Raw genomic sequence first — 56,835 nt, forward strand, 5'->3', positions numbered from 1 at the left:
TTTCTTCTCTGTAAAAAAAAATGGTTACGTAAAAGCAACGAACGTTGAAAAGTTAGCTGACGATGACTTCGTGTTTAACTTTTAATATAGGATTATAAAGAAAAACTGTCTTATTCATTGATAAGACAGTTTTTCTTTATAATTTTGTTTACATAACACTATTATTTTTGTATAGCGATTTATATTTGGGAAGTTCTATTCGTTTAACGGATGGAACTTTTTTGTAATTAAATGGGTATTTACAAACTTTTTGTATCGGTGTATTATTTAACTAGTACACTAATACAAAAGGAGGGAAGAAATGAAAATAGAGTTTTCTCCAAATACACCAATTTACATTCAGGTAATGGAATACATAAAAAATGAGATCGTAACAGGACATTTATTACCTGGTGATAAAATTCCCTCTGTCCGTGAATTAGCGAGTGAATTACAAGTGAATCCAAATACGATTCAGCGTACATTTCAAGAGCTAGAACGGGATGGAGTTGTTGTCACACGTAGAGGAATGGGACGGTATGTAACGAATGAAGGGGAGAAAATTATGGAGCTGCGAAAAGAGATGGCGAAAGAATTACTTCATTCTTTTATAGATGGAATGGACAATTTAGGTTTTTCAGAAGAAGAAATTCTTACAATTCTTCGTTCTTCATTACATGATAAGAGGGAGGAGAGCCAATGACAGAGCTATTGAAAATAGAAAACTTATGGAAGAGATACGGATTAAAAGCAGTGATCCGTGAATTAAACATAGAGATTACGGAAGGGAAAATCGTTGGGCTTGTTGGAGATAACGGGAGCGGGAAAACGACGTTATTGAAAATGATTGCAGGCTTGCAACACCCTTCTGAAGGTAGTATTACAATAGACGGTAAAAAGGTAGGGTTACAGACGAAAGAAATTGTTTCATTTATGTCCGATAAGCCAATCTTTGATGATTGGATGACTGTAAAAGACGCTTTATTTTTCTACCGAGATTTTTATAAAGACTTCGATATTCAAAAAGCGGTAGATACGATTGCAGAATTTAAAATACCGTTAGAAGAAAAAATTACAGCATTGTCAAAAGGTATGGTTGAGAAGCTGCAGATTATTTTAACGTTTTCTCGAAAAGCGAAGCTATATGTACTGGATGAGCCATTGGGCGGGATTGATCTTGTTTCTAGAGAACATGTACTTGAGTTAATACTTAAATTTTATCGTGAAGATTGTACGCTACTTATATCGACTCATTTAATAAGAGAAATCGAAAATATATTCGATGAAGTAATCTTTTTGAAAGATGGAGAAATAATATTGCATGAAAATGTGGAAGAACTACGATTTCAAAAGGGTAAAGCAGTACATGAGCTGTTTAAGGAGGCCTATGAGAAATGAGTCAGCTTTTTCTTTATCTATATAATTGTAATAAGAGAAAGATAGCCATTATTTACTTTGGTTTTATTACAGTTTCATTAATTCTTTTATTTAATATGAAAGGAGTTTCAGGAGTTAGAATTTCAGGTAGGCAAGATATAATTATTATTATATTCTTTATCGTACTAGGTATAAATGGATTTGCAATTCTTTTAACAGGTATATCGTCTTTTCGGAAAATGTTAAAAAACTCTATGCTACGTTATACTTCTATTTCAGCAAAAAAGTATATATGTGCAAATAGTTTATTCTGTGTACTACTCTTTATGATTTTGCTAGGAATAGGAATCATTTTTCTATACTATTTTTCTTTAAATATTTACAATGGAAAAACTAATTTAGGTATTCAGCAAGCAATACACAGTTTATATAATTATGGAATATTACATCATATGTTATCTATTTTCTTATGGGGACTAGATTTTCTTAATATGCTAGTTTCTATTTATTTCATTATAGTAATTGTAAAACTATTAAATGTGAAATCATCTATGAATAAAGTTGCTTGTTTAGTTTTATTCGTCATTTTTACCGCATTTAATGGAGGAATAACGTATATTTTTCAGCAAATAGAAAAGTATGTGTTTGCTATAAATAATATTGGATTTATAGATCAAAATGGTTTTTTAAATACATCATTTTATTCTGGTACAGAGGTTACAATTTTAAATCTATTTTTTAATTGTTTATTAACAATTATATTACTAGTAGTTACAGGTCACATAGTCGATAAAAAACTAGAAGTCTAAAGGAGGAATCAGCATTGGGAAACGTAGTAGTAAAGTTAGAGAATGTTCGAAAAAAGATTGGTGGAACGGAAATTATTCGTGGTTTATCATTTGAGGTTCGTGAAGGAGAAGTATACGGATTCCTTGGACCGAACGGTAGCGGTAAGACGACGACGATCCGTATGATGACAGGTCTTATTTCAATGACAGAGGGCGATATTACAATTTGTGGACATAGTATTCGCTCAGAGCGTGAAAAGGCACTAGAGCAAATTGGAGCGATTGTAGAAAATCCTGAACTATATGATTATATGACAGGAATGCAAAACTTAAAGCATTTTGCGAACATGGCCATTACACCAATTAGTAAAGAGCGCATTGCTGAGATTGTAAAGCTTGTTGAGTTAGAGCATGCGATTCATAAAAAGGTGAAAACATATTCACTTGGTATGAAACAACGTTTAGGAATTGCACAGGCATTACTGCATCAGCCGAAAATCTTAATTTTAGATGAACCGACAAATGGATTAGATCCAGCTGGTATTCGCCAAATTCGTGATTATTTACAACGTTTAGCGAAAGAAGAGAATATTGCTGTAATCGTATCAAGTCACTTATTGAGTGAAATTGAATTAATGTGTGATCGCGTCGTTATTATTAAACAAGGTGAGTTTGTACAAGAGTACAACTTACATGAAAAAGTGAAACATGATGAGGCAGTCGTTGTAGCGTTTGAAGTAGATGAAGTTCAGAAAGCAAATGAAATCATTAAAGGTAAAGCAAAAGGGAATGTAATTGTAGCATCTGTAACAAAAGACAACATTCCGCAACTTGTAAAAAAACTTGTTCATGCTGATGTGCTTGTATACGGAGTTACTGTTCAAAATAAAACGTTAGAGGATGAGTTCTTAGCGATTACTGGGGGAGTGAAAGCGTAATGTTTAAATTAATTCAAAATGAATTTTTAAAGTTGCATGCGAAAAAAGGTATGTATATTTTAATGGGTGTCATTGCGGCACTCGAAATTTTAGGTACTTTAGCAATGTTGAAGTGGGGAAAAGGTGATGAGTTTAAGGGATCATATTTAGATTATGCAAACTCAGAGATTGGCTTAATTGTTTTATTTACAACGATTTTTGGGATTACACTTGCTGCCCGTACTCTTACTGATGAGTTCCAAAAAGGTACAATTAAACAATTGTTAATCCGTCCAAGAAAAAGACTTGCAGTTTTATTTTCTAAATATATTACAGTGTTATTAGCAATGTTATTTATCGTATTAGCTGGTATGCTAATTGCAATGATTATTGGCGGTATTGTAATGGATGGTAGTAAAACAGAATTAACATTAGGAATCGTTATGAAGTCCACTTTATATCAACTACTTTCACCGTTCTTTTTTGCAACACTTGCATTTTTCCTAGCAAATGTCTTTAGAAAATCTGTATTACCATTAATTATTACGATGTTCCTATTCTTCTTACAAGGTGCAATTAATATGGTATTAATAATGTTTGCAAAAGGTGTAGCGAAGTTTGTAGTATTCAACCATTTGGATTTAAGAGCTTACGATAGTAATAAATTAATCAATGGTGGAATGGAACCAACATTTACAGAATTTACGTTTACAACTTCATTATTACTTGTAGCTGCATACTTTGTTGTGTTACTTGTAGCATCAAGTGCATTATTCCAAAAACGTGACGTATTATAATAAAAGAAATCCCCGCTTGTAAAAACGGGGATTTTTATTACATAAATTTCACTTGGATTGCAACTTGAAGAACAGCGATATGGTATTTTAAGAGCTATGTTGTTTGAAAGTAATTGAGAAAAATGGGAAGAGTTTCAACTATATTCATATTATAATGTAGTTATCCGACCATTTACTTTTACTATCTTTGGAGGTGTTCTATATGCACTATGCATTTTCACGTATAAGGTTACGTAGCTTTTTTGGATGGATGATTATAGGGGTGTTCCTTATAATGATACCATTAGGTCTAGCAAATGTTTCTGAGAATACGATGGAGGTTATTTCACAAATAACTGTATTTTTTGTATTTCCGTTACTTTGGCTATACGTAAAAACAAATAAAAATAATATTGTATTTCACAGTTTTTTTGATAAGCCAGGACGTTTATCTTGGGGATTAATTGTATTAGCAACGATAATGGGGATGATTTTTTCAGTTGGCATATCTCAGATTCAATTTTACATATTAGCACATACGTTACCGAATTTCTTAGTTACTATGCTAGAAGACGGAAATGTTATTAATACGAGTAACGTATATATGACGATATTTACTTTCATTTCAGCATGTGTGTTAGCACCTATTATGGAAGAGGTTATTTTTAGGGGATTTTTCTTACAGCGAATGGCTCATAAATGGGGAATTAAAAAAGCTGTAATTATATCTTCAATTATTTTTGGCCTAGGACATTTTGATGTTATTGGTGCGTTCATGTTTGGTGTCGTTATGTGTCTTTTATACATAAAGACAAAAAATATATGGACGAATATAGCTGTGCACGCTCTAAATAATTTGATTGCAACAAGTATGCAATTTTTCGGTGGAGAAGAAAGTGGTACAATCTCAATTACTGAATTACAAGCGCAAAGTAGTTTATGGATTGGTATCGGTCTTACAGTTGTTGGATTACTATGGTTAATTCCGTATGTTTGGAAACAATGGCGTACAGTAAAAGAAGTTGGCGTGCCACCAGTACGTTTTATAAATGAGCAAAAAGTAGTGAATTCATCACAAGAAAATGAAGTGTATAGTCAAGTGATCGTAACCGATAGATTGATGGCCATAGAGTTACCAGATGAGGCTGTAAATAAGCTTCGGTTAGAAGAAAATGATTATGTAACAGTAGCTGTAGAAGAAGATAAAATCGTTATAAAGAAAGCACATAATAGATAATTAAAAAGTAGCTCTTAGGAGCTACTTTTTAATTTGTAATAATTTCTACACGAAAATTATTACCGTTCTTGACATATTTAATATCTGTAACAGTGCGGACTGTCTTTAAAATCTCCACTTTTTCACCAATTCGCGGGATGGTCGGAACATTGTCCCAAATACCAAGCAAGTCATCTAATTGTGCCGTTTTTTCATAAAACCAGATTTTCAATGTAAAGCCCCTTTCTCGAATTTTATGTATTTTAATACATAATATATTATTTTTATTCTTATTGTAAGGGGTTTTTTTATAATTTATGAATAAAAATAAATTAATCTTCTGGGAAGATATGTTCAATATCAGGAGTAAGAGATACTTCTGATAATACGATATGAGAAACTGTCGTTGCATATGAAGAAACATCATTGATAAATTCTTCAAGTTCAACGAGTGAAGGAACAGAAATTTTTACAATGTAGCATAAGCTTCCTGTTACTCGGTAACAAAAACTTGCAGATGGATAAGACTGAATAAACTGTTGCATACGTGTTGTATCACCATTTTTTAAAGTGATTTCTAAAATACAATCTAAAACTAGTCCTGCTTTTTTATAGTCGATATCGATTGTATATTTTTGAATAACGCCTTCACTTTCAAGTTTACGAACACGTTCTGCAGTAGACGGAGCAGATAAGTTTACTCGTTTCGCCAATTCACGCATAGAAAGGCGACTATCATTATATAATTCATTTAAAATTTTTCGATCAACACGGTCTAGTTGCATTTGTAAATATACCTCCAGTAAAATAATGATTTTTGTAAAGGAAAAATATAAATTAAGATTCATATGAAATGTAAAGTGAACGTTATTTATTTTACAATAAAACAGAAGGAAATAGGAGGGGAAATGATGGAGAGAATTTCATTATCAAATGTAGGAGATACAAAGTTTCAAAAGTTATTAGGGCATAATTCGGATATATTACACTCGTGGAGTACGTTAGAAGATACACTGTACAATAAAGGAACTCTTTCAGCAGAGTTGAAGGAGCAAGTGAGAAGAACATTAGCGTATGGGAATGAATGTCCGTACTGTATGGCAAAGGGAAGACCTGATGATGTGCAAAAGGCAGAGGAGATTGGTGTAGCCGTTACTTTTGCGCATACATTTGTTCATGACCGAAAAGCAATAGATGATACTATGTTTCACGCTTTAAAACAATATTGGACAGAAAAAGAAATTGTAGAGCTTTGCGCCTATGTTTGCTTTATTACTGCGTCACAACAACTTGGTTTTCTATTTCAATTACAGCCAAATTAAGGGGGAAATGATGACAAATCAAATAGCACTTATCATAATCGATGTACAAAAGGCATTTCAATTACCAGATTGGGGCGAGAGAAATAATATTTTTGCTGAAGAAAACATGAGAATTTTGTTAGAAGAATGGAGAAAAAGGAAACGACCAGTTTTTCATATTCAACATGTAAATAAAGAAAATGCTCAGTCAATGTTTTATGAGAGAGCGGAAACGGTAAACTTTAAAGAAGAAGTGCAACCACTACTTGGTGAAGTGGTTATTCAGAAATTCGTTAACAGCGCGTTCATTGGGACAAATTTAGAAGAGCAATTAAGAAAGAACAAATGTAATGCAGTAGTGGTTGTAGGATTAACGACAAATCATTGCGTGGAAACTACGACACGAATGGCAGGGAATTTAGGATTTACAACATATTTAGTGAGTGATGCAACGGCTACTTTTAACCGTATAGGTTTAGATGGTAAAGAGTATAGTGCAGAGGATATTCACAATATGACACTTGTAAATTTACATGAAGAGTTTGCTACGATTGTGACGACAAAAGAAGTGTTAAAATTATTTTAAGAAAATAATTGCGAATTATGTAGAAAAAAATAAGAATATTTCGTATAATCTAAGTACAATCATTTTGAAAATAGGGGTGGCATCATATGGAGCAAATTTCAGTAAAGAAATTAGAAGAGGTACTTGTTGTAGCAGGGGATGATAAACAGAAGCAAAAGGAATTTTATGAATTGCTCTTATCTACTGAGTTTTATGTTGCTGGTTCACTAGAAGCAGAGGACGGGGCAACAGAAGGAATACTTCGTTTGCGTCATTTCCAAGGAGAAGGTAGATGGATCGTTCCGTTCTTTACACAAATGGAATTTGTAAAAGATGTGTTGCCAGAAGGAACGCCCCTTATTACGATACGTGGGAAAGAGTTATTTGGTAGCATTGAGAAAGATGCTACAGCTGTATTAAATGTTGGCACTGATATAAGTAAAACATTTATTCCAGAAGAAATTGCAGATATCGCATCTGGACGAATTTTTAATTATTATAAGTAAAAGGAAAAGCGTAATCGCTTTTCCTTTTACTTTTTAATTTGAATATGAAGTGGCTATACCAGAAGAAATAGAGACTGTTTTATTATTCGTGTTTATTGTCGCTGTAGCTCCAAGTGGAATACCGATGTTTGGACTTATATGTCCAATTGGTAAATCGAATAGGACAGGTATATGATATGGCGCGAAATATTCATATAATATTGTTTGCAATGATTGAGAGGGCTTTGAAGGAGTGCAGTCGTGACAACTTGTGAAAATAACGCCCCTGCATTCATTAAACTTTCCAGATAAAAGTAGCTGATTTAACATACGGTCAATGCGGTACGGTTCTTCACCAATGTCTTCAAGTAATAAAAGTGTATTGTTCGTAATTATCTCGTAGGGCGAGCCAATTATACTTGTTAACACAGCTAAATTTCCTCCAACTAACGTACTTGTAACTGTACTGTGAGAGCTAGGTACGATACATTCTGATGCAGATAAAATGGTTGAATACGGATGGAATAGCTGATTAAAAGAGGATAAAGATAGGGAATCAATACCTTTTCCTAGTTCTTCAATCATCGGACCATGAAATGTTATAAGCTTTGCATAACGTGAAACAGCAGTATGTAAAGCTGTAATATCGCTATATCCCCAAAAGATTTTTGGATTTTGCCTAATAACTTCATATTGAATGTGAGGAAGAAGACGAGCACTTCCATAACCACCTCGTGCACAAAAAATTGCCTTCACTTCATTATTTGTAAATGCTTCATGTATATCGTCAAGCCGAACTTGATCACTTCCGGCTAAAAATCCATATTTCTCGTAAACACTCTTCCCGATTATTACGGATAACCCCATCTCTTGTAATACATTCACACCTTTTAATACACTTTCGATTGTAGGTGGACCAGATGGTGCAATAATCATTACTGTATCACCTTGTTTTAATGCATTTGGATAAATCATTAAGCTCAGCCTCCTTCTCTTTCAATATATTCGCTTCATATGAAGTTCAACCCTTACAAAAGCAGGGGAAAGCTTATCAAATAAAGAAGATATAAAGGAAATAGGAGGGGAAATGATGTTTACAAGTCGAGTAACAGACATATTAAAAATTGAGTATCCCGTTGTTCAAGCCGGTATGGCAGGCGCGATTACGACGCCAGAACTTGTTGCAGCAGTAAGTAATAGTGGAGGATTAGGGACGCTTGGAGCCGGCTATATGAGCCCAGAACAAATTCGTGAAGCGATTTATAGAATAAGAGAACTAACAGATAAGCCTTTCGGTGTTAATTTACTTGTAACGAAAGAGATAGAAATAGAAGAAGAGAAGGTAAATGAGGCGAAAGTATTACTAAGCGGAGTGAATAGAGAATTAGGTATAGAAGTAGAAGGAACGTTAAAGCTTCCAAAAAGCTATAAGGAACAATTACAAGTGCTATTAGATGAAAAAGTACCGGTCGTTAGCTTTGCATTTCAAACGTTAGAAAAAGAAGAAATAAATGATTTAAAAAGAAGTGGAATAAAAGTTATCGGAACAGCTACCCATGTGAAGGAAGCGAAAGTACTTGCTGAACTAGGAGTAGATATTATTATTGGGCAAGGTAGCGAAGCAGGAGGGCATAGAGGAACGTTTATTGGGAAAGAACGAGATGCTATGATTGGTACTTTTGCGTTAATACCTCAGTTAGTAGGGGTTATTCCGCATATCCCAATTGTCGCAGCAGGTGGTGTAATGAACGGACAAGGGCTTGTTGCGGCATTGGCACTAGGAGCAGAAGGTGTTCAAATGGGATCAGCCTTTTTAACAAGTGAAGAGAGTATTACGCACGATGTGTATAAAGAAGCGGTTTTGCATAGTACAGATACGAGCACAACTGTAACTCGTGCGTTTTCCGGGAAATATGCACGCGGTATTCGGAATGAATTTATAGAAAGACATGAAGGAAAAGAAGAAGGGCTTCCGGTATATCCAGTGCAAAACGTATTAACTTCTAAAATACGCCAAGAGGCAGCGAAGCAAAATAAGGAAGAATATATGTCACTTTGGGCAGGACAGGCAGCATCATTGGCACGAATCGAATCAGCTCAGCATGTAGTGGAGCGAGTTATGAAAGAGGCGGCGAATGCAATCGAGCAATTACAAAATATATACAAAAAGACCACTTGAGTAATTCAAGCGGTCTTTTCGTTAGTTTGCTTTATAAAATTGTTGGATGGCTTCGTCGATGTAAACCCAGCCTTTCCAACCTAAGTGCATATGATCTTTTAAGAAGTATTTATCGTATTCATGATTTGAGAAGTCGGCAATTGGATAACCAGCTTTTTCAATTTGCTCATGAACTTTCTTATAGTATGCTTCGCGGCGTTCTTTCGGGAAGCCAGCGTAGTCGTACCAAGGACCTTTGACAGGAACAGAAATGAAGAGTGGTTTTGCACCAGATTGTTTTAATAAATCAAGTACAATTTGTAAATCTTCATATTCTGGCGATTGGTCATAAGCATCATTTTTTAAGTAACCTTCACGTTGCTTTAATTTTTTCTTAATTTTGCTATTGAAGTAACCATCTTCGATACCATATTCATTAGATCCAGATTCTGCTGCACCTGTTTGATCCGCATGTTTACGAGCCTCTTCCCAGTTCATTTGTTTTAATGAAGGATCGAGCTTCTCTTTGTGCGGTTTAATATTAAACATAGCTGTAAATAAATCTTTACGATCTAAAATGTTACGATAAATATAAGCGAAAGGTTTAGCAGCAAGTGCTTTTACTTTATACTTCGTATCATCATAAGCGATACCTTCAAGCGAAATTTTTAATAAAGTTTCTTTTTTTACAATCTCAAAGTTTAATAAACGCTTTGCAATTTGTTTTTTCATTTCAGGTTTTAAATCATTGTTGAAAATGAAGTGGTAACCTTGTTGTTTTGAAAAGTTAGGTGCAAAGTGCGTTTCGTCAATACCTTGTGGTACAAACCATTGCGGAGAAAGAACGAATACCATTTTCTTATCTTTCAATTGATCCATTGTAGATGCGAAGTTTAATACATGTACAAGGTCTTGTGTTCCGCCGCGTCCAAGAAGGAATGGCGTAAATCCTTCAGGCTTTACTTTAAAATAATTAGATGGATGGAAAGCATCCATACGTGCGAATTCCGATGAACCGTACATCGGAAGATATTTTGGATCTGCTAACATCTTTTGCTGTAAAATCATACTTTGAATTTTTTCTTCTTTTAAAGAAGTAGCAGCTTGTTCTACTTTTTCATCACTTAAAAGTGGAAGTAGGAAGCGCGTTGGAATAAGTAAGAATACAGCAAAAAGGGCCAATGCTAAAAGCATCGGACCAAATTTTGCTTTGTTCATCGGATTTCTTCCAACTTTTTAATAACCATGTTTGGTGTAGCCCACTCGTCACGGTCAAAATCAGAAATAGAAACTTCAATATCTAAACGCTCTTGGAATTCAACTAATAAAGATACTACAGCGAAAGAATCAAGGATACCTTCTTCAAATAATTGAACATCTAAGTTTTCTTTCACAATATCGTTTTCACATACTTCTTCTAAAATATCTAATACTTGCTCTTTGAATTCTGCCATTTTTAAAATCTCCTTTATATCCGAAATATATTATATGTGCAACTTCTTAATGGAATAAGAAGGGTGCATTAAAAGTATCTGTTAAGGTGTCCAGAGAAGATTAGGAAACCGAAACATACAACGTGGAACGTAATTACAATCGCAAGGATGTGTGTAAATTTATTGTTTGGCCAAAACTTATGCTTCTTGTTTTTTCGTTCAAAAATATCGAATAAAATAAACAGTGCGGCATGGTATAGACCATAAATAACATACTGCGCAACAGCGCTTCCTTGGATGTGCCAAATTCCCATAATGAAGAAGTTTAAAAATGCACCGATATACGAAATAGTGTAACGGTTCTTAATTAACTTTTTCTTCGTTGCAAAAAAGACGAAACGCATGTAAATAAAATCACGGAACCAGAATGATAAACTCATGTGCCAGCGGTTCCAGAAGTCTTTAATATTACGACTAAGGAATGGCTTATTGAAGTTTTCTGGCGTTTTAATTCCCATCATATAACTTACACCAATTACAAAAGAGCTATAACCAGCAAAATCAAAGAATAGATATAAGCTATAGCTATACATGTAAATCATATTTGAAAATATTGTATCGTGTTGAGCGAATGCTGGATCCATACAATATTGCTTTATTAAGTAAGCAATAATAAATTTATACAAGAAACCTTGGAAAATACGATTTAGTCCTGTATATAGTAAATTTTGATATTCTTCAGCGCTAGGTGGCTTTTGAATATCTTTTTGGAATCTTCGGTAACGATCGATAGGTCCTGTTGAAATCGCAGGGAAGAATAAAACGAATTCCCAGAAGTTAAAGAAAGAAAGCTCTTTAATTAAACCATCACGAACTTCAAATACCATTTGAACTGCTCTGAATGTTACGTAAGATATACCTAGGAAAACAACAAGTTTTAACTCAGGTAAAAACGATGCAAACGGCGCGATTTTTGCCAAAATAAGAGGCAAAATCGATAAAATAACAGCTATGCAAAATGTGAATGTACTATTATTTTGTTTTCTTAAAATTAAGTAGCCTTTAATAAGGACATATTGCCAAATAATAAATGCAGCTAGCATCATTGCTTGCTTTGGTTTATCTGAGAAGATAATAGCAATCATGACTAATGTTAAAACGGCATTATATTTGCGCAACATTTTACCTTTTAATCCAGCTATGATAGTAGGTATTAATAAAATGCCCACTATAGCGAAAAAATAAAATGATCCATATGCGGTCATGCTGTAACCTCACTCAATAATTTTTTGCGATCTACCTTTCCATTTGGTGTCATTGGAATAGAAGATTGATACATGAATTTACGTGGAATCATGTAGTTTGGTAATCGCTCATTGAGTTCTTTTTTGATTGCAGATGTTAATTTGAATTCTTTTTCAAATGAATGTTCTCCAGGAACAACAACCGCTAATAAATAATCGTATTTCTCACCTTTTTTAATTGGAACGATAACTGCTCCTTCTACGTAAGAACACGCACGAAGGTGATGCTCAATTTCTTCTAATTCCATTCGATAACCATGCAGCTTAATTTGGAAATCAAGACGACCATTATAGAATAGAAGACCATTTTCAACATAGCCAGCATCGCCTGTTTTATAGGCGCGCTCACCGTCAATCATAGTAAATGCTTTTTCTGTTAATTCAGGGCTTCCTAAATATCCAACGCTTACGCTTGGACCGACAATTACGATTTCACCTTTTTCACCATCAGGTGCGATCGTGCCATCTTCTTTCATAATAAGAAGGCGACAGTCTGATTTACAATAGCCAACTGGAAGTGATTTGTATTGATCAAGCACTTCTTCTGTAACGTGAATACCTGTTACAGCGACAGTAGCTTCTGTTGGACCATACGTATTCATAATTGTTGCTTTAGGGAAACGTTCAATTAATTTTCTAGCCACTTCATTTGGTAACACTTCGCCGCAGAATAAGAATGTTTTCATGTTCGGTAGCATACTCTCAGAGAAAGATGCTTCCATTAAACACATTTCAGCGAAAGAAGGTGTGGAAGTCCATACTTGAATATCCGATTGCTCTAAAGAAGCAAACAAGTCTTTTGGACGCGCAATCATATCTTTATCGATTGCCCAAAGTGTACCACCTGTTACTAATGATGGGTAAATATCCATTACAGATAAATCGAATGAGAAAGGTGCTTGGTTTAAGAATACTTGCCCTGTTTGTAAGTTGAAATCTTCTACAGCCCATTTTGTAAAGCTAACAAGGCAGTTATAAGTAATCTGAACCCCCTTCGGATTACCTGTGCTTCCTGATGTGTAAATAATGTAGAAATTCTCATCACCTTTTACCGCATGTTCAGGATTTGGAGTGTTCCCTTTATGAGTAAAGAAAATATCTTTTAAGTTGTCTTCACTTACGATGCGAACTGGTAAATCAGTTACAGTTACTGCTGTTGCCGATAAAAGTAATTTCGCACCAGAATTTTCAGCAATACGTTGTACACGATCAGCTGGGATAGATAAATCTACAGGAATGTAAGCATGTCCAGCTTTTACACATCCTAAAAAGTTAATAATCATTTCAGGTTGCATATGGCCATACACCATAATTGGTGAACGATCGTCTGGATACTCAGAAGAAATCCAATGTGCTAACGCATCAGAATCTTCCTTTAATTGTTTGTACGTAATTTTCGCATCTCGCCAAACAAAAGCGGTTTGATCAGGCGTTTCTGCAGCCCACTTTTCAATTTGTTCTAATAACTTCATAACGTTCCCACCCTAGAATTCATTGTAAATAAATGTACTTGTGTTTGTATCATGGAATCCATACAACCAAAGTAATGCAAATAAAATTGCAAGATAATAAACCGTCTTTGCAACCCATTGTGTGAGTGGTCGAGACCATATCTCTTTTAATCTTTCCATGTCTTTCCCTCTCTTAATGAAATAATAGCTCTTTGTAGGTATCATGTCCTACATTATTGTGAAAAAAACAAAATCCCACATTTTAGGTAAAAATAAGTCAAAAGGCTCTTTTCTGATATTAGCACTAAATACTAAAAAAGAAAATCCCTAACTTAGCAATTATATTACATTCAGCATGAATTTGTAATGGGTTTGACATGTAAATAGAAAGTGGATTGTGTGAATACATAAAAGTGGACTATAAGAATACGTAAAAATACAGTGTTTGTTTTTATTAATCATTTAAGACGGAGTAAACTTTTAAATTTCTAGTTCTTTTGAAAAGGAGGAAATTATCATGAATAGAGTGTGGAAGAATCTAATTTCGGAAGAAAATATCGTGAAATGGAGAAGGCATTTCCATAAGTATCCGGAATTATCATTTCATGAAAAAGAAACTTCGCAATTTATATATGATACATTATGCTCATTTTCTTCTTTTGAAGTAACGAGACCGACGAAATATAGTGTACTAGCAATTAAAAGAGGTGTGAAGCAAGGGAAAGTAATTGCGATTCGAGCTGATATAGACGCTTTGCCAATTCAAGAGGAGACAAGTAAATCTTATACATCTGTGAATAAAGGAATGATGCATGCATGTGGGCACGATGCTCACGCAGCTATTTTATTAAGCACAGCAGAGGTGTTATCAAATATAAAGGAAGATTTTGCAGGTGAGATTCGTCTATTCTTTCAGCACGCAGAAGAGGTGTATCCAGGCGGGGGACAAGAAATGGTTGAGGCAGGTGTAATGGACGGTGTTGATTATGTAATAGGTTTACATGTTATGTCAGGACTTGAGAGTGGAAAGATAGGAATTGCATATGGACCGATGATGGCAGCTCCAGACGTATTTACAGTTGAGATTCAAGGCAAAGGAGGACATGCGGCGCGACCAGAAGAAACGATAGATCCTATTGCTATCGGAGCACAGATTATTACAAATCTACAACATATCGTATCAAGAAATACAAGTGCTTTTATGCAAAGGGTTGTTTCAGTTACACAATTTCATGGGGGAACGGCTGACAATATTATTCCTAGTACAGCAACTTTAATGGGAACTGTTCGTTCATTTAATCAAGCATTGAGGGTGGAAGCAGAAGGGAAAATCGAGAAAATTGTGAAAGGAATTACAGAAGCACATGGAGGATCGTATACATATACGTATCGATATGGATATGATCCGGTTATTAATGATGAATATATTACGAAAATAGTAGAAGAAAGTGCACTACATTTGTTTGGGAATGAGCGTGTTGTGAAGCTTGAACCTTCTATGGGTGGAGAAGATTTTTCAGCATATTTAAGAAAAGCACCTGGTTGTTTCATTAAATTAGGAACAGGTAATGAAAATATATATACTTGTTATCCACATCATCATCCGAAATTTGACTTGGATGAATCAGCATTAATTTGTGGAGTGGAGCTATTTTTAGAGACGACTATAAGATTACTAAAATCATAGAAAAACAAAAAAAGGCAACTGCACTCTATTGCAGTTGCTTTTATTTCTTTCCGTCAGAGAGGGCTGAGAAAGAACTATGCTCATTCATAGTATATGAATAGCTAACGGACAAGCTTGTACATTTTAATCATTTTTTTAAAAATAGTTATTGACATTGATAATCAATGTCAATTAATCTAAATGTAGTTGGAATTGATAATTATTATCAATAGGATGGATGCGACATGTTAATGAGAAAGAATTTTCACCTTCTGCGGAGGGGATTAAAAGATAAAAATAAAGATGTTGATCAGCATATGAAATGGCAAAGAAATGTAATTCGGTCTGAATATGTAGATGAGAAGAAGAGCATTCAAACAGAAAAAGAGATACAAAGTAAAGGGAGAGGTTCAGTTGAGTAAGTTAGTAATGATTTTTGCAAGTATGAGTGGAAATACAGAGGAAATGGCTGACCATATTGCCGGCGTAATTCGTGAAACAGAAAATGAAATTGAAGTTATTGATATTATGGATTCACCAGAAGCTTCTATATTAGAACAGTATGATGGAATTATTTTAGGTGCATACACTTGGGGAGATGGCGATCTTCCTGATGATTTCTTAGATTTTTATGATGCAATGGATTCTATTGATTTAACTGGGAAAAAAGCGGCAGTATTCGGATCATGTGATTCGGCTTATCCGAAATACGGAGTGGCAGTTGACATTTTAATAGAAAAGCTACAAGAGCGCGGGGCAGCAGTTGTGTTAGAAGGACTAAAAGTAGAATTAACGCCAGAAGATGAAGATGTAGAAAAATGTTTACAGTTTGGAGCTGAATTTGTAAAACACCTTTCTTAATGGCAGAAGGGAGATGAAGAGCAAGTGCATGAGAAAATCTCAATCAAAACGATGACAGATTATCATTTGTATGATTTTATGCGTTGTCCGCATAAATTTTATTTTCGTCACATAAAAAGAAGAGAACCTTCTTCATTTGAATGGCAACAAATAGCACAAATGATTGTCAATCAAATTATTAACGAGTATTACACGCTACCTGCGGGTCAACAAACGAAAATTGTACTTTTAATATTAATAGAAAAGTATTGGAAAAAAGTAAGGATTGATATGTTTGCTTCGAAGACGGAGTACTATATTGTATTAGCGAAGCTAACGGATCACTTATTACAGTTCGTTGAAAAGGATGATAGTCAGACACCACCATTGTTTTTATACGAGAAGTTTCAAACATATATGGAAGAGTTAGGTGTCCACATGTCATTGACATTTGAAGTTGGTGAGTGGAGTGCTGAGTCGTTTGTAATTAAAAAGTATGTTGTCGATGCAGATGAGGAAATGCTTGCTCTTTGTCAGAAGCTAATGACAGTATTCAGTTATAAAGCTTTCGGAGTTCTTCCAGGAAAAATTGAGGTTATTAATTTAATAGAAGGAACTAAGTATGAGTACATTCCGAAACAGGAAGATATTATAACTGGAATGGCTGATTTATCTAGAATGAAAGAAATGTTAGAGCAACCTGAGCATTATACAGAGCGTCATTTTCGTTCTGAGTGTATAAGTTGTGCGTTTCGTAGTGAATGCCAAGGGGAAGAAGTAAAGACAGAAGCGAAACAGAAGAAAAATATAGTTCATTAAAGGATGCAACTTTGCATCCTTTTTTGTTATTGACATGAAAAGCTTTTCATCATTTACGGTATATTTGTAGCAGATTTTAATAAAGTGAAACTTTAATCAGTGGGGGTTTTGTCAATCACCCACTGATTATCAGCCCTCATTAATCGGGCTACCCACAAATAGCAGAATAAAGGGAGGAATAATCAATGAAAGATGAAACAAAAGTATTTCAATGGTTAAAAGAACAAAATGCTCCTTTTGAAATTCAACTGCAAATTTTACAGGCGTTTCAATTGTATAAAGTTATTGTTGAAATGGATAAAAAGTTAATGATGTACGAGGAGAGAGTATATAGGGAGAGAATGTAATCTCATCCCTGTAATATCGTTTTTAGCTGTTCTGTGCCTGTAATAAATTCGAGTTCATTCTCTGACTCAAAGTTATAAATAATATTATGTAGTAAAGGACTGTATTGATAAAAGGTAGTAATACGATGAATGAGTAATGGATCATGATGAGAAATAAGTGTACTGTACTGTTCATATACAGATGTAGTAAACTCATCTCCGAAATCATAATATAGTCCTGCAAAATCAAAAGCAGGATCGCCAATTTGCGCATCACCAAAATCGATAACACCTGAAATGCTTTTGTTATGCTTGTTAAATAAAATGTGATGATGAGTAAAATCAGCGTGAATGATTGTGTTTTGAAAAGTGGATGTAGCTAAACATGCAAAGAAATTTTCAAATAAGCGATTTAAGGCTAGTTTCTGTAATGAAGTAAGGCTAGTAGTGAGATATTGGTTTAATTTTGTTTGTAGCTCTTTCCAGTAGGTACATGTTTTTTCAATAGGGAAACATAGCGTTGTAACTTGGTGTAAAGGAATACTATGTAGTACTGCAAGGAAAGTAGCTAATTGTGTAATAATTGCTTTCAGCTCTATATCCTCCAGCGTGGCAACTGTTTCTGTTTTTAATGGTTCACCATGAATGAGAGTATAGTAACTACAAAGAGGAACCTCATCAGATTCATTTTTATAAATTAGGTGATATTGTGGAACTTCGATTTCTTGTAGTGATTGAGTGAGAATTGCGCATAGTTCTTTTTCTAACGGAATTCGCATCGCATATTCCTGTTTTCGCGGGAAACGAAACAGTAGCTCATCATTTACTATAACTGCTACATTATCCCATCCTTCTTCATTTTGTTTATATGAATGTATAGAAAGATTAGGCAAAGCTTCTTTTATATAATGTTTGTAAGAGTCCATAATTGTTCCTCGTTTCTGAGTTAAGTTATTCTATTTTATGATATCAGAATTTTCTTTCTATATGTTAAAATATATCTATTATTATGAAGAAGGGCGGGAGTATTACGAAAAAAAGACTGTTAATCATTTCTCTATGTATCGCTTTTGTATTGTTTTGGTCATATAAAGAGGAGGTTTTTGCTACCTTTAAACCGATTGATCAGTACGAGTTAAATAAGGAATTAAAGAACAAAAGTATAGAAAATTTAACTCATAATGAAATGAAAAAGGTAGGAGAGCATTTTGTGACTGAACAACTATCAGTGTTTGAGTTTAATAATAAAGAAGATGTGAAACGAAAAGGTGAAGAAATATTTTTAAATAGAGGGTATGAACAATTAATGGAAAATTATTATCCAAATCGTTTTCGAGATTTAGAGTATAAATTTACAAGCGAGGAGATACGTGAAGAGACCGATGAGAGTTTTCTTTATCAAGCTGTAGCGTACGTTGCGGGTACTGAAAATGGTAAGAGAAGCGAAATGAAATTGAATTATGAAGTGAAAATTGTAAAGGTTAATAATATTTTTATGGTGCTAGAACAAAAGCAGCGCGTACAATAAAGGAAATTCATTGCTCAATAGAACATTTGAGGGTGTATTACTTAATGCGGAATAAAAAGGCCCTCAAGGAATAAAGGGCCTTTAAAGATTTTCATTTTGTTGACCAAGTTCTTTTTGAGCAATATATAAATTCCCTTGCTCGACTTGTTTAAGAGTATGAACAGAATCTCCTGCATATCCTTTTTGTGTTTTAACAGTTCTTTTTGAACGATTGGAATCTTGTTTCTTCATATAATAGGCCACCTTTCATCAAAAATAAACGAAAATGATAAGTATGAGTAATACAGCAGCGAAAATGGTAATGCCCATTAAAAACGAAGTGTTTTTATATTTAGGTGGCTTATGTACATCTTGCCGATATCCAGGTGAAATTTCAGGGGCAAATTCTTCATCGAATGATTGCTTTTTTTCTTTGTCGTCCATATGTACCCACCTTTCTTTTTCATTATATTATACGTTACAAGAAAAAATATGCATAAAGAAAACAGCCGCTTTATTATTAGCGGCTGTTTTGTGTTGTATATTTTCGTTGTACTTGAAAGAGACGGATAAGTAGGAAGGCAGCGCCAAATGCTAGACCGATAATAAGACCGATCCAATAGCCTTTCGCGGCCCATTCTGTATACGTCGCTAATATGTAACCTAGTGGTAGACCTATTATCCAATAAGCAATTAAAGTCATAATTAGAGCAACATTTACATCTTTATAACCACGCAAAGCTCCTTGTACAGGGGTTGCAATTGCATCTGAAATTTGAAATAAAATTGCAAAGATAAGAAATTCTTTTGCTAAATGATGAACTTTTGCATCTGTCGTATAAATAGAAGCAATTTGATCATCAAAGAAGTAGAGAAGAATCGAATATAATAAAGCAAAGGCAAGGGCTAATCCAATTCCAATCAATCCGTATTGTTTTGCATTATCGTAACGTTTTGCTCCAACTTCGAATCCGACCGCAATAGTCATTGCCATTGCTAAACTTAGCGGAGTCATATATAACAAGGAAGCAAAGTTCATAGCTGCTTGGTGAGCTGCAATAGTTGTCGTACTAAAATTACTCATCATGAGCGTTACCGCAGCGAAAATACTCGTTTCAAAAAAGATAGCAAATCCGATAGGGACGCCAAGTTTTAAGAATGCTTTCCAACTCGAAAGAGAAGGTCGGTATAATTGTTTGAAAATGTTGAAAGAGGCAAAAGGCTCTTTCGTCTGAATAATAATGACTGTAATAATTAAAATGCACCAATATGTTGCAGTGGAAGCAATTGCTGCTCCGACACCACCAAGCTTTGGGAAACCGAAGTTACCAAAAATTAATAGGTAATTTAATATTACGTTAATTGGTAATGATAATAATGTAATAATCATCGTTGTTCGAGTTTTTCCTAATGCATCAATAAATCCACGTAAAACAGTGTAAGTGAATAAAGGTATAATTCCTATTGCGATAATACTTAAAAATTGCGCTGCAATACGTTCCACAGGTTCTTCTAAGCGCATGCCATTTAAAATAGGTGAAACGACGAAAAAACCGATGAGGATAACAACGAAGCTAGCACAAATTGCTAAATAAACTGCTTGTATGACAACGTGGGGAACGTCCTCTTTTTTCTTGGATCCAACGAGCTGTGCAACAATGGGAGTAGTAGCCATTAAAATTCCTGTTAACCCCGTACTAACTGGAATCCATATACTTGTTCCAATTGCAACACCTGCTAAATCAGTTGGACTTGCATGTCCTGACATCGTTGTATCAAAAAAACTCATCGCAAATAATGACATTTGTGTTACGAAAATCGGAAAAAATAGTAATACAAATTGCTTTAACTTTTGTGAGAATGAAGTAGTTTCTTTCATAAAATCCCCTTTCCGTATAAAAAAACAAACTCTTACTATCATACAATTTAATCAAAGATTAGAAAAGAAATACGCGCCTATAACATATGAAGCCAATAAAAAAAGGATGCACTTTGAAAAGGGATAAGGTATTATGATAAGGTGTGAAAAAATTACATATTATTTGTTATTAAGGAGGCACTACTTGTGGCTGATTGGTTAATTGGTTTAATCATGGGTGCTGTTGAAGGGTTAACAGAGTTTCTACCAGTATCATCAACAGGACATATGATTTTAACAGGACATTTAATTGGATTTGACGATGAGAGAGCGAAAGTTTTTGAAGTTGTTATCCAATTGGGATCGATTTTAGCAGTTGTTGTTATATTTTGGAAGCGTTTATGGTCGTTAGTTGGAATAGGTAAAGTAACAGACGGACCATCGTTAAATTTATTACATATTATTATCGGGATGATTCCTGCTGGGATACTTGGCGTGTTATTCCATAGCACTATTAAAGAGGTTTTATTTGGTCCAGGACCAGTTGTTATTAGCTTAGTAGCCGGTGGTATTTTAATGATTGTTGCTGAGAAGTTTTCGAAACCAAGTACAGCAAGAACGTTAGATGAAATCACATATAAACAGGCATTTACAATTGGAATGTTTCAATGTTTGGCTCTTTGGCCAGGATTTTCTCGTTCTGGTTCTACAATCAGTGGTGGTTTATTAGCTCGCGTGTCGCATACAGCGGCAGCTGAATATACGTTCATTTTAGCGGTACCGATGATGGTAGCTGCAAGTGGATTAGATTTAATTAAAAGCTGGGATGTATTAAGCTCAGCAGATATAACGCTATTTGTAACAGGATTTGTAACTGCATTCGTTGTTGCGATGCTTGCAATTGTTTCATTCTTGAAATTATTATCTCGTGTGAAACTAACACCGTTCGCTTATTATCGTTTCATTTTAGCTGCGGTATTCTATTTCTTCATTATGTAATAAAAAAACCTGCCGAGCTCGGCAGGTTTTTATTTTACTATTTTTTCCACCATATTTTCCATTACATGCTCCCAAAGAGAAGTATCATCAGCTAATGTAGCACGGAAATTAGCATACATTTCTTTTTGTTTTTCTTCGAATCTTGGATCTTCTTTTTCGGGTAATGTAGCGCGCATTGAAGTTACTAATTCTTGTACTTTTGGAGCGCGTGGTCCAAAGACGGCTTGTTCATTTCCATCTTTATCAATGAAAATAAAGATTGGAATCGCACGTGCTGTTCCATTTGTTAAATATTGATCCATTAATTCTAAGTTTTCGTCGCGAATTAATAAACTCATTTCAATATTTGCAACTTCAGAAATTCGTTTCATAACAGGTACGCATAAAAGAGCATCGCCACACCAATCAGCAGTTAATACGATAACACGCCAGCCGTCATTTTGACGTTCTTCTAATACAGGAAGTAATTCATTTGGAATTAAAAAGTTATTGTAAATGTGTAGTAGCTCGTATTGGTTTACTTGCATTTCATTCACATATGTATCAAAGGACATACCTTTATCAGCCCATTGTTGTAAGTTCATAATTAACACCTCTTTAGTAAGATTTGCTTTCATTGTACCAATTTTTATATAGAAAAGCTTGTATTCTTACTCTTTCTCGTCACTTAATAATTTATTTAAGAGGAAAAAGAATAGTACGACACATAATTCAGCTATGTTGGACATTTGTACGCTTTCTATCCAATCATCAGCAGTATGAATGACGAACCAATCTAGTGTAATTTCAATGAATGAGAAAAGAGTAATAGAAATCCAATTTGGCATGTTTTGTGTCAGTGGATATAGCAGCGCTTTGAAGAAACTGAAGATGAAAAATGTAATACTGTCTAAGAAAGTGATTAATAAAAAAAAGAGAAGTAACGCAATACGTGAACTATACTCTATACCTGTAATTTGAAAGATTCCTACATATACAAAAAATATAAATGCAAAAATTATAATGAGAAAAAGAGCAATAATACTAATGATAATCGTTTTATCTTTTAGGCTGAGATTTGAGAATTTCTCCTCCTCATGCATTAAGATACCCCTTTTTTCTGGAAGTTAACTTCATTTTATCATGAAATACATATTAAAAAACTACGAATTATGGGAAAATAAGGTGACAAAAAGTAAGATTTCATGTAAAATTATTAATAAGGTTTTTATTTAACTAAATGAAATAAAAGGAGCTGTCAAAGTTGTCTCAAAATCGAGAGCAATTAATGGAAGAACTATCGACAAATGTGTTTGCTATGTTTCGCACATTGCGTAATGATATCGGAAAAATATTTGGTGGTTACATACCGTGGAATGAATTCATCGTCCTGAGAATATTAAATCGTACGAATAAAGAAATGGTATCGCGTGTAGCAAATGAATTAAATGTGTCGAATAGTCATATTACAGCTGTTACAGAAAAATTAATTAATAAAGGTTTTGTAACTCGTTCACGTTCTACATCAGATCGCCGAGTTGTGTATTTAGAGATTACAGAACAAGGGAAAGATTTAGTTGCGAAAATGGAAGATGCGAAAAAACAATATTTACAAGAAAGATTCTCTGCACTTTCAGAAGATGAAATGAATGTAATGATTTCAATTTCCAAAAAACTTATTTAAGTGATTATAAACAAGAAAACGCTTACGTGATGAAATAGAAGATCTTCCTTATATATGGGAGGTCTTCTTTCATGTGTAATAGATGTTAAAAAATAAAATGTGTATGAAAAAAGATAGAGCGCCATACTACTAATACAAGGAAGGGAGGGAGAAATATGACGAATCGTAACGGTAGTAAAGGGAGCGGTAATCAAGGATCACCAAAGTCTGGCCAGTTTAATCAGGAATTTAGCACTGAATTTGAAACTGGTAATGATAATAAAGGGAAAGAATATCGTTCTAAAAAAGGGAGTAAATCAAAAAAGGAGTGAAATTCATCACTCCTTTTTTGATTTAAGATGCTGCCGATTGATCCGTATTATATTTTTCTTCTGATTTTGCGACAATCATTGCGCAAATTGCATCACCAGAAATGTTTACAGCTGTTCTAGACATATCTAAAATACGGTCAATACCGATAATTAAAGCGATACCTTCTACTGGTAGATTTACTTGATTTAAAACCATTGTAAGCATTACAAGTCCAACACCAGGTACACCAGCAGTACCGATACTAGCTAGTACAGCAGTTAATACGACCATAGCTAATTGCGGTAATGTAAGTTCAACTCCGTATACTTGAGCGATAAATACAGTGGCTACCCCTTGCATAATGGCAGTACCATCCATATTAATAGTTGCCCCTAGTGGTTGTACAAATGAGCTTATCGCTTTTGGAACGCCAAGCTTATCTTGTGCTGTTTTCATTGCAAATGGAAGCGATGCATTAGAGCTAGATGTACTAAATCCAATTGCCATTACTGGTCCGAAATGTTTAAAGAAACGAACAATACTTTCTTTTGCTAATACCTTTAATAAGCCGCCATATACAAAGACCCCGTGAATAATGAGTACTAACATAACGACAATCATATACTTGAACATCGCAGCGACGCCTGCAAGCCCCATTTTACCAACGGATGAAGCGAGCAAACCGAATGTTCCAATTGGGGCTAATTTCATAACGAGATTAACAAGATACATCATTAATTCGTTGCCCTGTTCAAGTAATGAATGGATACCTTGAACTCGTTTTCCTAAAATAGCTATACCGAGTCCAATCAATACGGCAAAGGCAATGAGTTGTAACATGTTTCCGTCAGCCATCGCTTTTGCTGGGTTATCTGGTACGATATTTAGCAATGTGTCGACGAAAGATGTTTCAGTTTTTGCACCTTCATACTTAAGACCTTCTGTTTTAAAATTACCGCCAGCTCCTGGTTTTATAATAAGTGCAAATGTAACCGCTATAGAGATGGCAACCGCAGTTGTTACGAGAAAGAATGAAATTGATTTTAAACCGATTCTTCCAAGTTGTTTCGGATCTCCAAGGCCGGCAGCACCAAGTACGATAGAAATGAACACAACAGGAACAACTAGCATTTTAATAAGTCGAATAAACAATTGACCAATTGGGTTGAACACAAATTGATTTAGTGGCTCAAAGATAGATGGAGCAGCTAAATTTAGAGTGAGTCCAACAACTAGACCTAGAAATAATGCGATTAAGATTGCTTTTGTTTGTTTCAATAAAATCCCCCCTTTTGTTTTTGCGAAATTTCTTTCTAAAGTAATTATACCGAAAAAATACCTGATTTGACAATATTTTCTGAATTTTTCGTTTTTGTTTAAGTGTAGATAGACTGATTTTGTGTTTGGAAAATATAATAGACCATCACATAGGATGGTCTAGGGAAGGGGACAATTTATGTCAATTTAATTAGGGATGGAAGTTGCTTTAAGACACTGGGGAATGTCTTATAAATTAGGGAGGAACAACTTCGATACATATACTATAAAAGGTAGGTGTGACTCTCATGTGAACATAGGGTGAAAGAGAGGGGGAGTTTTAAATAAAAGATAGAAAGACAAAAAATAAGACCATCATATATAAGATGGTCAAGGAAGGGGACAATTTATGTCAATTTAATTAGGGATGGAAGCTGTTCAAAGACACTGGGGAATGTCTTATAAATTAGGGAGGAACAACTTCGATACATATACTATAAAAGGTAGATGTGACCTCTGTGTGAACATAGAGTGAAAGAGAGAGGGAGTTTTAAATAAAAGATAGAAAGACAAAAAAATAAGACCATCATATATAAGATGGTCAAGGAAGGGGACAATTTATGTCAATTTAATTAGGGATGGAAGCTATTCAAAGACACTGGGGAATGTCTTATAAATTAGGGAGGAACAGCTTCGATACATATACTATAAAAGGTGGATGTGACCTCTATGTGAACATAGAGTGAAAGATATGGGGATTTGAAAAATAGTACATATGAAATTGTTATTGCTAGCAATATTGAGTTAGGATATAGAGTTTTCCGGCATAAAACGAAAAGGAATCTGAATATAAATAAAAGTTGTAATCTATGAAAAAAAGGATTATGCTCAACTATATTATGAGAATATAAGGTTTGTCCCAATTATTTAAGGGCTTTTAAAAAGCTTTTTATTGTATGAGGGGAAAGCTTCACTTTAATAAGGGAGTTAGTGATATGGACGTAACAAAAAAACAAGGGCTGTATAATCGTCTTATACGATTAAACCCACCACAAATATTAGCATTAGGCTTTTTCTGCTTAATTGTGGTTGGCGGTTTGTTATTAAAATTACCATTCGCAACGAAAGTACATATTAGTTGGGTAGATGCTTTCTTTACAGCAACGTCAGCAGCGACCGTAACTGGTTTGGGAGTAGTGGATACAGCAAGTACATTTACGATGTTTGGCGAAATTGTTATTATGTTTTTAATTCAAACAGGTGGTCTAGGCCTTATGACAATTGCCATTTTAATTGTTTGGGTACTAGGTAAAAAAATCGGATTACGCCATCGTTTATTAATTGGAGAAGCATTTAATCAAACAAATATAGGTGGTCTTGTAAAATTAGTAAAGCGTGTCTTTATATTTTCGATTTGTATTGAACTTATTGGGGTCATCTTTTTATCGTTTCGCTTTATTCCAGAGTTTGGTTTTGGAAAAGGTTTATACTATAGTATTTTTCATGTAATTGCATCTTATAATAATGCAGGATTTGCTTTATGGCCAGATAATTTAACAAGATATGTAGGGGATCCCATTATTAATATTGGGATTTGCTCTTTAATTGTAATTGGGGGACTCGGTTTTACCGTATTAATTGATATATGGTATAGCCGCAGTTTTCGAAAATTATCACTTCACTCAAAAATAATGATTATTGGAACAGTAGTGCTAAATATTATAGCAATGATTGTGATTTTTGTATTGGAATATAATAATGTGAAGACGTTAGGGAATTTATCTTTAAATGAAAAACTATGGGCTTCCTTCTTTCAAGGTATTACTCCGCGGACAGCTGGATTTAATACGGTTGACTATGGAGGTATGGAAGAATCATCTATATTATTTACGATGATTTTAATGTTTATTGGTGCAGGAAGTGTATCGACAGGTGGAGGAATTAAATTAACGACGTTTGTTATCTTAATTACATCTGTCCTTTCTTTCTTTAGAAAAAAGGAGGAAATTGTTTTATTTCAGCGTACAATTAAAATGTCGACAGTAACGAGGGCCTTAGCGATTGCTGTTGCCAGTCAAATACTTATTTTAGCAGCGGTATTCATATTAATGCTTACAGAAAACTTCAGCTTTATTCAATTATTATTTGAGACAATATCAGCGTTTGGCACAGTCGGATTAACGATGGGAATTACTGCAAAGCTATCGGCATTCGGAAAATGTATTATTATGTTTGTTATGTTCTGCGGATTAATTGGACCATTAACACTTGTGTTCTCTTTAGCGCGACCAGCAAAACAAAAAATAAAATATCCATCGGAAGATGTGTTTACAGGATAAGGTATCCCGCGTTAAGCGAGATACCTTTTTCTTTTTTAGAACAGGGAGAACAATAGACCAATAAGTGCTACTCGGAATAAAATTGCGATAAGTGCAGCAATTCCACCGACAACTGCAGCGATACCGCCAGTTACAGTAGCTCCGCGATTATAAGCGTAAATACCGAGTAAAACAGAAACAAGACCAAATAGTGTTGGAAATGTAAATAGCGATAAGATAGATAGCGCAAGAGCAATAAAACCAGCAGTTGATCCAGCAGCGGACGATTTTACAACATCTTTATCGTCTTTATCATTGTAATCATAATCAATGCGTTGTGGTGCAACCTCAGCGGCGTACTCTTCTTTATAGTCACTATAATCACTATCTATTCTATCTTTTCTTTTATAATCATCAAATTTCTCAGTCAAAGTCATGACTCCTTTCATAACAAGGTTCAATAGTAGTATGTATCTCTTTTTCTTTTTTATCCCGCTATTTGTGAGAGTCGAGCTACGTACACATCCCACTGATTAAATTTTCACTATACCGGAGCATGTACAGGGAGTAGTATCTTTTAAAAGGAGGAAAATGTTTTCTTGAAATAGGAAAAGTTAGTATGACTTCCTCTATTTTGGAAAATATAAAAAGGAATAATGAGGAAAGGGTGCAATACATAATGGAACATCCAATTGAAAATTTAATGAAAACGGCAATGACAAATTTAAAAGAAATGGTAGATGTAAATACAATTGTTGGGAGCCCGGTTTCAACAGCTGACGGAAATGTAGTATTAACAGTATCTCAAGTGGCTTTTGGTTTTGGAGCTGGTGGAAGTGATTTTAAAGGGGATTTCATTACTGAAAAACATAACGGTGGGCAAAATCAGCATAAAGAGAACAAACAAGGGCATCCATTTGGAGGAGGAAGCGGGGCTGGGGTTTCCATTAGTCCAGTAGCTTTTTTAGTAGTTGGTTCTAATGGAGTGCAAGTATTACATCTCAACAGCAGTACACATTTAATTGAAAAGGCTTTAAATACTGTACCAAGCACTGTAGATAAATTTGTGAATGGTCGTCAAAAGTGAACTTGCATTTTTTAGGAATTATGATATATTAGAAAAAGTGCGCTTTAGGATGATCGGAATAATTGAAATGTAAATATATATGATGTGTGGAATAAGGGAGAGGAATTTATGATTAATATCAAAAACTTAGTAGTTGGCTTATTTATGTTAGTAAGCGGCTTTGTTGTATATGTAATAAAAGAAAAAGCTCCATTCTAAAACAGACAAACCGTTAATGTCTGTTTTTAATTTGTGAAAAAATATTGACAAGTTATTGTATTGGTGTTAGAATTTTAATTCGTGTCTCGGTTACAGCTAGTGTAAAGTAAATATCTCTTATGAATGCAATACGAAAAGTTTGCGAAAGATCGGGTAATTTTATCAACAACTTTTGTGAACAAACCCTATAAATTGTATTTGTAAGCTATATATGTATACTAGTGAATCAAGGAGCGGTCAGTGGAACCGTAATGATGAGAGAGAGGTAGGGCTTTCATCCAGTATATGTTACTTTCCCGTTAGGTGAATATAAAAAAGAGGACTCCTTTTAAAAGGAGTCCTCTTTCATTTTTCAAGTGCGACTTTCAACTTGTTGACAAATTTCATCCGTTGTTAAACCGTGAGCTGTAATGACTGATCCTTTAATTGATGTATCTGCAATGCCCATCACATTAGAATCTTGCCCAGTTACAACGCAACAATCACACCCTTGTGCATCCTGTTCTGAGTTAAGTGTAACAACTTCATGACCTTGTTGCTGAAGAGCTTGTTGAACGTCTGTTAATGAGTTTTCAACGCCAATTCTAGCCATAATTCTCACCTCCTACCATCTAATTGCTAGTATGCTCAAGTTCACTGCATTTATGAAAAGACGGTAGGAAGTAAATCTTTGTTTAGTCGTTATATACGCCAGTAAGCATTTGACTAACGAATTGATCGTTTAATGTATCTTGGGCAGAAGAAGTATTTGAATGGATGTCGATTGAAGCAATAAAATGATTATGTTCTTGCGTATTTGGTTCTACCTCTACGTAATTATCGAATTTACAAAAACCTTTCGTATCCATTAGATCAAATAATTGCAGCATTTCTACTACCTCTTGTCTCGTTCCTTTAATTTGTACACACGCCATATTTATTTCCTCCTTCATTTTGACAAATTGTTTTTTAAAAATAGGATTATGATTACGAAATGAAAAATATGAATGTTATTTTTAGACAGCGCTATTTTTGTTATTTTCCCCCTTTTTCAGCAAAAGTCGTTATATATTCCCGGATTTATAAAATCGGACGTCCGTTTATTGAATACAATAGATTCGCATCAATTGATGAAAATCCTTCTTTTAAACAAATATTTTTTTAGTGGAAATTGGCGAAAAAAATTTTTTGACTTTTTGTAAACGTTAACAATGTTGTTAAATCAATATAAGTAAAGAAGTACGTACGATTAAAAATTATAAATTTTCTAAAAATTCACTTGATTTATTTAGAAAGGAGAGTAAACTAGGAAACAATAAAAAATTCATAGAACATAGGAGGCGCTTCTAGTGAATGAGCAATGGATTTTCTTAAATGGAGAATTTGTTCCAAAAGATGAGGCAAAAGTTTCAGTATATGATCATGGCTATTTATATGGCGATGGAGTGTTTGAAGGAATTAGAGTTTATAGCGGTAATGTTTTCCGTTTGAGAGAGCACCTTGTCCGGTTGTATGAATCAGCAAAATCAATCCTTTTAGAAATTCCATATTCATTAGATGAAGTAACAAATATTGTTGTTGAGACGATTCGACAAAATAAATTATCTAATGGATACATTCGCCTGGTTGTATCAAGAGGAGCAGGAAATCTTGGATTGGATCCCGATTCATGTAAGAAGCCGAATGTAGTAGTAATTGCAGAACAATTATCTTTATTCCCACAAGAATATTATGAGAAAGGGATTCCAGTTGTAACAGTTGCAACGCGCCGAAATCGTCCCGATGTTTTATCCCCTCAAGTAAAATCTTTAAATTACTTAAACAATATTTTAGTTCGTATTGAAGCGAAATTAGCTGGAGTACAAGAAGCACTTATGTTAAATGATCAAGGATATGTAGCTGAAGGATCAGGAGATAACGTGTTTATTGTTAAAGGAAATAAATTAATTACACCACCAAGTTCTGCTGGAGCGTTAGAAGGTATTACACGAAACGCCATTTTAGAAATCGGCGAAAAACTTGGATATGACGTAAGAGAAGAGTTATTTACAAGACATGATGTATATGTAGCTGATGAAGTGTTTTTAACAGGAACAGCTGCTGAAGTTATTGCTGTTACGACAGTAGATGGTAGAACGATTGGCTTAGGGCAAACAGGTCCACATACGAACCGTTTATTAGAAGAGTTTCGTAAGTTAGTTGTAGAAGATGGAGAGAAAATTTACGAAGAAAATAAAGTTGGATAACAACTTTTTTAACATAAGAAAGCGTTGATAGGGAGGAGTAGTTGATTGTGAAGCCTCACAGAGAGTCGGTGGTTGCTGAAAACCGATGGTTCACGTCGACGAACATCGCCCTTGAGTGCTAAGCTAAAGCATTTGTCTAGGCTTAGACGGTAGCTCCGTTATTAGCTAGATCCATTTATGGATCACTGAGGCAAGAGTATTCTTGCAAAGAAGGGTGGTACCGCGAAATCTTTCGTCCCTTCAGCACATAGCTGGAGTGTGGACGTAGGATTTTTTTATTGTATAAAAGGTTGAAAAAGGGGGCTTATAAGAACAATGTCTTCAAAAACGGAAGAGAAACTGGAAACTGGTGCACAGCTATTGTTAGAAGCGCTAGAAAAGGAAGGCGTAAAAGTGATTTTCGGTTATCCGGGTGGTGCCGTTTTACCTCTCTATGATGCACTGTATGATTGTGAAATTCCGCATATTTTAACAAGGCATGAGCAAGGGGCAATTCACGCTGCTGAAGGGTATGCCAGAATTACAGGGAACCCAGGGGTTGTAATTGCAACGAGTGGCCCAGGTGCTACAAATGTAATTACGGGTCTAGCGGATGCGATGATTGATTCATTGCCACTTGTTGTATTTACAGGCCAAGTAGCAACAACGTTAATTGGGAGCGATGCTTTTCAAGAGGCGGATATTATGGGACTTACGATGCCAGTGACAAAACATAACTATCAAGTGCGAAAGGCCTCAGATTTACCTCGAATTATTAAAGAAGCATTTCATATTGCTAAAACAGGAAGACCAGGACCAGTCGTTATTGACCTTCCGAAAGATATGGTAGTCGAGAAAGGTGAGCGATGTAGCAATGTACAAATGGATTTACCAGGATATAACCCTAATTATGAACCGAATCTACTTCAAATAAACAAATTACTACAAGCAATTGAAACCGCAAAAAAACCGTTAATTTTAGCTGGAGCAGGTATACTGCATGCGAAAGCTTCGAAAGAATTGACAAGTTTTGCCCGTAAATATGAAATCCCTGTTGTGCATACGTTACTTGGACTTGGTGGTTTTCCGCCAGATGATGGGCTATTTCTAGGGATGGGGGGAATGCACGGTTCTTACACAGCCAATATGGCGTTATATGAATGCGACTTACTCATTAATATAGGTGCGAGATTTGACGATCGTCTTACTGGGAATTTAGCTTTTTTTGCTAAAGGGGCGACTGTTGCACATATCGATATTGATCCAGCAGAAATTGGGAAAAATGTGCCAACAGAGATTCCTATTGTTGCAAGTGCTAAGCGGGCGTTAGAAGTATTGCTTCAATCAGAAGGAAAGAAAGAAAATCATCATGAATGGCTCTCTTTATTAAAGAGTAGAAAAGAAAAGTATCCATTCTCTTATAAACGAAATTCTGAAAGTATTAAACCTCAATACGCGATTGATATGCTATATGAAATCACGAAAGGAGAAGCGATTGTAACAACAGACGTTGGGCAACATCAAATGTGGGCAGCACAATACTATCCGTTGAAAAATCCAGATAAATGGGTAACTTCTGGCGGATTAGGAACGATGGGGTTCGGATTTCCAGCAGCAATCGGTGCGCAAATTGCAAAGCGAGATGAACTAGTTATTGCAATTGTTGGTGATGCTGGGTTTCAAATGACTCTGCAAGAATTAAGTGTATTAAAAGAACACGCTTTACCCGTTAAAGTATTTATTTTAAATAATGAAGCTTTAGGAATGGTAAGACAATGGCAAGATGAATTTTACAATCAAAGATATTCACATTCTTTATTGCCATGCCAACCAGATTTCGTCGCTCTTGCGAATGCGTATGGTATAAAAGGTGTTCGTATTGACGATCCACTTCTTGCAAAGAAGCAAATCCAGCATGCGATCGAATTACAAGAGCCAGTCGTAATCGATTGTCGTGTACTTCAATCAGAGAAGGTTATGCCGATGGTTGCACCAGGAAAAGGTGTTCACCAAATGGAGGGAGTGGAAAAAGGGTGAAGAGAATTGTTACAGCGACAGTTCGAAATCAAAGTGGTGTGTTAAACCGAATTACAGGGGTTATGACACGAAGACATTTTAATATTGAAAGTATTTCAGTAGGTCATACAGAATCATCAGATATATCGCGAATGACGATTGTTGTACACGTTGAAAGTGAACAGCAAGTTGAGCAGTTAATTAAACAACTTCATAAGCAAATCGATGTTCTGAAAGTATCAGATATTACAGAAGAAGCAATGATTGCTAGAGAGCTTGCTCTTATTAAAGTAGCAACTTCTGTAGCGAGGGCAGAATTATATAGTTTAATTGAACCATTTCGAGCCGCTGTAATAGATGTTGGGAAGGATTCCATAGTTGTGCAAGTAACAGGTACGCAAGATAAAGTAGAAGCGTTAATTGAATTACTTCGTCCATACGGTTTAAAAGAAATTGCTAGAACAGGTGTAACAGCATTTACACGTAGTATGAAAAAACAAGATAAGCAAGTTATGTTAATTCAATAATCATTTAAATATAGGGGGAAATGAAAATGGCAAAAGTTTATTATGAGAAAGATGTAACAGTAAATGTATTAAAGGAAAAGAAAGTAGCAATCATCGGATATGGCTCGCAAGGTCATGCGCATGCGCAAAATTTACGTGATAACGGATTTGATGTAGTAGTAGGTTTAAGAAAAGGTAAGTCTTGGGATAAAGCGAATGAAGATGGGTTTTCTGTATATACAGTAGCAGAAGCAGCGGAAAAAGCTGATGTAGTAATGATTCTATTACCTGATGAATTACAACCAGAAGTATATGAAGCTGAAATTGCACCAAATTTACAGGCTGGAAACTCTCTCGTGTTCGCACATGGATTTAATGTTCACTTTGATCAAGTAAAACCACCAGCGAATGTAGATGTATTTCTAGTAGCGCCAAAAGGACCGGGGCATCTCGTACGCCGTACGTTCGCCGAGGGAGGGGCTGTTCCTGCATTATTTGCAGTATATCAAGATGCAACAGGAGTTGCGACTGAAAAAGCACTTTCTTATGCTGACGGAATTGGAGCAACGAGAGCTGGTGTATTAGAAACGACGTTTAAAGAAGAAACAGAAACAGATTTATTTGGAGAGCAAGCTGTACTCTGCGGCGGAGTGACTGCACTTGTAAAAGCAGGATTTGAAACGTTAGTTGATGCGGGATACCAGCCTGAACTTGCATATTTTGAATGTTTACATGAACTGAAGCTAATCGTTGACCTTATGTATGAAGGTGGACTTGAAAATATGAGATATTCAGTTTCAGATACAGCGCAGTGGGGAGACTTCGTATCAGGACCACGCGTTGTTACTGAAGATACGAAGAAAGCGATGGGGGCAGTATTAGCAGAAATCCAAGATGGTACATTTGCAAGAGGCTGGATTGCAGAGCATAAAGCAGGAAGACCAAATTTCCACGCGACAAATGAGAAAGAGAATGAACATGAAATCGAAGTAGTAGGACGTAAATTACGTGAAATGATGCCTTTCGTACAGCCGCGAGTAAAGGTAGGGATTAAATAATATGAAGCAGATTTTGTTCATGGATACAACGCTTCGTGATGGCGAACAATCACCAGGAGTAAATTTAAATGAACAAGAGAAGTTACAAATTGCTAGGCAATTAGAGAGGCTTGGTATTCATGTAATGGAAGCTGGATTCGCGGCAGCTTCCGAAGGTGACTTCCAATCGGTAAAACGCATCGCGAATACAATTCAAAACGCTACGGTTATGAGTTTAGCTAGAGCGAAAGAAAGTGACATTCGAAGAGCATATGAAGCTGTGAGAGGCGCTGTATCTCCTCGTCTACACGTATTTCTAGCTACGAGTGATATTCATATGAAATATAAACTTTGTATGTCAAAAGAAGATGTGTTAAATAGTATTCATCGCTCGGTTACGCTCGGAAAATCATTATTTCCGACAGTACAATTTTCTGCAGAAGATGCGACAAGAACATCGAGAGCATTTTTAGCTGAAGCAGTAGAAATTGCGATTCGAGCAGGAGCGAATGTAATTAATATTCCGGATACAGTTGGATATACAAATCCGGAAGAGTATTATTCTCTTTTTAAATACTTACAAGAATCCGTTCCATCATATGAAAAAGCGATTTTTTCTTGTCATTGTCACGATGATCTTGGTATGGCAGTAGCAAATTCGTTAGCTGCGGTTGAAGGGGGAGCATTGCAAGTAGAAGGAACGATTAATGGCATTGGAGAAAGAGCAGGGAATGCAGCGTTAGAAGAAGTTGCAGTAGCTCTTCATATTAGAAAAGATTTTTATAAAGCAGAGCCTTCGATGACTTTAAAAGAAATTAAGGCGACGAGTACATTAGTAAGCAGGTTAACGGGTATGGTTGTACCGAAAAATAAAGCAATCGTTGGAGCGAATGCATTTGCTCATGAATCGGGCATCCACCAAGACGGGGTTTTAAAAGAAGTAACAACTTATGAAATTATCGAACCAGCGCTTATAGGAGAATCTCAAAATCTCTTTGTACTTGGGAAACACTCTGGCCGTCATGCGTTTACGGAAAAAATGAAAGAGCTTGGTTATGAATTTACAAATGAAGAGCGAGATGCGGCATTCGAAGCATTTAAAAAATTGGCTGATCGTAAAAAGGAAATTACTGAAGAAGATTTACGCGCACTTATGCTTGGTGAAGCAGCATTTGCAGCTCAGCAATATAACATTACGCAATTACAAGTGCATTTCGTATCAAATAGTACACAATGCGCAACAGTTGTGCTGAAGGATGAGGAAGGAAATATATATGAAGATGCAGCCACTGGTTCTGGTAGTATTGAAGCGATATACAATGCGATTCAAAGAATTTTAGGATTAGAATGTGAATTGGCAGATTATCGCATACAATCTATTACACAAGGTCAAGATGCACTTGCTCACGTTCATGTTGAATTAAAAGAAGGTAGTCACCAAATATCAGGTTTCGGAGTTGCGCAAGACGTATTGGAAGCGTCGGCGAGAGCTTATGTCCATGCAGCAGGGAAATTAAAATCTCTTATAGCGCTTGTGAAATAAATAATTGATAGGTGAGAGAAGCTTTCCTCACCTATCAAATTAAAGTTCTGAAAATTCGGTTAAAAGGAGTGTTAAAAATGGAAAAACGTATCGTTTGTTTAGCTGGTGATGGTGTCGGTCCAGAAGTAATGGAGAGTGCGAAGGAAGTATTGCATATGGTAGAAAGGCTATATGGACATCATTTTCATTTGCAAGATGAGTACTTTGGTGGTATTGCTATCGATTTAACTGGGCAACCATTACCACAGCGAACACTTGCCGCCTGTTTAGCGAGTGATGCGGTTTTACTTGGAGCAGTAGGTGGACCAAGGTGGGATAGTGCGAAAGAAAGGCCTGAGAAAGGATTATTAGCATTAAGAAAAGGACTCGGTGTATTTGCGAATGTTCGCCCTGTAACGGTAGAAAGTGCAACTGCACATTTATCACCATTAAAAAACGCTGATGAAATTGATTTCGTTGTCGTTCGTGAATTAACAGGCGGAATTTATTTTTCTTATCCGAAAGAGCGAACGGAAGAAGTGGCGACAGATACACTTACGTATCATCGCCATGAAATTGAACGTATCGTTTCGTATGCTTTTCAATTAGCAAATAAGCGGAAGAAAAAAGTAACATCTATTGATAAAGCGAATGTTTTAGAGTCTAGTAAATTATGGAGAACTGTGACAGAAGAAGTAGCACTTCGCTACCCAAATGTGGAAGTAGAACACATTTTAGTAGATGCAGCAGCTATGGAATTAATTCGGAATCCAGGAAGATTTGACGTTATTGTAACGGAAAATTTATTTGGTGATATTTTAAGTGATGAGGCTTCAGTATTAGCTGGATCATTAGGAATGCTTCCATCAGCAAGTCACGCTGAAAAGGGACCTTCATTATATGAGCCTATTCACGGATCAGCACCGGATATTGCGGGGAAAAATAAGGCGAATCCAATTGCGATGATGCGTTCTGTTGCAATGATGCTTGGGCAATCGTTCGGATTAACGAGAGAAGGAGATGCAATTGAAGAAGCAGTTTCTGCAGTCCTTAAATCAGGGAAATGTACAGCAGATATCGGGGGGACTGAAACGACAACTTCATTTACAAAGGCAGTTATTCAAGAAATGGAAGAGCAAGCGTTAGTAGGGAGAGGAAGATAATGGGAAAAAGGTTACTAGATAAGCTTTGGGAAAGACATGTAGTTGCGACTAATGAAAATGGATTGGATTTATTATATATCGATCTACATCTTGTTCATGAAGTAACGTCACCGCAAGCCTTTGAAGGCTTGCGGCTTACAAATCGAACAGTCCGCAGACCAGATTTAACATTTGCAACGATGGATCATAATATTCCAACGAAAGATGTTTGGAATATTACCGACCGCATTGCGAAGCAGCAACTAGATACACTTCGGCAAAACTGTAAACAATTTCAGGTGCCATTAGCGGATATCGGAGATGAAGAGCAAGGGATCGTTCATGTAATAGGACCAGAACTTGGACTCACACAGCCAGGAAAAACGATTGTTTGTGGTGATAGTCATACAGCAACACACGGTGCTTTTGGCGCACTAGCGTTTGGTATTGGTACGAGTGAAGTGGAACATGTATTGGCAACGCAAACGTTATGGCAACGAAAGCCGAAAGCGATGGGCATTGAGTTAAAAGGAAAGTTACCGCAAGGTGTCTATGCGAAAGATATTATTTTACACCTTCTTTCAAAGTACGGAGTAGCAGTTGGAACAGGTTACGTAATGGAATTTTACGGAGAGGCCATTCATGCTATGGATATGGAAGAGAGGATGACGCTTTGCAATATGGCAATTGAAGGGGGAGCAAAGGCTGGCATTATTGCACCAGATGAAAAAACGGTTGCTTACGTAAAAGGGCGTAAATATGCGCCGAAAGACTATGAATCTATTAAGGAAAAATGGTCAGAACTTTATACAGATTTAGATGCAATTTATGATTTACATATTCTAGTAGATGTTACAGATTTAGCGCCGTACGTTACGTGGGGAACAAATCCTAGTATGAGTGTTCGGATTGATGAGAAATTGCCAGAAAAGCATGATGCAAATGACGAAAGAGCGTTTTCTTATATGGGATTGAGTCCCGGACAAAGTACGTATGACATTCCAGTTCAACATGTTTTCATTGGATCTTGTACAAATTCCAGGCTTTCTGACTTAGAAATTGCTGCATCTGTCGTGAAAGGTAAAAAAGTAAAAGAAGGTGTGCGAGCACTTGTTGTACCTGGATCTCAAAGGGTAAGAGAAGCAGCGATGCATAAAGGATTACATCGCATATTTGAAGAAGCTGGATTTGAATGGAGAGAGCCCGGATGCTCAATGTGTCTAGGTATGAATCCAGATCAAGTGCCTGAAGGAGATCATTGTGCCTCTACGTCCAATCGCAATTTTGAAGGAAGACAAGGAAAGGGAGCACGAACGCATTTAGTTAGCCCGGCAATGGCGGCAGCGGCTGCGTTATATGGTCATTTTGTTGATATTAGAAAGGAGAGTTATGATGGAGCCATTTCGTATTCATAAAGGTACTGCCGCAGTACTGATGAATGATAACATTGATACAGATCAAATTATTCCGAAGCAATATTTAAAGAGAATTGAAAGAACTGGGTTTGGGAAGTTTTTATTTGATGAGTGGCGATATGATAATAATCGCCAAGAAAACCCTAATTTCCCGCTTAATGCACAAGAAAGAAAAGGAGCCAGCATATTAATCACAGGTGATAATTTTGGATGTGGCTCGTCAAGAGAACATGCTCCATGGGCACTTGCTGATTATGGTTTCCGCGTTATTATCGCTGGAGGATTTGCCGATATCTTTTATATGAATTGTATGAAGAATGGCATGTTACCGATTGTAATGGATAAAGATATGCGTGAACAACTTGCTAAAACAGATGCGAGGGAACAAATTACAGTTGATTTAGAAAATGAAATAATGACAACGAATACGCATAGATTCCATTTTACGATCGAGAAAATGTGGAAAGAGAAGTTATTAAATGGTTTAGATGAAATTAGTATTACAATGCAATATGAACAAGAAATAAAAGAGTATGAAAGAAAAGTGGCTTTACATTAAAAAATGACGGAATATTAAAAATGTATTTACATTCAAAATTAACTGTTATATACTATGTGAAAATCAGAGGAGAAAGGGAGTAAGTATTATGAATATCGTGCAATCTATTACAATGCTTACACAACTACATCATCATACATGAAACCCTTGAACCTAGCGTGAAAACGTGTAGGTACAAGGGTTATTCCCGTTGTACCTACACTCTACTGAAGAGCCTTGTAGGTATTTTGTCTACAAGGCTCTTTTTATTTTCGGCTTAGGGGAATGAAATAGGCATACATTAGAAGGGGAAAGGTGTGAAAATTTAGATGACAAAATGGAAACGAGCAAACCCGAATGGAACGAGAGATTATTTATTCGAAGAATGTACGTTAATTGAAGAAGTAGAACAAAAATTAAGGCTTACTTTTTTAGAGAGAGGTTATGAGGAAATAAGAACACCTACAATTGAATTTTATGATGTTTTTGCATTTCAAAATAGACCGATAGATGAAGAGAAGATGTATAAATTTTTTGATGAAAAGGGAAGGATTATCGTTTTACGTCCAGATATGACAATTCCTTTAGCGAGAGTTATTGGAACACAGAGATGGGATACACCACTTAAAGTGACGTATAGCGGGAATGTATTTCGAGCGAATGAATCCCATTCTGGAAAATATAATGAAATCGTACAAAGTGGTATTGAAGTTATCGGGATTGATAATGTAAGAGCTGAAATTGAATGTGTAATAAGTGTCATTCAAGCACTTCAAAAGTTGAAGGTGCAATCTTTTACAATTGAGATTGGGCAAGTACAGTTATATAAATGTATTGTAAAAAAACTCTCCATCCAGGATGAAGAAGAAAGGGTACTTAGAACGTATATAGAAAGTAAAAATTATGCAGCCCTCTCAAATTTTATCGGAGAAAAGAAATTAGATCGATGCGATGAGACAGTAAGATTACTTGAGAAATTGCCAAGGCTATTTGGAAATTTAGAAGTTATTGAGGAAGCAGAAAAGCTTGCTTCAAGTAATGAAATGAAAATGGCAATTGCAAGAGTAAAAGAAATTTATGAAACAATTGAAACGTTAGGATATGGTTCTTACATATCAATTGATTTGGGCATGATTCAACACTTAGATTACTATACGGGTGTTATTTTCAAAGGATATATATATGAAATTGGAGAAGAAATCGTTAGTGGCGGAAGATACGATGAGCTAATTGGGAATTTTGGAGAAATGCTGCCAGCTGTTGGACTCGCGGTACAAGTAAATCAAATTGTGAAGGCGCTGCAAGAGCAGCAAGAACCATATGAACGAAATCAAATTGATATTGTGATTCATTATGAGTTAAATAGATTAGCGGAAGCAGAAAGGTTACGAAATTTACTTCGAAAGGATGGGAAAAATGCTTGGTTATCTCTATTCTCTAATTTAAGCGATACCTTTCAATTTGCAAGAAAAAATAAAATAGGAACGGTCGTTGAGGCAAAGAATGAATACTTAGTGGAATATGTATGGAATGAGAAATGGGTAGTCCAGAAAGAAGGAGAGGCTTCATGCGTAACATTCAAATTGCGTTAACGAAAGGAAGATTAGAAAAACATGTCATTCCACTTTTTGAGCAGATTGGAATTGATTGTTCCGAGCTCAAAAATAAAGGTCGGAAGCTTGTATTTCAAAGTAAAAATACAAATGTTTCATTTATTTTAGTAAAAGCGGTTGATGTTGCTACTTATGTAGAACATGGGGTAGCTGATATTGGCATCGTTGGAAAAGATATTTTAATGGAAAACGAGAAAGATATTTATGAAATGCTGGATTTAGGAGTGGGGATTTGTAAGTTTTGTGTTGCTTCTATTCCTACGTATAATCCGAAGAGTTACCGGAAGAAAAGAATCGCTACGAAATACCCCCATATTACTTCTACTTATTTTCATGATAAGGGAGAGGATGTAGAAATTATTAAGATAGAAGGTTCTGTAGAAATCGCTCCTCTTCTTGGATTGGCAGATGCGATTGTAGATATTGTTGAAACAGGAAAAACATTACAAGAGAATGGACTCATTGTATTTGAGGAAATGTACTTTATATCGGCTCGGATGATTGTAAATAAGGCAGCCTTAAAAACTAAAAAAGACGAAATATTCAGTATTATAAATATGATGGAGCAAGAAATCTTATCAGGGAAATAGGAGGATTTAAAATGGAAATCATTTATGAAGAATTTAAGGAGGCATTATCTAAAATAAAAGTGCTAAGAGAAAACGCTAATATAATAGAAGAAACTGTTCAAAGAAGTGTAAGAGAAATCATTAGACATGTAAGGGAAGGGAAAGATGAGGCTTTATCTTTCTATACAAAAAAGTTTGATGGTGTAGAGATGAAAAATTTTCGTGTAAGTGAAGAAGAAATACAGCAAGCGAGTATGTTTGTAGAGAATTCATTTTTAGAAGCTTTAAAAGAGGCGAAGAAAAACGTTGTTTCGTATCACGAAAAGCAAAAGAAGCACTCAATATTCGATTGTGAAAGTAAAGGGATAATTAGAGGGCAACTCATTCGGCCGTTAGAAAATGTAGGTGTATATGTACCGGGTGGGACAGCCTCATATCCTTCTTCAGTATTAATGAATGTATTGCCGGCGAAACTCGCAGGTGTGAAAAAGATTGTAATGGTAACACCGCCGAGGAAAGGAGGAATTGATCCACATATATTAGCTGCTGCAGATCTTGCGGGAGTAGATGAAATTTATACGATAGGTGGCGCACAAGCAATTGCTGCTTTAGCATACGGGACGGAATCGATTCCGAAAGTGGATAAAATAGTTGGACCGGGAAATTTGTACGTCGCTCTAGCGAAACGAGAAGTATACGGAATAGTAAATATCGATATGATTGCTGGTCCATCAGAAATTGTAGTTGTCGCGGATGAAACAGGTAATGCAAAATATATCGCAGCGGATTTATTATCGCAAGCAGAGCATGATGAGAGAGCAACGGCGATTTGTATTACAACGAATATGGAACTAGCTAAAGAAGTAGAAAAAGAGGTAGAAAGACAGTTAGAAACGTTACCAAGAAGTGAAATTGCACGTGAATCAATAAATAGAAATGGAGCCATCTTTATCGTTCCTTCTTTAGAGGAGGCGCTAAAGTTATCAAATGAAATTGCTCCAGAACATTTAGAGTTACATATAAAAGAACCAATGAATGCTCTAGATTATGTGAAACATGCAGGCTCTATTTTCCTTGGGCCATATTCACCTGAACCGCTCGGGGATTATTTAGCGGGACCGAATCATGTATTACCAACGAGCGGAACGGCAAGATTTTTTTCTCCGTTATCAGTCGATGATTTCGTGAAAAAATCAAGTTTTATTTCTTATACGGAGGAAGCATTAAAAAATGTACAGCATCATATTGTAGAGCTTGCAAATAAAGAAGGGTTACATGCGCATGCGAGAGCAATCCAAATAAGGTTTGAGGAGGAAAAATAATGCGTCAGTCCAGTCAAGCACGTGAGACGACAGAAACAAAAATTAAATTAAATTTGCAGCTTGATGAAAGTACAAATGTATCTATTCAAACAGGGGTTGGTTTTTTCGATCATATGCTTACTTTATTTGCTAGACATGGAAGGTTTGGATTGCAGGTTGAAGCAGAAGGTGATGTATTTGTCGATGCACATCACACCGTTGAAGATGTTGGAATTGTACTCGGAAATTGCTTGAAAGAAGCATTGCAAAACAAAGAGGGAATTAATCGTTACGGTTCTGCGTATGTACCGATGGATGAATCTTTAGGATTTGTCGCAATTGATATAAGTGGACGCTCATATTGTGTATTTCAAGGGGAATTAACAAATCCGAAGCTCGGGGATTTTGATACAGAATTGACGGAAGAATTTTTTAGAGCAGTTGCACATGCTGCCAATATTACATTACATGCGCGCGTTCTATACGGAAGTAATACACATCACAAAATTGAAGCATTATTTAAAGCTTTTGGTAGAGCGCTTAGAGAAGCGGTCGAAAAAAATGCCAACATTACTGGTGTAAATTCAACGAAAGGAATGTTGTAATTGATTGCCATTATAGATTATGGAATGGGGAATATTCGCAGTGTAGAGCAAGCATTAAAATATATTGGCGCAGAGTACATTGTAACGAGTGATAAAAAAGAGATATTGAGAAGCGATGGCGTGATTTTACCGGGAGTAGGTGCATTTCCGAAAGCGATGGACGTATTAGAAGAAAGAGATTTAGTGTGTGTACTAAAAGAGGTTTGTGATATAGGAAAACCACTCCTCGGTATATGTTTGGGCATGCAGCTTTTATTTGAACGAAGTGAGGAACTAAAAGATTGTAGCGGGTTAGGTTTACTACCAGGGGAAATTCGTAAGTTAAAAGTTTCGTATAAAATTCCTCATATGGGATGGAATGAATTAAGGAAGGAAAGAGAATTTCCGCTTTGGAATGGATTAGTGGATGGTTCTTTCGTGTATTATGTTCACTCATATTACGCGGATTGTCCAGATGAAATTGTATGCGGAGTAAGTGATTATGGAATGCAAGTACCAGGGTTTGTCGCGAAAGGAAATGTATTTGGTGCACAGTTTCATCCAGAAAAAAGTGGCGAAATTGGCATGCAAATATTAAAAAATTTTCAAGGGGTGGTAGAAGCATGGAAATCTTCCCAGCTATCGATTTAAAAGAAGGACGATGCGTTAGACTTTATCAAGGAGAGTTTAGTAAAGAAACGGTGATGAATGAAGATCCAGTAGCGCAGGCGATCATATTTGAAAAGCTTGGAGCGGAAATACTACACATTGTTGATTTAGACGGTGCAATTGCTGGCGAGTCTTTAAATTTGCCCGTCATTGAAAAAATCTGCAAGGCGGTACGTATTCCTGTGCAAGTGGGAGGAGGAATTCGTTCACTTGTAACGGTGGAGAAGTTATTGTCAGCAGGTGTAGAAAAAGTGATTTTAGGAACAGCAGCTCTTTATGATAAGTCATTTTTAGAGGAAGCAGTTCGTCTATATAAAGAGAAAATCATTGTTGGAATTGATGCGAAAAATGGTTTCGTAGCAACGAGAGGTTGGCTTGATCTATCTGAAATTTCTTACGTTAGTTTAGCGAAACAAATGGAAAGTTTAGGTGTTCAAACGATTGTGTTTACAGACATTTCGAAAGACGGGACGCTTGCAGGTCCAAATTTTGAACAATTAGCGATACTTCAAAAAAGTGTGGGCATTCGTCTCATCGCCTCTGGAGGAGTGGCATCTATTCAAGATGTGAAAAAGTTAAATGATATGAATATATATGGTGTCATAATTGGAAAGGCGCTTTACGAGAAAACGATTGATTTAGAAGAAGTATTACAGGTAACGAAGTTATGTTAGCGAAACGAATTATTCCATGTCTAGATGTGAAAGAAGGGCGAGTCGTAAAGGGTGTAAATTTTATAGGATTACAAGATGTCGGTGATCCGGTTGAAATAGCTGAAGCATATAACGAGGCAGGGGCAGATGAAATCGTATTTTTAGATATTACGGCGACTCATGAAGGAAGAAAAACGATTATAGATGTTGTAGAAAAAACAGCAGCAAAAGTATTTATTCCTCTTACGGTTGGCGGGGGGATATCAAGTGTGAAAGATATGTACAATTTACTAAGAGTTGGGGCAGACAAAGTTTCACTAAACTCAGCGGCAGTGCGAAACCCGAAGTTAATAGAAGAAGGGGCAGAACACTTTGGATCACAATGTATTGTCGTGGCAATTGATGCTAGAAAAGTAGCAGAAGATAAATGGAACGTATATGTCAACGGTGGAAGAGTTGACACAGGAATGGATGCCATAGAATGGGCGAAGCGTGTTGTTAAACTTGGGGCAGGTGAAATTTTGTTAACGAGTATGGATGCAGATGGAACGAAAAGCGGATATGACCTTCGTTTAATAGAAGAAATTTCAAAAAGTGTTTCTATTCCAGTCATCGCATCAGGAGGCTGTGGTCATACGGATCATATTATAGAAGTTTTTCAAAAGACAACGGTTGATGCAGCGTTAGCGGCATCCATCTTTCATTATGGTGAGGCGACAGTGCAGAGTGTAAAGCGAAAATTAAGAGATGCAAATATTGAGGTGCGGTTATGAAACCTAATTTTTCAAAAGGATTAATACCGGCAATTGTCATCGAAGAAGGTACGAAAGACGTTTTAATGCTAGCTTATATGAATGAAGAAGCATATAAAAAAACGTTAGAGACGAAAAGAACATGGTTTTATTCTCGTTCGAGGCAGTCGTTATGGAATAAGGGGGAAACATCAGGGAATGTTCAATATGTGCAATCTTTATATTTAGATTGTGATCAAGATTCAATTGTTGTGAATGTGAAACAAGTAGGACCTGCTTGTCATACGGGAGAGAAGACATGTTTTTACTATCAAATTATATAGGGGGATACATATGGAAAATGCCTTTAAGTTGCTGTATAAAACAATTGAAGAACGAAAGGGAAGCCCACTTCCTGAATCGTATACAAATTATTTATTTTCAAAAGGAGAAGATAAAATTTTAAAGAAGATTGGTGAAGAGTGTGCTGAAGTAATTATCGCATGTAAAAATAATGATAAAGAAGAAGTAGTGAAAGAAATGGTTGATGTATTTTATCACTGTTTCGTTTTATTAGCTGAAAAAAATATTGCATTGGAAGATGTGATGCGAGAGGTGAAAGAACGAAATGGAAAGCTTTCGAGAGTTGGGGATAGAAGGGAAATAGATACATTATAAGGGGGAATGTATATGAAAGTAGATTATCATCTTCACTTAGAAGAAGGACCGTATTCAATAGGATGGCTTGCTAAAATAAATGAAGCGTTGGAATGTTATGAACCGCTTCAAGAAAGACATTCTATTGATTGGCTTATGAAAACACAAGAGCGTTTGCAAAAGCGTGTGAAGGAAGGGCCATTTACAACAGAATGGATAGATCTATATTTAGAAGAAGCTGTGCGAAAAGGAATAAAAGAAGTGGGAATTGTTGATCATCTATATCGTTTTCATGAAGCAAAAGGATATTATGAAAAATATGTAGATATTAGTGATTCTAAGCTCGGTCGTATACAGAAAGAATGGTTAGATCAAGTAAGGGTAGTTTCACTGTATGATTTTACAAAGGCAATTGAAGAGGCGAAAGAACGATGGGGGAAAAGAGGTGTCACACTTAAACTTGGAATTGAAGCGGATTATTTTATTGGTTGTGAAGGAGAGTTAAAAGAATTATTAGCGCTAGGAGACTTTGATTATGTAATTGGTTCCGTTCATTTTCTAAATGGCTGGGGATTTGATAATCCAGATACGAAAGAATATTTTGAGGTGCATGACCTACGCGCATTATATGATATGTTTTTTAAAACAGTTGAGAGTGCGATTCGTACCGAGTTATTTGATATTATCGCTCATCTTGATAATATAAAGGTATTTAATTATCGATTGGATGAGAATGAACAGCTTTCTTATTATGAGGAAATTGCCTGTGCATTAGTAGAAACGAATACGGCAACAGAAATAAATGCAGGATTATACTATCGTTATCCTGTTCGTGAAATGTGCCCAAGTCCACTATATTTACAAGTATTAGCTAAGTATGGTGTTCCAATTACGATTTCTTCGGATGCCCATTACCCAAATGATTTAGGGAATTATGTACAAGAAAATATACAAACATTACGAGCTCACGGTGTTACTCAGGTTGCAACATTTACGAAGCGAGCAAGAGTAATGAGGTCGCTTGAAGAAGAAGTAACAAATTCAAAATGAAACGCAATTTTTTGATGAAAACTGTCCTTTTTGTTCAAAATAAGAAAGAATGAAAAGGAGGGTAAGAAATGGCGAAACAACAAAACAAACAAAATGTACAAGGTGCACAGCAACAAGCTTATACTTCTGAAACGAATGCTGCATCTCAATCGGTTATTGAGGAGCAAATTAGCGATACGGTTGCAGAAGGAACTATTGATGTGAAGCTTGGAAAAGAATCGCAGGAAAAAGCGTAAGAAGAGGGGAGAGTTGCATCTCCTCTTTTTTCATGGAAAAGTGTCGATTTTCAAAACTATAATCAAATTCCTTGGTTTTTATATGTGGATTTCTTACAATGAAATATAAGAGATGTCTTATTTTCTATAGAAGAGGTGTTAGTAGTGGCAAAAATATTAGTAGCGGGAAAAATTCCGGAAATTGGATTAGAACTATTAAAAGATCATAATGTAGAAATGTACAATAAAGAGGAGTTAATTTCTATAGATGAATTAACAGAGCGTGTAAAAGATAAAGATGCATTGTTAAGTTTACTTTCGACAAAGGTGCCAAAAGAAGTTATTGATGCAGCGCCTCATTTAAAGATTGTTGCAAACTATGGTGCTGGTTACGACAATATTGATTACACGTATGCGGGCGAAAAAGGAATTGCAGTTACGAATACACCGAAAGTATCAACGGAAGCGACTGCAGAATTAACATTTGCACTTCTTTTAGCAGCGGCGCGTAGAATTCCTGAAGGGGATACGTTATGTCGTACGACTGGATTTAACGGATGGGCACCGTTATTTTTCTTAGGACGAGAAGTCCATGGTAAGACAATCGGAATTATAGGTCTTGGAGAAATCGGGAAGGCTGTTGCAAAACGTGCGAAAGCATTTGGAATGGATGTTTTATATACAGGGCCAAATCGTAAGCTTGAAGCTGAAAGTGAACTGGGAGCAACGTATGTGACGTTGGAAGAATTATTACAAACAGCAGACTTTATTACAATTAACTGTGCTTATAATCCGAAATTACATCATATGATTGATGAAGAGCAGTTTAAAATGATGAAGAAAACAGCGTATATTGTAAATGCTTCACGTGGACCAATTATGAATGAAGCAGCACTTGCTCATGCATTAAAAACGAATGAAATTGAAGGAGCAGCTCTTGACGTGTTTGAATTTGAACCGAAAATTACAGAAGAGCTAAAAGAATTAAAGAATGTAGTACTTGCTCCACACGTAGGGAATGCAACATTTGAAACTCGTGATGCGATGGCTGAAATGGCTGTCAGAAATATTTTAGCTGTATTAAACGGCGAAGAGCCAGTAACACCTGTAAATCAAAAGGTATTAGTTACAAAATAAAAAGAAACCTTCCGGACTCGGAAGGTTTTCTTATTTTTCTTTATTGGCTTTTTTAGACGGTCTTTGTCTAATGAATTGAGATAACATGTACAAAATATATAGTGGAATGGCAATGAATAAGAAAACAGAAAAATTTCCAAATCCTGTTTGATACATTGTAATAATGATTCCAACTAAAAATAGTGTAATAATGATGCTATATCGTGGAATTGGTACATCTTTTAAACTTGGGATACGAATGCGGCTCACCATTAAAAATGCGAACGTTACAAATACGGTAATAAGAACGATTTTTGGAATGGTATGTGAAAATAATGTTAAGAAAGCAACAAGCCCTCCCGCTGCTGTAATCGGTACTCCAGTGAAATATTTCATTGAAGTAGAAGATGGTGTTACATTAAATCGTGCTAAACGATATGCTCCGAAAAGAGGGAATAATCCCGCTATGTATAATCCGATGATTCCGTAGTTTGAGAAAGATGTGTAATACATTAAAACAGCTGGTGCTGCACCAAATGTTACGACATCTGCAAGCGAGTCGAGCTCTTTTCCCATTTGTGAATCAACACGTAATAAACGAGCAACACGACCATCAAGACTATCTAACATCATCCCGATAAGTACTAAAATAGCAGCTGATTTATAATATCCTAAAGATGCATAGCCGATTGATAAAAATCCGCTATATAAATTTCCGAGCGTAAATAAGTTTGGAATAGCTGCTCTATACAAAATCTGATCCCTTGCTTTCTGTAATAAATTCTTAATTAGTGTATGAAAGTTTACTTATTTTATCATACCATAAATTTATTCCTCATACGAAAGAAATTACCAATTTGTGAAAGATTTCATAGAAGGATGGTTCCAAAATTAAGTGAAAATAAAAAGAGGAAGCAACTTGTATGAAGTTGCTTCCTTTACTATTCAAATTTCGTTGTCATCGTTCCGGTTTTATATCGATTATTAGGATCGAAGCGTAATAAATCTCCATAAATTAATTTATCGGAGAGTTTTAATTCTGTTTTTGCTTTTTCAATATACGGCTGACATAACGTCATGTCAGCTTCTTCACCCGTACTTCTTTTGTAGCACATATTTTTTGTATAAACATACTCTTCAGAAACAAAGCTACCATCACGCATTACCATAAGCGGGTCTTTCTCTTTAATAAATAAGTCAGTTCCAAATTCAACGGATTTATTTGTTTTAATACCAAGTAAATGAAGGAGCGTTGGCTTAATATCAATTTGACCGGATACTTTAGAAACAACTTTTCCTTCTTGGCCAGGCACATGAATAATAAGAGGGACTCGTTGTAATTGCATAGAATCGAATGGTGTAATAGTATCTTTTCCTAGGAACTGTGCCATAGCTGCGTTATGGTTTTCGGAAATACCGTAATGATCACCATAAATGACAATAACGGAATTATCATATAATCCTTCTTCTTTTAATTGTTGAATAAATAATTTAAGAGCTTCATCTGTGTAACGAACAGTTGGGAAGTAGCGGTTTACAACACCACTTTCCGAGTTGAATTCATCAACATATTGATCTTCCGGATTTAGAAGAAACGGAAAATGATTTGTTAATGTAATAAATTTTGTATAGAACGGTTGCGGTAAAGATTTTAACTTTGGAATAGATTGTTCAAAGAACTCTTTATCTTTTAATCCCCAACCGACAGACATTTGCTCCGTTCCTGCGTAATCATTTAAATTAAAATAACGATCATATCCAAGCGCAGGATACATTACATCCCGATTCCAAAACGTTTTATCGTTTGAATGGAAGACGGCAGAAGAATATCCGTATTTCTTTAATTGTTCTGGTGTCGCTGTGTATTCATTTGTTGCATGAGTAAAGAATACAGAACCACGATCTAGCGGATAAAGTGAGTTTTCAACGATAAATTCAGCATCAGAAGTTTTGCCTTGTCCAGTTTGATGATAGAAGTTATCGAAATAGAAACTATCCTTAATAAATTCATTTAAAAATGGTGTAATTTCTTTTCCATTTATTTTTTTATTAATAACAAAGTTTTGTGTAGATTCCATTGAAATTAAAATTACATTTTTACCTTTTGCAGCTCCAAATAAGTTTTTATCAACTTGTTTGTCTTTTGAGTCTGTATAGTTTTTAATTTCAGAAAACCCATCCCCACTTGCAAATACACGCTCAGCTGAAGACTTGGATTGAAGCGTAATATCAAATAGATGGTATGTGTATAAACCTAAATTCTTCACGACAGTTTGACGGTCAAATGAGCGCGAGAACATTTGTGGTTTATAAATAACTGATACAACAATTTGTAGTGCTAATAAAGCTGTTACACCGCTAAAGAAAGTTCGCTTCTCTGAGCGGGAAAGTGGTGTTTTGTCGCCAAATGATGGGAATTTACGTGAAATAAACATTAAAATAATTGCATCTGCAAATAAAAGTAATGTTTTGTACGTAAAGAGTTCTTTTATACTTGTCCCTAAATCAGCCATATTGTTTGTTTGGAATAAAACCGGGAAAGTAACGAAATCGTTATAGAACCCATAAAACATTGCGTTTCCAAATAAAATAAATGACAGTATAAAACTGATTCCAATTGTAATTCGGTTTCGGTGCTTAGATGCAAGTAAAGCTAAGCCGAAAAATAAAAGTAACGCAGCTAGTGGATTGATAAAAAGCATGAATTCTTCAAAGAAATTATCAATTTTAATATCAAATGCTAGCTTGTACACAATATATGTTTTAATCCATAGTAAAACGACTGCAACGAGTGCAAATCGCAGTTTTGGAAACAGATGTTGTAGCATAATATACTCCTCTCCTAAAAAGCATGACAGTTCTTGTGAATCAGTTTGCTTAACGACTCATTTTATATATACGAACAGTCCTTTGTTATTATGATTATTATACTATGAGTATCATTATACGAAAATAAAAGAAGGTTGTGGGCTTTTTTATAATAATCGAGTAGAAAAAGAGTGATGGGAGACAATAAAACAGAATTTCTATGTATGATAATTATCGTACGCAGAAAGAATCGCGTGATAATACGGAGGTTATAATGCGAAAATTATTATATTTTATAGCATGCAGTAGTGTTATACTTTTTACTTCACCGAGTGTGTCGGTAGCCCAATATGATGCACCTCTTATGGAAGATGCACTTTATTCTGTTTTATTTCCAAAAATAAATAAAGCAATTGAAAAACAATATGGAAGTTTGAAACCTTATCAATGTCCTAAAATTATTAGTTTAAAAAAAGTGTATAGCGGTACATATTTATTTCAAGCAAGTATTGAAGTGACAAAGTATGAACGTGTTGCTGGGAAAATTGCTCCACCATTTGAGAAGGTAACGATTACATTTAATAACGAAGAAGGCGAATGGGAAGTGACAAAGATTTCAGTAAAGCGCTTACCAAATGATACGAAACTAAACTGTGAAAAAACAATATAAAAAATTGTTTGACAAATAAAATGGTCCTTTGGTATTGTTAATAGCAACAATTAGATGTTTGAAAATTAAATAGACTTACCTCATCTACTCTCAAAGGTAGAGGCCGCGATAGGAAAGAGTAAGCTATGGGAGATTTAATGGAATCTGTGATCATAGGTTGAAAGGGACTATTGCCGAAATATAAGAATAACCATCTTATTCATATATTGGGACTGCATTAAATAAATGTAGTACTGTCATAAGATTTATTTTATGGAGAGCTATTTGGAGATGTTGATGCGGTTTCTTATTTTGAGGAGATAACAACTCGTTTATTTTTTCAATATATATTTTTCCTAATAAGAAACGCGTGTGAACATTGTTCCGCGCGTTTTTTGTCTATCTAAAAGCGTGCTGCAATGAATAGAAGATTGGGGTTATGAGTTTTAGAGGAAATAAGGGAGGAATTTAAATGTATTTACACGGCACAAGCCGAATTAATGGGCAAGGACACTTAGAAATTGGAGGGTGCGATACGACGCAGCTAGCAAAGCAATACGGAACACCACTTTATGTATACGATGAAGAGTCTATTCGAGGAAAATGCCGAGCATTTCATCGTGCTTTTAAAGAAAGTGGTTTCTCTTATCAAGTAGCATATGCAAGCAAGGCGTTCTTGTGCATGGAGATGTGCCGAGTAGCTCGTGAAGAGAATATGTCATTAGACGTTGTTTCTGGGGGAGAATTATATACTGCGCTCCAAGCAGGATTTCCGGCATCACGTATTCATTTTCATGGAAATAATAAAACAGAAGAAGAAATAGTGATGGCTCTTCAGGCGAATATCGGTTGTTTTGTCGTAGATAATTTCTTTGAATTAGAAGTTTTACACGATTTAGCGATGCAACATGGGAAATTTGTGAACATATTAATTCGTGTAACGCCTGGAGTAGAGGCGCACACACATGAATATATTACAACAGGTCAAGATGATTCGAAATTTGGATTTGGTGTTTCAAATGGTCAAGCAATGCAGGCAATTGGATTGGCTTTACAAAAATCCAATTATAATGTGCTAGGGATCCATTCACATATTGGGTCGCAAATATTTGAAACAGCTGGTTTTGTTCGAGCAATTGAAGTTCTTCGCCAATTTTTAGAAGAAGTGAGAGAGCAAACAAACTATGTAGTAAAAGTGTTAAATGTAGGCGGGGGATTTGGAATACGTTACACAGAGTCAGATACACCATTAACTCTTGAGACATATGTGCGAGCTGTAACAAGTGCAGTGAGAGAACAATTTACTGTATGTGAATATCCATTGCCAGAAATATGGATTGAGCCAGGCCGTAGCATTGTAGGTGATGCTGGGACAACAATTTATACAGTTGGATCTGTGAAAGATATTCCTGGTATTCGGAAATATGTATCAGTCGATGGTGGAATGACAGATAATTTAAGACCTGCTTTATATAATGCGCGTTATGAAGCGATGTTAGCGAATCGAGCGAATGATGAGAATGAGGAACTCGTTTCGATTGCCGGGAAATGCTGTGAGAGTGGAGACATGTTGATTTGGGATATTCATTTACCGAAAGTTGCTGCTTCTGATTTACTAGCAGTTTCCTGTACAGGAGCATACGGGTACTCGATGGCGAATAATTACAATCGAATTCGAAGACCAGCCGTTGTCTTTGCAAAAGGCGGAACATCGCAAGTAGTTGTGGAACGCGAAACATATGAAAATATTATTGGGAACGATCGCATACGTATTAAAGAGCTTGTCTAAATAAGAAAAGGAGTTGTTCGAATGGGCAATTCCTTTTTTATAAAATAAAATAATTAAAATATATCGGAAAACTAGGATTGAAAAAAATCAGAATTGTGATAAAATACAAATACAAAGCTTATCAAGAGAAGCGGAGGGAACTGGCCCGAAGAAGCTCGGCAACCTGCTTATAGAAAGCAAGGTGCTAAATCCAGCAAAATGGGATCCATTTTGAAAGATAAGGTAAAATATATTACCGAACAGTCTTTTCGAAATGGGAAAGATTTTTTTTATGAATAAAAAGGGGGGGCTGTTCGCGTGAGTGTACGGGAACATTTTGATGAAGTATCCGAGAAGATTGAAGCGATGCTTGCTGATATGAAATATGGTTCAATTACAATTGTTGTGCAAGATGGAAAAGTAATTCAGTTAGAGAAAAGTGAGAAAGTACGTTTAAAGTGAAAAGCGCTGACTAGAAAAACTAGAGGCGGTTTTAACCTATTTTTATTAGGTTAAAACCGTCTTTTTGCTTTTACAGGGGGAAAAAACATGTTGACGTATGAAACGTGGGAAGAAAATGTTGTTTCGTTTTCGGAAGAAGATGAAACAAAAGGTGCGTTATCAGTATTAAATTGGGCTTATAAAGAATATAAAGATGAGGTTGTCTACGCATGTAGCTTTGGGGTGGAAGGTATGGTATTGCTGCACATTATAAACCAAGTAAATCCATCTGCTAAAGTTGTATTTTTGGATACAAATGTTCATTTTCAAGAAACGTATGAATTAATTCAAAAAGTGCGGGAACGATTTCCTTCATTGAATATTATAGAAAAACAGCCAGAACTTACACTTGATGAACAGGCGAAGTTGCATGGTGAAAAACTGTGGGAGAGCAATCCGAATCTTTGTTGTAAGATTAGAAAAATTTTACCTTTAGAAAAATCATTAGTCGTGGAAAAAGCATGGATATCGGGCTTAAGAAGGGAACAATCAGAAACACGTAAGCATACAAAGTTTATAAATCAAGATCATCGTTTTCAATCTATTAAAGTTTGTCCACTCATTCATTGGACGTGGAAAGAAGTTTGGCGATATGTATACAAACATAGCTTGCCGTATAACCCGTTGCATGATGTTGGCTATCCAAGTATTGGGTGTGAGAAATGTACGTTGCCTGTAGGAGAGGGTGGCGATTTGAGAGATGGTAGATGGGCTGGGAAAGTGAAAACTGAATGTGGTCTTCATTACCAATAAGATGAATTTGAAAATAAAGCTAAGAGAGGGTATAGAAAATGAGTACAAGAAACGAATTAATAAATCGAATAGACGAGACATACGACGTATCACAAATTAAAAAAGAAATTGGGCTAGATAACATTGCGTTAAGTGATTTAGAACTATTAGCGACAGGAGGATATAGCCCGCTTACTGGTTTTTTAGGAAAGAAAGATTATGATTCGGTTGTAGAAACGCTTCGTTTAGCTAATGGGAGCGTTTGGAGTATACCAATTACATTACCAGTAACAGAAGAAGTAGCAGAGACGCTAAAAGTTGGAGAGGAAGTAAAACTTGTTAACGGTGGAAATGTATATGGTGTTATTCAAATAGAAGATATTTTTGTGCCTGATAAGGAAAAAGAAGCGTTACTAGTGTATAAAACGACGGATGAGGCTCATCCTGGAGTGAAAAAATTATACGAAAGACCGAACGTTTACATCGGAGGAGCTATTGTTCTTACGAAACGTTTTGAAAATAATCTGTTTCCTTCTTATCATTTAGATCCAATTGAAACGAGAGAAGAATTTAAAAAACGTGGTTGGAAAACAGTAGTTGGATTCCAAACGAGAAATCCGGTACATCGTGCCCATGAGTATATTCAAAAATCTGCTCTTGAAATTGTAGATGGTCTCTTTTTAAATCCGCTCGTTGGAGAAACGAAATCGGATGATATTCCTGCTGATGTAAGAATGGAAAGCTATGAAGTACTTCTTCAAAACTATTATCCGAAAAATCGTGTCTTTTTAAGTGTATTTCCTGCTGCCATGCGTTACGCAGGACCAAGGGAAGCGATATTTCATGCGTTAGTAAGAAAGAATTTTGGATGTACCCACTTTATAGTAGGGCGTGATCATGCTGGAGTAGGAGATTATTACGGAACGTATGAAGCGCAAGAAATCTTCACAAATTTTACGATAGAAGAGTTAGGAATTACACCACTATTCTTTGAGCATAGTTTTTACTGCACGAAATGTGAAGCGATGGCTTCAACGAAAACATGTCCGCACGGAAAAGAAGATCATGTTATTTTATCGGGTACGAAAGTAAGAGAATTATTAAGAAACGGTGAGATTCCGCCAAGTACATTTAGTCGTAAAGAAGTAGTGGAAGTGCTAATTAAAGGCTTGAAAAAAGAAGTAGTAACAGAATAGGGAGAGAACGAGATGGATACGAATATTACTTGGCATACAGCTTCGGTTTCAAAAGATGAGAGAAGAGTGAAGAATGGACATCATAGTTTTGTAATTTGGTTTACTGGTTTATCAGCTTCGGGTAAATCTACAGTAGCGAATGCGGTCGCTCGTAAACTGTTTGAAAAGAATATTGGAAATTATGTGCTGGATGGGGATAACATTCGCCACGGTTTAAATAAAGACTTAGGATTTTCTGAAAGTGATCGCATGGAAAATATAAGACGTATTGGCGAAGTGGCAAAGTTATTTGTAGACCAAGGAGCAGTTGTCCTTACAGCATTTATTTCACCATTTCGAGTAGACCGCAAACAAGTAAGAGATTTATTAGCGGCAGATGAATTTATTGAAATTTTTGTGAAGTGTCCGATTGAAGAGTGTGAGAAACGTGATCCGAAAGGACTTTATAAAAAGGCAAGAAAAGGTGATATTAAGGATTTCACAGGTATTGATTCGCCTTATGAAGAGCCAGAGCAAGCGGAATTAATTGTAGAAACGCACAAATATTCTATTGAAGAATGTGCAGAACAAATCGTGAAGTACTTACAAGAGCGTAGTTTTATATAGGGGGATAAACAATGAGTTATGAAAAAGTATGGGCTAACAATGAAAAATTAAATCAGACCGAGAAAAATAAATTAGAAAAAGATGGCTTAGAAATTTTTAATGATATTCCTTACTATGCGGAAAATGGTTTCGAATCTATTCCGAAAGAAGAGTGGGATGCCTTTAAATGGGCAGGCTTGTATTTACAAAGACCGAAAGAAGCTGGTTATTTTATGATGCGGGTAAATATTCCGTCAGGGATTATTACAAATGCACAGGCAGAAGTACTTGCTTCTATTGCTGAAGATTATGGACGTAATGTAATAGATATTACGACGAGACAGGCGATTCAGTTTCACTGGTTAGAAATTCAGCAAATTCCAGATATTTTTAAAAGATTAGCAAGAGTTGGGTTATCTTCAGCGGGGGCTTGTGGTGATATAACGCGGAATATTACAGGTAATCCGCTTGCTGGCATT

The 56,835-nt window shown here is 35.7% G+C and carries 69 protein-coding genes, 1 pseudogene, 2 riboswitches and 1 other annotated feature (1 of these 73 running past the window's edge); of the genes and pseudogenes, 50 read left to right on the forward strand and 20 right to left on the reverse strand.

Going from position 1 to position 56,835, the window contains the following annotated elements; genetic code table 11:
• From DN401_RS11855 to DN401_RS11885, 7 genes and pseudogenes are all read left to right on the forward strand, one after another.
• A pseudogene (locus DN401_RS11855) lies at positions 1–85 on the forward strand (ribonucleotide-diphosphate reductase subunit beta); the annotation flags it as partial.
• 216 nt (positions 86–301) lie between these two features.
• A complete protein-coding gene (locus tag DN401_RS11860) occupies positions 302–682 on the forward strand; it encodes a GntR family transcriptional regulator (RefSeq protein ID WP_000687522.1) in 381 nt (126 codons plus the stop codon).
• Complete coding sequence (locus DN401_RS11865; protein ID WP_000137738.1) at positions 679–1,377, forward strand: ABC transporter ATP-binding protein; 699 nt, start codon at positions 679–681, stop codon at positions 1,375–1,377. The genes DN401_RS11860 and DN401_RS11865 overlap by 4 nt, the downstream gene beginning before the upstream one ends.
• The gene (locus DN401_RS11870) at positions 1,374–2,165 is read left to right on the forward strand and encodes an ABC transporter permease (RefSeq protein ID WP_000080432.1); all 792 of its coding nucleotides are present in this window, start codon (positions 1,374–1,376) and stop codon (positions 2,163–2,165) included. Before DN401_RS11865 ends, DN401_RS11870 begins: the two co-directional genes overlap by 4 nt.
• 14 nt (positions 2,166–2,179) lie before the next feature.
• Positions 2,180–3,082 (forward strand): ABC transporter ATP-binding protein, encoded by a 903-nt coding sequence (locus DN401_RS11875; RefSeq protein WP_000528788.1) that lies wholly within the window; start codon positions 2,180–2,182, stop codon positions 3,080–3,082.
• Positions 3,082–3,858: an ABC transporter permease gene (locus DN401_RS11880; protein ID WP_000475456.1), complete on the forward strand. Its 777-nt coding sequence runs from the start codon at positions 3,082–3,084 to the stop codon at positions 3,856–3,858. Before DN401_RS11875 ends, DN401_RS11880 begins: the two co-directional genes overlap by 1 nt.
• A 202-nt stretch (positions 3,859–4,060) precedes the next feature.
• Positions 4,061–5,074, forward strand: coding sequence for a CPBP family intramembrane glutamic endopeptidase (locus DN401_RS11885; protein ID WP_100654918.1), 1,014 nt, complete (start codon positions 4,061–4,063; stop codon positions 5,072–5,074).
• A 28-nt stretch (positions 5,075–5,102) separates the two neighbouring features.
• Here the strand turns inward: DN401_RS11885 and DN401_RS11890 are convergent, their stop codons facing one another.
• Together DN401_RS11890 and DN401_RS11895 are read right to left on the reverse strand one after the other, a co-directional pair.
• Positions 5,103–5,285 carry a DUF3913 family protein gene (locus tag DN401_RS11890; protein WP_000707107.1) on the reverse strand — a complete coding sequence of 61 codons (183 nt, stop codon included), beginning with the start codon at positions 5,283–5,285 and terminating at the stop codon, positions 5,103–5,105.
• Positions 5,286–5,385: 100 nt separating this feature from the next.
• A complete protein-coding gene (locus tag DN401_RS11895; RefSeq protein WP_001175498.1) occupies positions 5,386–5,838 on the reverse strand; it encodes an Lrp/AsnC family transcriptional regulator in 453 nt (150 codons plus the stop codon).
• A 126-nt stretch (positions 5,839–5,964) separates the two neighbouring features.
• Here DN401_RS11895 and DN401_RS11900 point away from each other — a divergent pair, with 126 nt between their 5' ends.
• From DN401_RS11900 to DN401_RS11910, 3 genes are all read left to right on the forward strand, one after another.
• On the forward strand, positions 5,965–6,375 hold the full coding sequence (locus DN401_RS11900; protein WP_000439756.1) for a carboxymuconolactone decarboxylase family protein: 411 nt from the start codon (positions 5,965–5,967) through the stop codon (positions 6,373–6,375).
• Between the two features lie 10 nt (positions 6,376–6,385).
• Positions 6,386–6,940 carry a cysteine hydrolase family protein gene (locus tag DN401_RS11905; protein WP_000184436.1) on the forward strand — a complete coding sequence of 185 codons (555 nt, stop codon included), beginning with the start codon at positions 6,386–6,388 and terminating at the stop codon, positions 6,938–6,940.
• An 86-nt stretch (positions 6,941–7,026) separates the two neighbouring features.
• Positions 7,027–7,425: an SseB family protein gene (locus DN401_RS11910; RefSeq protein WP_000435265.1), complete on the forward strand. Its 399-nt coding sequence runs from the start codon at positions 7,027–7,029 to the stop codon at positions 7,423–7,425.
• A 33-nt stretch (positions 7,426–7,458) separates the two neighbouring features.
• Here DN401_RS11910 and DN401_RS11915 read toward each other — a convergent pair whose 3' ends face one another.
• Positions 7,459–8,379, reverse strand: a complete 921-nt coding sequence (locus DN401_RS11915; RefSeq protein WP_000640079.1) for a S66 peptidase family protein — start codon at positions 8,377–8,379, stop codon at positions 7,459–7,461.
• A 115-nt stretch (positions 8,380–8,494) separates the two neighbouring features.
• Here DN401_RS11915 and DN401_RS11920 point away from each other — a divergent pair, with 115 nt between their 5' ends.
• Positions 8,495–9,583, forward strand: coding sequence for an NAD(P)H-dependent flavin oxidoreductase (locus DN401_RS11920; RefSeq protein ID WP_000495279.1), 1,089 nt, complete (start codon positions 8,495–8,497; stop codon positions 9,581–9,583).
• Positions 9,584–9,604: 21 nt separating this feature from the next.
• On the opposite strand, the gene dltD is transcribed toward DN401_RS11920, so the two are convergent.
• The 5 genes from dltD to DN401_RS11945 all read right to left on the reverse strand — a co-directional run bounded on the left by dltD (position 9,605) and on the right by DN401_RS11945 (position 13,930).
• On the reverse strand, positions 9,605–10,780 hold the full coding sequence (gene dltD / locus DN401_RS11925; protein ID WP_001030268.1) for a D-alanyl-lipoteichoic acid biosynthesis protein DltD: 1,176 nt from the start codon (positions 10,778–10,780) through the stop codon (positions 9,605–9,607).
• Complete coding sequence (dltC, locus tag DN401_RS11930) at positions 10,777–11,016, reverse strand: D-alanine--poly(phosphoribitol) ligase subunit DltC (RefSeq protein ID WP_000807310.1); 240 nt, start codon at positions 11,014–11,016, stop codon at positions 10,777–10,779. Before dltC ends, dltD begins: the two co-directional genes overlap by 4 nt.
• A gap of 68 nt (positions 11,017–11,084) precedes the next feature.
• Complete coding sequence (dltB, locus tag DN401_RS11935) at positions 11,085–12,260, reverse strand: D-alanyl-lipoteichoic acid biosynthesis protein DltB (protein WP_000127933.1); 1,176 nt, start codon at positions 12,258–12,260, stop codon at positions 11,085–11,087.
• Complete coding sequence (gene dltA, locus DN401_RS11940; RefSeq protein ID WP_000770505.1) at positions 12,257–13,771, reverse strand: D-alanine--poly(phosphoribitol) ligase subunit DltA; 1,515 nt, start codon at positions 13,769–13,771, stop codon at positions 12,257–12,259. The genes dltB and dltA overlap by 4 nt, the downstream gene beginning before the upstream one ends.
• A 12-nt stretch (positions 13,772–13,783) precedes the next feature.
• Positions 13,784–13,930, reverse strand: coding sequence for a teichoic acid D-Ala incorporation-associated protein DltX (locus DN401_RS11945; RefSeq protein ID WP_000440293.1), 147 nt, complete (start codon positions 13,928–13,930; stop codon positions 13,784–13,786).
• 337 nt (positions 13,931–14,267) lie between these two features.
• Between DN401_RS11945 and amaA the strand changes: the two genes are divergently transcribed.
• From amaA to DN401_RS29790, 5 genes are all read left to right on the forward strand, one after another.
• Entirely contained in the window at positions 14,268–15,437 is a 1,170-nt protein-coding gene (gene amaA / locus DN401_RS11950; protein ID WP_001082783.1) for an N-acyl-aliphatic-L-amino acid amidohydrolase, read from the forward strand.
• A gap of 224 nt (positions 15,438–15,661) precedes the next feature.
• Entirely contained in the window at positions 15,662–15,838 is a 177-nt protein-coding gene (locus DN401_RS29785; protein WP_016124310.1) for a hypothetical protein, read from the forward strand.
• Complete coding sequence (locus tag DN401_RS11955; protein WP_000041153.1) at positions 15,831–16,277, forward strand: flavodoxin; 447 nt, start codon at positions 15,831–15,833, stop codon at positions 16,275–16,277. Before DN401_RS29785 ends, DN401_RS11955 begins: the two co-directional genes overlap by 8 nt.
• Positions 16,278–16,301: 24 nt before the next feature.
• Positions 16,302–17,075 carry a hypothetical protein gene (locus tag DN401_RS11960; RefSeq protein ID WP_000544570.1) on the forward strand — a complete coding sequence of 258 codons (774 nt, stop codon included), beginning with the start codon at positions 16,302–16,304 and terminating at the stop codon, positions 17,073–17,075.
• Positions 17,076–17,260: 185 nt separating this feature from the next.
• Entirely contained in the window at positions 17,261–17,422 is a 162-nt protein-coding gene (locus DN401_RS29790; protein WP_000651086.1) for a hypothetical protein, read from the forward strand.
• 2 nt (positions 17,423–17,424) lie between these two features.
• On the opposite strand, the gene DN401_RS11965 is transcribed toward DN401_RS29790, so the two are convergent.
• Positions 17,425–18,327, reverse strand: coding sequence for an aminoglycoside phosphotransferase family protein (locus DN401_RS11965; protein WP_100654917.1), 903 nt, complete (start codon positions 18,325–18,327; stop codon positions 17,425–17,427).
• Between the two features lie 83 nt (positions 18,328–18,410).
• Between DN401_RS11965 and DN401_RS11970 the strand changes: the two genes are divergently transcribed.
• Positions 18,411–18,929, forward strand: a complete 519-nt coding sequence (locus tag DN401_RS11970) for a hypothetical protein (protein ID WP_000715252.1) — start codon at positions 18,411–18,413, stop codon at positions 18,927–18,929.
• 81 nt (positions 18,930–19,010) lie between these two features.
• On the opposite strand, the gene DN401_RS29795 is transcribed toward DN401_RS11970, so the two are convergent.
• The 3 genes from DN401_RS29795 to DN401_RS11980 all read right to left on the reverse strand — a co-directional run bounded on the left by DN401_RS29795 (position 19,011) and on the right by DN401_RS11980 (position 20,787).
• Positions 19,011–19,160, reverse strand: coding sequence for a hypothetical protein (locus tag DN401_RS29795; RefSeq protein ID WP_000743742.1), 150 nt, complete (start codon positions 19,158–19,160; stop codon positions 19,011–19,013).
• A gap of 18 nt (positions 19,161–19,178) precedes the next feature.
• Positions 19,179–19,352: a hypothetical protein gene (locus tag DN401_RS11975; RefSeq protein WP_000341062.1), complete on the reverse strand. Its 174-nt coding sequence runs from the start codon at positions 19,350–19,352 to the stop codon at positions 19,179–19,181.
• 76 nt (positions 19,353–19,428) lie between these two features.
• On the reverse strand, positions 19,429–20,787 hold the full coding sequence (locus DN401_RS11980; RefSeq protein WP_000665548.1) for an MATE family efflux transporter: 1,359 nt from the start codon (positions 20,785–20,787) through the stop codon (positions 19,429–19,431).
• Positions 20,788–20,973: 186 nt separating this feature from the next.
• Between DN401_RS11980 and uppP the strand changes: the two genes are divergently transcribed.
• Positions 20,974–21,765 carry a bacitracin resistance undecaprenyl-diphosphatase gene (gene uppP, locus DN401_RS11985; protein WP_000796253.1) on the forward strand — a complete coding sequence of 264 codons (792 nt, stop codon included), beginning with the start codon at positions 20,974–20,976 and terminating at the stop codon, positions 21,763–21,765.
• Positions 21,766–21,794: 29 nt separating this feature from the next.
• On the opposite strand, the gene DN401_RS11990 is transcribed toward uppP, so the two are convergent.
• Positions 21,795–22,382 carry a thioredoxin family protein gene (locus DN401_RS11990; protein WP_100654916.1) on the reverse strand — a complete coding sequence of 196 codons (588 nt, stop codon included), beginning with the start codon at positions 22,380–22,382 and terminating at the stop codon, positions 21,795–21,797.
• Between the two features lie 33 nt (positions 22,383–22,415).
• Positions 22,416–22,847, reverse strand: a complete 432-nt coding sequence (locus tag DN401_RS11995; RefSeq protein ID WP_000544070.1) for a YrvL family regulatory protein — start codon at positions 22,845–22,847, stop codon at positions 22,416–22,418.
• A gap of 161 nt (positions 22,848–23,008) precedes the next feature.
• Between DN401_RS11995 and DN401_RS12000 the strand changes: the two genes are divergently transcribed.
• Both DN401_RS12000 and DN401_RS12005 read left to right on the forward strand, forming a co-directional pair.
• Positions 23,009–23,428 (forward strand): MarR family winged helix-turn-helix transcriptional regulator, encoded by a 420-nt coding sequence (locus DN401_RS12000; RefSeq protein ID WP_000081432.1) that lies wholly within the window; start codon positions 23,009–23,011, stop codon positions 23,426–23,428.
• A 155-nt stretch (positions 23,429–23,583) separates the two neighbouring features.
• Positions 23,584–23,739, forward strand: a complete 156-nt coding sequence (locus DN401_RS12005; RefSeq protein WP_000184928.1) for a hypothetical protein — start codon at positions 23,584–23,586, stop codon at positions 23,737–23,739.
• Positions 23,740–23,761: 22 nt separating this feature from the next.
• Here the strand turns inward: DN401_RS12005 and DN401_RS12010 are convergent, their stop codons facing one another.
• A complete protein-coding gene (locus DN401_RS12010) occupies positions 23,762–24,997 on the reverse strand; it encodes a dicarboxylate/amino acid:cation symporter (RefSeq protein WP_100654915.1) in 1,236 nt (411 codons plus the stop codon).
• 974 nt (positions 24,998–25,971) lie between these two features.
• Here DN401_RS12010 and DN401_RS12015 point away from each other — a divergent pair.
• The gene (locus DN401_RS12015; RefSeq protein WP_000383524.1) at positions 25,972–27,315 is read left to right on the forward strand and encodes a TrkH family potassium uptake protein; all 1,344 of its coding nucleotides are present in this window, start codon (positions 25,972–25,974) and stop codon (positions 27,313–27,315) included.
• Between the two features lie 35 nt (positions 27,316–27,350).
• Here the strand turns inward: DN401_RS12015 and DN401_RS12020 are convergent, their stop codons facing one another.
• Entirely contained in the window at positions 27,351–27,725 is a 375-nt protein-coding gene (locus DN401_RS12020) for a hypothetical protein (RefSeq protein WP_000136542.1), read from the reverse strand.
• Positions 27,726–27,913: 188 nt separating this feature from the next.
• Between DN401_RS12020 and ytfJ the strand changes: the two genes are divergently transcribed.
• Together ytfJ and DN401_RS12030 are read left to right on the forward strand one after the other, a co-directional pair.
• The gene (gene ytfJ, locus DN401_RS12025) at positions 27,914–28,381 is read left to right on the forward strand and encodes a GerW family sporulation protein (protein ID WP_000204234.1); all 468 of its coding nucleotides are present in this window, start codon (positions 27,914–27,916) and stop codon (positions 28,379–28,381) included.
• Between the two features lie 108 nt (positions 28,382–28,489).
• Complete coding sequence (locus tag DN401_RS12030) at positions 28,490–28,579, forward strand: hypothetical protein (RefSeq protein ID WP_000608227.1); 90 nt, start codon at positions 28,490–28,492, stop codon at positions 28,577–28,579.
• 352 nt (positions 28,580–28,931) lie between these two features.
• On the opposite strand, the gene DN401_RS12035 is transcribed toward DN401_RS12030, so the two are convergent.
• Both DN401_RS12035 and DN401_RS12040 read right to left on the reverse strand, forming a co-directional pair.
• Positions 28,932–29,171, reverse strand: coding sequence for a YkuS family protein (locus tag DN401_RS12035; RefSeq protein ID WP_000101022.1), 240 nt, complete (start codon positions 29,169–29,171; stop codon positions 28,932–28,934).
• Positions 29,172–29,253: 82 nt separating this feature from the next.
• Positions 29,254–29,493 carry a DUF3911 family protein gene (locus DN401_RS12040; RefSeq protein ID WP_000752514.1) on the reverse strand — a complete coding sequence of 80 codons (240 nt, stop codon included), beginning with the start codon at positions 29,491–29,493 and terminating at the stop codon, positions 29,254–29,256.
• A 414-nt stretch (positions 29,494–29,907) separates the two neighbouring features.
• Here DN401_RS12040 and ilvE point away from each other — a divergent pair, with 414 nt between their 5' ends.
• From ilvE to DN401_RS12140, 20 genes are all read left to right on the forward strand, one after another.
• On the forward strand, positions 29,908–30,804 hold the full coding sequence (gene ilvE / locus DN401_RS12045; protein ID WP_001005486.1) for a branched-chain-amino-acid transaminase: 897 nt from the start codon (positions 29,908–29,910) through the stop codon (positions 30,802–30,804).
• A 15-nt stretch (positions 30,805–30,819) separates the two neighbouring features.
• Positions 30,820–31,047, forward strand: a binding site (T-box leader).
• Positions 31,048–31,119: 72 nt separating this feature from the next.
• Entirely contained in the window at positions 31,120–32,820 is a 1,701-nt protein-coding gene (gene ilvB, locus DN401_RS12050; RefSeq protein ID WP_000095880.1) for an acetolactate synthase large subunit, read from the forward strand.
• Complete coding sequence (gene ilvN / locus DN401_RS12055; protein ID WP_000822952.1) at positions 32,817–33,326, forward strand: acetolactate synthase small subunit; 510 nt, start codon at positions 32,817–32,819, stop codon at positions 33,324–33,326. The genes ilvB and ilvN overlap by 4 nt, the downstream gene beginning before the upstream one ends.
• A 26-nt stretch (positions 33,327–33,352) precedes the next feature.
• Complete coding sequence (ilvC, locus tag DN401_RS12060) at positions 33,353–34,363, forward strand: ketol-acid reductoisomerase (protein WP_001151740.1); 1,011 nt, start codon at positions 33,353–33,355, stop codon at positions 34,361–34,363.
• Between the two features lies 1 nt (position 34,364).
• On the forward strand, positions 34,365–35,885 hold the full coding sequence (gene leuA, locus DN401_RS12065; protein WP_000809599.1) for a 2-isopropylmalate synthase: 1,521 nt from the start codon (positions 34,365–34,367) through the stop codon (positions 35,883–35,885).
• A gap of 77 nt (positions 35,886–35,962) precedes the next feature.
• Positions 35,963–37,027 carry a 3-isopropylmalate dehydrogenase gene (gene leuB, locus DN401_RS12070; protein WP_000415363.1) on the forward strand — a complete coding sequence of 355 codons (1,065 nt, stop codon included), beginning with the start codon at positions 35,963–35,965 and terminating at the stop codon, positions 37,025–37,027.
• On the forward strand, positions 37,027–38,421 hold the full coding sequence (gene leuC / locus DN401_RS12075; protein WP_100655213.1) for a 3-isopropylmalate dehydratase large subunit: 1,395 nt from the start codon (positions 37,027–37,029) through the stop codon (positions 38,419–38,421). The genes leuB and leuC overlap by 1 nt, the downstream gene beginning before the upstream one ends.
• On the forward strand, positions 38,399–38,980 hold the full coding sequence (leuD, locus tag DN401_RS12080; protein WP_000433189.1) for a 3-isopropylmalate dehydratase small subunit: 582 nt from the start codon (positions 38,399–38,401) through the stop codon (positions 38,978–38,980). Before leuC ends, leuD begins: the two co-directional genes overlap by 23 nt.
• A 308-nt stretch (positions 38,981–39,288) precedes the next feature.
• Positions 39,289–40,551, forward strand: coding sequence for an ATP phosphoribosyltransferase regulatory subunit (locus DN401_RS12085; protein ID WP_100655214.1), 1,263 nt, complete (start codon positions 39,289–39,291; stop codon positions 40,549–40,551).
• Positions 40,527–41,162, forward strand: coding sequence for an ATP phosphoribosyltransferase (gene hisG, locus DN401_RS12090; protein ID WP_001244493.1), 636 nt, complete (start codon positions 40,527–40,529; stop codon positions 41,160–41,162). The genes DN401_RS12085 and hisG overlap by 25 nt, the downstream gene beginning before the upstream one ends.
• An 11-nt stretch (positions 41,163–41,173) precedes the next feature.
• Positions 41,174–42,463 carry a histidinol dehydrogenase gene (hisD, locus tag DN401_RS12095; protein ID WP_000402933.1) on the forward strand — a complete coding sequence of 430 codons (1,290 nt, stop codon included), beginning with the start codon at positions 41,174–41,176 and terminating at the stop codon, positions 42,461–42,463.
• Positions 42,463–43,047, forward strand: coding sequence for an imidazoleglycerol-phosphate dehydratase HisB (hisB, locus tag DN401_RS12100; RefSeq protein WP_001249949.1), 585 nt, complete (start codon positions 42,463–42,465; stop codon positions 43,045–43,047). The genes hisD and hisB overlap by 1 nt, the downstream gene beginning before the upstream one ends.
• The gene (gene hisH, locus DN401_RS12105) at positions 43,048–43,677 is read left to right on the forward strand and encodes an imidazole glycerol phosphate synthase subunit HisH (protein ID WP_000560360.1); all 630 of its coding nucleotides are present in this window, start codon (positions 43,048–43,050) and stop codon (positions 43,675–43,677) included.
• Positions 43,650–44,369, forward strand: coding sequence for a 1-(5-phosphoribosyl)-5-[(5-phosphoribosylamino)methylideneamino]imidazole-4-carboxamide isomerase (gene hisA, locus DN401_RS12110; RefSeq protein ID WP_000402298.1), 720 nt, complete (start codon positions 43,650–43,652; stop codon positions 44,367–44,369). The genes hisH and hisA overlap by 28 nt, the downstream gene beginning before the upstream one ends.
• Positions 44,363–45,121, forward strand: coding sequence for an imidazole glycerol phosphate synthase subunit HisF (hisF, locus tag DN401_RS12115; RefSeq protein ID WP_098212758.1), 759 nt, complete (start codon positions 44,363–44,365; stop codon positions 45,119–45,121). The genes hisA and hisF overlap by 7 nt, the downstream gene beginning before the upstream one ends.
• A complete protein-coding gene (hisI, locus tag DN401_RS12120; RefSeq protein WP_000803957.1) occupies positions 45,118–45,423 on the forward strand; it encodes a phosphoribosyl-AMP cyclohydrolase in 306 nt (101 codons plus the stop codon). The genes hisF and hisI overlap by 4 nt, the downstream gene beginning before the upstream one ends.
• Positions 45,424–45,433: 10 nt before the next feature.
• The gene (gene hisE, locus DN401_RS12125) at positions 45,434–45,757 is read left to right on the forward strand and encodes a phosphoribosyl-ATP diphosphatase (RefSeq protein ID WP_000426358.1); all 324 of its coding nucleotides are present in this window, start codon (positions 45,434–45,436) and stop codon (positions 45,755–45,757) included.
• Positions 45,758–45,769: 12 nt separating this feature from the next.
• Positions 45,770–46,786, forward strand: coding sequence for a histidinol phosphate phosphatase domain-containing protein (locus DN401_RS12130; protein ID WP_000861836.1), 1,017 nt, complete (start codon positions 45,770–45,772; stop codon positions 46,784–46,786).
• Between the two features lie 68 nt (positions 46,787–46,854).
• A complete protein-coding gene (locus DN401_RS12135) occupies positions 46,855–47,022 on the forward strand; it encodes a YozQ family protein (protein WP_001118878.1) in 168 nt (55 codons plus the stop codon).
• 144 nt (positions 47,023–47,166) lie between these two features.
• Positions 47,167–48,138: an NAD(P)-dependent oxidoreductase gene (locus DN401_RS12140; protein ID WP_001062858.1), complete on the forward strand. Its 972-nt coding sequence runs from the start codon at positions 47,167–47,169 to the stop codon at positions 48,136–48,138.
• A gap of 30 nt (positions 48,139–48,168) precedes the next feature.
• On the opposite strand, the gene pssA is transcribed toward DN401_RS12140, so the two are convergent.
• Both pssA and DN401_RS12150 read right to left on the reverse strand, forming a co-directional pair.
• Positions 48,169–48,870: a CDP-diacylglycerol--serine O-phosphatidyltransferase gene (gene pssA, locus DN401_RS12145; protein WP_000285417.1), complete on the reverse strand. Its 702-nt coding sequence runs from the start codon at positions 48,868–48,870 to the stop codon at positions 48,169–48,171.
• A gap of 188 nt (positions 48,871–49,058) precedes the next feature.
• Complete coding sequence (locus DN401_RS12150; RefSeq protein ID WP_100655215.1) at positions 49,059–50,945, reverse strand: LTA synthase family protein; 1,887 nt, start codon at positions 50,943–50,945, stop codon at positions 49,059–49,061.
• Positions 50,946–51,199: 254 nt separating this feature from the next.
• On the opposite strand from DN401_RS12150, the gene DN401_RS12155 reads away from it, so the two are divergent.
• The 7 genes from DN401_RS12155 to DN401_RS12185 all read left to right on the forward strand — a co-directional run.
• On the forward strand, positions 51,200–51,595 hold the full coding sequence (locus tag DN401_RS12155; RefSeq protein ID WP_001228822.1) for a DUF3888 domain-containing protein: 396 nt from the start codon (positions 51,200–51,202) through the stop codon (positions 51,593–51,595).
• Positions 51,596–51,684: 89 nt separating this feature from the next.
• Positions 51,685–51,866: riboswitch (Lysine riboswitch) on the forward strand.
• A gap of 180 nt (positions 51,867–52,046) precedes the next feature.
• Entirely contained in the window at positions 52,047–53,363 is a 1,317-nt protein-coding gene (gene lysA, locus DN401_RS12160; protein ID WP_000280648.1) for a diaminopimelate decarboxylase, read from the forward strand.
• 115 nt (positions 53,364–53,478) lie between these two features.
• Positions 53,479–53,587, forward strand: a riboswitch (SAM riboswitch).
• Positions 53,588–53,660: 73 nt separating this feature from the next.
• A complete protein-coding gene (locus tag DN401_RS12165; RefSeq protein WP_000116158.1) occupies positions 53,661–53,804 on the forward strand; it encodes a YezD family protein in 144 nt (47 codons plus the stop codon).
• An 87-nt stretch (positions 53,805–53,891) separates the two neighbouring features.
• Positions 53,892–54,596 (forward strand): phosphoadenylyl-sulfate reductase, encoded by a 705-nt coding sequence (locus tag DN401_RS12170; RefSeq protein ID WP_100655217.1) that lies wholly within the window; start codon positions 53,892–53,894, stop codon positions 54,594–54,596.
• A 38-nt stretch (positions 54,597–54,634) separates the two neighbouring features.
• A complete protein-coding gene (gene sat / locus DN401_RS12175; protein ID WP_000107516.1) occupies positions 54,635–55,771 on the forward strand; it encodes a sulfate adenylyltransferase in 1,137 nt (378 codons plus the stop codon).
• Positions 55,772–55,783: 12 nt separating this feature from the next.
• Positions 55,784–56,377 (forward strand): adenylyl-sulfate kinase, encoded by a 594-nt coding sequence (gene cysC / locus DN401_RS12180; RefSeq protein WP_000380499.1) that lies wholly within the window; start codon positions 55,784–55,786, stop codon positions 56,375–56,377.
• Positions 56,378–56,388: 11 nt separating this feature from the next.
• Positions 56,389–56,835: the 5' end (the start) of a nitrite/sulfite reductase gene (locus DN401_RS12185; RefSeq protein WP_000119621.1), read on the forward strand. Its footprint extends 1,176 nt past the window's final position; the window shows 447 of its 1,623 coding nt (coding positions 1–447); it begins with the start codon at positions 56,389–56,391; the stop codon falls past the right edge of the window.

Source organism: Bacillus sp. BF2-3 (genome assembly GCF_008368795.1).
GTDB classification, from domain to species: domain Bacteria; phylum Bacillota; class Bacilli; order Bacillales; family Bacillaceae_G; genus Bacillus_A; species Bacillus_A cereus.

Coding starts and splice junctions, on each gene's coding strand:
- DN401_RS11860 (WP_000687522.1), top strand. CDS start 302: ATGAAAATAGAGTTTTCTCCAAATACACCAATTTACATTCAGGTAATG.
- DN401_RS11865 (WP_000137738.1), top strand. CDS start 679: ATGACAGAGCTATTGAAAATAGAAAACTTATGGAAGAGATACGGATTA.
- DN401_RS11870 (WP_000080432.1), top strand. CDS start 1,374: ATGAGTCAGCTTTTTCTTTATCTATATAATTGTAATAAGAGAAAGATA.
- DN401_RS11880 (WP_000475456.1), top strand. CDS start 3,082: ATGTTTAAATTAATTCAAAATGAATTTTTAAAGTTGCATGCGAAAAAA.
- DN401_RS11885 (WP_100654918.1), top strand. CDS start 4,061: ATGCACTATGCATTTTCACGTATAAGGTTACGTAGCTTTTTTGGATGG.
- DN401_RS11895 (WP_001175498.1), bottom strand. CDS start 5,838: ATGCAACTAGACCGTGTTGATCGAAAAATTTTAAATGAATTATATAAT.
- DN401_RS11900 (WP_000439756.1), top strand. CDS start 5,965: ATGGAGAGAATTTCATTATCAAATGTAGGAGATACAAAGTTTCAAAAG.
- DN401_RS11905 (WP_000184436.1), top strand. CDS start 6,386: ATGACAAATCAAATAGCACTTATCATAATCGATGTACAAAAGGCATTT.
- DN401_RS11910 (WP_000435265.1), top strand. CDS start 7,027: ATGGAGCAAATTTCAGTAAAGAAATTAGAAGAGGTACTTGTTGTAGCA.
- DN401_RS11915 (WP_000640079.1), bottom strand. CDS start 8,379: ATGATTTATCCAAATGCATTAAAACAAGGTGATACAGTAATGATTATT.
- DN401_RS11920 (WP_000495279.1), top strand. CDS start 8,495: ATGTTTACAAGTCGAGTAACAGACATATTAAAAATTGAGTATCCCGTT.
- dltD (WP_001030268.1), bottom strand. CDS start 10,780: ATGAACAAAGCAAAATTTGGTCCGATGCTTTTAGCATTGGCCCTTTTT.
- dltC (WP_000807310.1), bottom strand. CDS start 11,016: ATGGCAGAATTCAAAGAGCAAGTATTAGATATTTTAGAAGAAGTATGT.
- dltB (WP_000127933.1), bottom strand. CDS start 12,260: ATGACCGCATATGGATCATTTTATTTTTTCGCTATAGTGGGCATTTTA.
- dltA (WP_000770505.1), bottom strand. CDS start 13,771: ATGAAGTTATTAGAACAAATTGAAAAGTGGGCTGCAGAAACGCCTGAT.
- DN401_RS11945 (WP_000440293.1), bottom strand. CDS start 13,930: ATGGAAAGATTAAAAGAGATATGGTCTCGACCACTCACACAATGGGTT.
- amaA (WP_001082783.1), top strand. CDS start 14,268: ATGAATAGAGTGTGGAAGAATCTAATTTCGGAAGAAAATATCGTGAAA.
- DN401_RS29785 (WP_016124310.1), top strand. CDS start 15,662: ATGTTAATGAGAAAGAATTTTCACCTTCTGCGGAGGGGATTAAAAGAT.
- DN401_RS29790 (WP_000651086.1), top strand. CDS start 17,261: ATGAAAGATGAAACAAAAGTATTTCAATGGTTAAAAGAACAAAATGCT.
- DN401_RS11965 (WP_100654917.1), bottom strand. CDS start 18,327: ATGGACTCTTACAAACATTATATAAAAGAAGCTTTGCCTAATCTTTCT.
- DN401_RS11970 (WP_000715252.1), top strand. CDS start 18,411: ATGAAGAAGGGCGGGAGTATTACGAAAAAAAGACTGTTAATCATTTCT.
- DN401_RS29795 (WP_000743742.1), bottom strand. CDS start 19,160: ATGAAGAAACAAGATTCCAATCGTTCAAAAAGAACTGTTAAAACACAA.
- DN401_RS11975 (WP_000341062.1), bottom strand. CDS start 19,352: ATGGACGACAAAGAAAAAAAGCAATCATTCGATGAAGAATTTGCCCCT.
- DN401_RS11980 (WP_000665548.1), bottom strand. CDS start 20,787: ATGAAAGAAACTACTTCATTCTCACAAAAGTTAAAGCAATTTGTATTA.
- DN401_RS11990 (WP_100654916.1), bottom strand. CDS start 22,382: ATGAAAGCAAATCTTACTAAAGAGGTGTTAATTATGAACTTACAACAA.
- DN401_RS11995 (WP_000544070.1), bottom strand. CDS start 22,847: ATGCATGAGGAGGAGAAATTCTCAAATCTCAGCCTAAAAGATAAAACG.
- DN401_RS12005 (WP_000184928.1), top strand. CDS start 23,584: ATGACGAATCGTAACGGTAGTAAAGGGAGCGGTAATCAAGGATCACCA.
- DN401_RS12015 (WP_000383524.1), top strand. CDS start 25,972: ATGGACGTAACAAAAAAACAAGGGCTGTATAATCGTCTTATACGATTA.
- ytfJ (WP_000204234.1), top strand. CDS start 27,914: ATGACTTCCTCTATTTTGGAAAATATAAAAAGGAATAATGAGGAAAGG.
- DN401_RS12030 (WP_000608227.1), top strand. CDS start 28,490: ATGATTAATATCAAAAACTTAGTAGTTGGCTTATTTATGTTAGTAAGC.
- DN401_RS12035 (WP_000101022.1), bottom strand. CDS start 29,171: ATGGCTAGAATTGGCGTTGAAAACTCATTAACAGACGTTCAACAAGCT.
- DN401_RS12040 (WP_000752514.1), bottom strand. CDS start 29,493: ATGGCGTGTGTACAAATTAAAGGAACGAGACAAGAGGTAGTAGAAATG.
- ilvB (WP_000095880.1), top strand. CDS start 31,120: ATGTCTTCAAAAACGGAAGAGAAACTGGAAACTGGTGCACAGCTATTG.
- ilvC (WP_001151740.1), top strand. CDS start 33,353: ATGGCAAAAGTTTATTATGAGAAAGATGTAACAGTAAATGTATTAAAG.
- leuA (WP_000809599.1), top strand. CDS start 34,365: ATGAAGCAGATTTTGTTCATGGATACAACGCTTCGTGATGGCGAACAA.
- leuB (WP_000415363.1), top strand. CDS start 35,963: ATGGAAAAACGTATCGTTTGTTTAGCTGGTGATGGTGTCGGTCCAGAA.
- leuC (WP_100655213.1), top strand. CDS start 37,027: ATGGGAAAAAGGTTACTAGATAAGCTTTGGGAAAGACATGTAGTTGCG.
- leuD (WP_000433189.1), top strand. CDS start 38,399: ATGGAGCCATTTCGTATTCATAAAGGTACTGCCGCAGTACTGATGAAT.
- DN401_RS12085 (WP_100655214.1), top strand. CDS start 39,289: ATGACAAAATGGAAACGAGCAAACCCGAATGGAACGAGAGATTATTTA.
- hisG (WP_001244493.1), top strand. CDS start 40,527: ATGCGTAACATTCAAATTGCGTTAACGAAAGGAAGATTAGAAAAACAT.
- hisD (WP_000402933.1), top strand. CDS start 41,174: ATGGAAATCATTTATGAAGAATTTAAGGAGGCATTATCTAAAATAAAA.
- hisB (WP_001249949.1), top strand. CDS start 42,463: ATGCGTCAGTCCAGTCAAGCACGTGAGACGACAGAAACAAAAATTAAA.
- hisA (WP_000402298.1), top strand. CDS start 43,650: ATGGAAATCTTCCCAGCTATCGATTTAAAAGAAGGACGATGCGTTAGA.
- hisF (WP_098212758.1), top strand. CDS start 44,363: ATGTTAGCGAAACGAATTATTCCATGTCTAGATGTGAAAGAAGGGCGA.
- hisI (WP_000803957.1), top strand. CDS start 45,118: ATGAAACCTAATTTTTCAAAAGGATTAATACCGGCAATTGTCATCGAA.
- hisE (WP_000426358.1), top strand. CDS start 45,434: ATGGAAAATGCCTTTAAGTTGCTGTATAAAACAATTGAAGAACGAAAG.
- DN401_RS12130 (WP_000861836.1), top strand. CDS start 45,770: ATGAAAGTAGATTATCATCTTCACTTAGAAGAAGGACCGTATTCAATA.
- DN401_RS12135 (WP_001118878.1), top strand. CDS start 46,855: ATGGCGAAACAACAAAACAAACAAAATGTACAAGGTGCACAGCAACAA.
- DN401_RS12150 (WP_100655215.1), bottom strand. CDS start 50,945: ATGCTACAACATCTGTTTCCAAAACTGCGATTTGCACTCGTTGCAGTC.
- DN401_RS12155 (WP_001228822.1), top strand. CDS start 51,200: ATGCGAAAATTATTATATTTTATAGCATGCAGTAGTGTTATACTTTTT.
- lysA (WP_000280648.1), top strand. CDS start 52,047: ATGTATTTACACGGCACAAGCCGAATTAATGGGCAAGGACACTTAGAA.
- DN401_RS12170 (WP_100655217.1), top strand. CDS start 53,892: ATGTTGACGTATGAAACGTGGGAAGAAAATGTTGTTTCGTTTTCGGAA.
- sat (WP_000107516.1), top strand. CDS start 54,635: ATGAGTACAAGAAACGAATTAATAAATCGAATAGACGAGACATACGAC.
- cysC (WP_000380499.1), top strand. CDS start 55,784: ATGGATACGAATATTACTTGGCATACAGCTTCGGTTTCAAAAGATGAG.